The following is a 56,613-nucleotide window of genomic DNA, read 5'->3' on the forward strand; positions in this document are numbered from 1 at the left end:
GACGCGATTTCTTCACCACTGACGCAATGGTGAGAGCAGCACCATAGCTCCGCAGTCGCGTCCTCTTGACGGGTGAGCCGGTATTTTCGACCGGCTCACCCTCCTGTGCGATTAAAAATCCCTGAACCCCTTGAGGCTGCACATTCTCGTCCTGGTCACCGTGCAGAGGGCGCTGTGGCCCTGAGGATTTACGCCTGCACGACCGAAACCCCCACGGGGCATCGAGGCAGAACTTCGGGGCCGCCCTTGCGCATGGGACAACCGGCATTAAACCACGGTGGCACATGCAACGTCGTGAATGCCTTCCCGACTCGCCTATCGCGCCGACGTGACCGAGTGGCCAAAAAGCGGAGCGCGACAGGTAGATCCGTTTTTTTGCGACACCAGGCGAGGCAGTGCGTTCAGGGATGGACAGTCCCTCTCTGCGCAAGTCGATCGCTTATTCTGAAAGGTCGCGGCCGTGCTGGCCGAGGTCGAAGGTCATGCCACGAAACGCCGGCTCTTCTCTCGCCATTTCCGCGAAAACCGCCTCGGCGGTATAGCGACGCTCGGCGCCATCGAGCGCGCGTCCCAGCCGCGCGATTGCTTCGACGGCAGGGAGTGCCTGTCCGGGCGGCGGAAACGCGCTCTGAATGCGTTGCACGCGGCCTTTGAAGTTTGTGAAGCTGCCGTCTATTTCCGGGTAGGCGGCAATCGGCCATATCTGGTTGGCCATCTGACCGGTCAGATTGGCCTCCGTGTCCAGCACCAGCAGATAATCCAGCGGTCCAAATCGCTTCAGGAATTCCTCTTCGCCGAGCACTCTAACCAGGTCGGCGCGCACGGTGATCAGCATTTTCAGCTCGCCGGCCGCGATCGCATGGGTGAGAGAATCGAGTGCCGCGAGCGGGATGCCAAGCGCTTGCAGGCCTCGGGCATTGGGGTTCTTGTTGGCGCGAATCAGCAGGTCATCGTCGCCGCTGCTCCCCGGCGCCGACCAGTCAAGACCGGCTATGCGATCCGATCCGATGGTCGTCGCGAGCAGTTGCTTGAGCGCGAAAGCCTCCTCGTTGGTCGCCTGCGCTCCCACTACCGCGCCGATTGCGTTCGCGCCCGATTGACCGCCGATTTCCATGATCCGCGTCGCCGCGCGGCGCAGCGCCTCGGGCCATCCTTCCACCACCATTCGATCATCGGACTGGCGCAGCGGCGTGGTCAGGCGGGTTTCGGTCTGAAGGGCCGTGAAGCTGTGCCGCCCTTCATCGCACATCCAGTAGCTGTTGACCTCGGGGTTATGGCGCGGCTTGTAGCGATAGATTCGCCCGCGCTGGTGGTGAATGTCGATCGCACATCCGCGTTCGCAGCCCGCGCATACCGAGGGCGTGCGATGCAGGTACCAGACCCGCATCCGGAAGCGAAAGTCCTTCTCGGTCAGCGCACCTACCGGACAGATATCGATAACATTGCCGGCGTACCGGTTGTTGATCGGTTTGCCGGGATAATGATCGATCTCGTTGTGATCGCCACGGCCGAAAATCGCCAACTCGCTGGTGTGGGTAATCTCATCGAAGAACCGCGTACAGCGCGCACACAGGATGCAGCGCTCCTGGTCCAGCATAACGTCCGAGCCGACATCGATCGCCTTGCCCTTCTTGTTCTTCTTACCAAGTTGAAAGCGCGACGGCTGTTGGTCGTAGTCCATGTAGTAGTCTTGCAGCTTGCACTCGCCAGCCTGATCGCACACCGGACAATCGATCGGATGATTGATGAGCAGAAATTCCAGCACCGCTTTCTGCGCGGTCTTGGTGCGATCGCTGGTGGTGTGCACCACCATTCCATCCGCGGCCCGTGTGTTGCACGCGATTTGCAGCTTGGGCGCTTTTTCCACGTCGACCAGGCACATCCGGCAGTTGCCGGGAATCGACAACCCCGGATGATAGCAATAGTGCGGAATCTCAATTCCCGCGTGATCTGCCGCTTGGATCAGGTTCAGTCCGTCTGCGACTTCGATTTCCTTGCCGTCGATGGTGAGCTTCGGCATCAGGCGTGCTCTTCTTCGTACGCGCTATGCGCGGGAGGCGCGAGACGTCCGTCGCGGTCGCGGAACGGGCAGCGCCCCAGCCGCACGTGATCTTCGAACTCGGACCGGAACTTGGTAATGAAGCCGCGCGTCGGCATCGAGAGTGAATCTGCCAGCACGCAGATGGTATTGCCTTCCATGTTGCTCGCGATGTTGAGCATCAAATCGAGGTCCTGCTGCTTGCCGCGCCCCGCTTCCATGTCCACCATCAGCTTCTCGATCCATCCGCATCCCTCGCGACACGGCGTGCACTGCCCGCACGACTCGTGATGGAAGAAATGCGCTACCGTACGGAGCACGTCGACCATGCAGGTGTCGTCGTGCATCACCATCACGCCCGCGGTCCCCATCAGCGACCCGGCCGCGCGCACCGAATCGAAATCCATCATCACCTTCTCAGCTTCGGCGGCGGTAAAAGGTGGAAAGGACGCGCCCCCCGGAATGACCGCCTTGAGCTTGCGTCCGCCGGTGATTCCTCCGCCGACCTCGTGGATCAGGTCCTTCAGCGGAAATCCCATCGGCAGCTCATAGAGTCCCGGTTTGTTGATGTGGCCCGAAAGGCAAAAAAGCTTCGGCCCGGGGCTCTTCTCGGGACCGATCGATCGATACCAGTCCGCGCCCTTTTTGATGATCCACGGCACATTCGAGAGCGTCTCGACGTTGTTGACTACAGTGGGCGACCCGAATGCCCCTTGGATGGCCGGAAACGGAGGACGGTTGCGGGGATAGCCGCGTTTACCCTCGAGCGATTCCAGGAGCCCGGTCTCCTCTCCGCAGATGTAAGCGCCCGCGCCGCGATGGGTGTAAATCTCCACGTCGAAACCGGAGCCCATGACGTTCTTGCCGAGATAGCCCTTGGCCCGAGCTTCGGCAATCGCGGTTTCGACAATTTTCTTCTGAACCGTAAACTCGCCGCGAAAATATATATACGCGACGTGCGAGTTAACCGCGCGGCATGCGATCAGAACCCCCTCGATGACCTGGTGGGGATCGAGTTCGAGCTGGTAGCGATTGGCGAAGGTTCCCGGCTCGCTTTCATCCGCGTTGCAGCACACGTAGACGGGTTTCTTCGAGTCCCTGGGAATAAAGCTCCACTTGGTGCCGGTTGGAAACGCCGCCCCGCCCCGCCCACGGAGATTCGAGTTCTTGACCTCGTTAATAATCTCTTCGGGCTTCATGTCGAACAGCGCCTTGCGCAGCGCCTGGTAGCCGCCGTTCGCTTCGTACACCTCAAGCCGTCGGATATCAGGGATATCCAGCCAGCGCGTAAGAATTCGTTCCATCGCGTACCGATTAAACGGGCTGCGGGGCGAACTAAGCCGCCTGATGCTTATCGCTGAGCGCGAGGAGTTTCTGCTTCTGCCCCTGAATCTTGCGCTGCAACGCCATCAACGCGTCCAGGACCGACTCGGGCCGCGGCGGACATCCCGGCACATACACGTCGACCGGCACGATTCGATCGATCCCGGGAAGGGTCGCGTAATTGTCATAAAACCCGCCGGTCGATGCGCACGCGCCGAAGGCCATTACCCATTTCGGCTCACCCATCTGCTCGTAGACTCTGCGCAGGATTGGCCCCTGACGAACCGACACGGTTCCAATAACCATGAGGAGGTCCGCTTGCCGCGGCGTGAACCGCGGCAGCAGCGCACCAAATCGATCGATGTCGTACGGCGTCATGGACAGCGACATGTACTCCATCGCGCAGCACGCGGTCGCGAAAGGATAGGGAAAGATGGAAAACTTTCGTGCCCAGCCGAGTGCCTTGTCTAGCCGCGTCAGAATCGCGGTGTCGCCGAGCAGAATTTCGTCACCCTTCGACAACGCTTTCACATTGTCACTGGCTGTCATTGGTGCCTCTATGATCTCAAGGTAGCAAGCGATCCTCGCGCGGGTCAATGAACGGGCGGAAACCAGAGGATTGCGGCGGACTCTTGTGCTCGGAACTTGGGCATCCGGCTGGGCCCGACCGACGAAAATCCCGACTCTCGACCAATCGACCAGTCCACTTTCCGCGCCCGAAGCGATCGGAAAGCGGACGCTTCGCAACAATTCCGTGGCTTGTCTTCAACTCTGCTTTGCTGGAAGCGAAGGTTGCTGCTCGCTGCAATCCTCTCCAGAACGTCACGACAGCCGCAGGACCGCCGCGCCCTTTATCTCATCGTGCTTCAGCATCCCAAGCGCGACGTTGGCCTCCGACAGCCCGAATGCGACGGTGTGGGTGCGCACCGGAACTTCCCCGGCAATTTTGAGGAACTCTTGTGCGTCGGCGCGAGTGTTGGCCGTGACGCTTCGAATTTCGCGCTCATAAAACAAGTGCTTCTCGTAATCCAGCTGTGGAATCGGACTCAGATAGATACCTGCAATCGCGAGGATGCCTCCGCGATCCAGTGCTTCCAGCGCCGGCAACACCAGGTTGCCCGCGGGTGCGAACAGGATTGCAGCGTCGAGCGGCGCCGGAGGAGACTCGTCCGCGTCCCCGATCCACTCGGCGCCGAGCTGCGATGCCAAGTCGCGGTGCACTCCCCCGCGGCTCATCACGAACACGCGGCATCCCCAGTGCTTCAGCACTTGGAGTGCGATATGCGCGGAGCCGCCGAATCCGTAGAGACCAACGGTAGCACCGGGCCCGATGTCGGCGCGTTTTATTGCGCGAAACCCGATGATTCCCGCGCACAACAACGGCGCTGCCTCTTCATCACCAATCGTGTCCGGCAACCGGTACACAAACTTCTCGCGCGCCACCGCGTACTCGGCGTAGCCGCCATCATGGTCCCATCCCGTGAAGCGTGCGTTAGGACACAAGTTCTCGCGACCGCGCAGGCAATAGGCGCAGGTTCCGCAAGTCTCGCGCAACCATGCAATTCCAACCCGCGCTCCTTGCGCAAACCCCGTGGCGCCCAAACCGCGCTTCTCGACGGTGCCTACGATCTCGTGTCCAGGAATCACCCGTGGGAGCCGAGGGGGGAGATCCCCTTCGGCGACGTGCAAGTCGGTGCGGCACACACCGCAGGTGAGGATTCGAACCAGAACCTCGCCCGGTCCTGGATCCGGAACGGCCGTCTCGACTTCGCGAAGCGGCGCCGATTCGATGGGCGCCGGCTCATGCACCGCCATCGCTTTCATGATTGCGAGTCTCTGCTCAATCTTAGAACAGAACTAAGGCGAGGTGGAGCCTCCAAGGTCTCAGGTCGTTTAGGTTCATAAACCGCCAGTGTCGCAGCGACCATTGATTCCTTCACCGCGGTATGGGATCGAGAGTGAGCTGGCTCGAGCGGCAGACGGCTTAAATCCGAAAACTGTACTGACTAGACCTTCAGGTCGGAACGGGTTGCTGGTCGGCTCGGACGCGGTCCTGCGTATTGACCGTTCGAAAGCACTTGGCGACCGCGCCCGCCAAATTCATCGATCGACCGAAGGCGACAGATCGACTAAAGCGCTGGAGATGTCCGAAAGCTGCGCAATCCGGGTTCGTTGTTGCTGACGAATCGGTGGCGCGCGGGTGAAGACATCAACGAATCACAAGTTAATTTGGGGACCGTTGGGCTAGTTTATGCCATGATCCCACAAAGTTGCGGAGAGATAAGCGATGCAGCAGGGCGAACTGATCGAGCGGATTATACGGTTGGAACGGCAGCAGGCTGAGCTTAAAAGCGCAAATCGCCGGCTTCGTCTGGCGACGGGTGCTTTGCTGCTGTTTGCGGGTGCAGGGGTTTTGATGGCGCAGATGCCGAGAGCGGCGCAGAACCGAAGCCTCGAAGCCGAACAATTCGTGCTCCGCGACAGCCAAGGCTCTGTGAGGGGTGCGATGGGTATCGGTGAGAACGGGACGGTCGGCATTAACCTGGACGATGCCAAAGGCGCAACCAGGATCAGTATAGATCTTACGGCGGACGGATCGCCCGGCGTGGATCTCTACGATCAGAGCGGCAGAGAACGCGCGACGATGGCGCTGGGGCCGGAAGGAACGCCGGGCCTTGGACTCTATGATGCAAACGGCAGGTTACGAACTTCCCTCGATGTCCCCGCCGCGAAAACTCCGGGACTGGCCTTCTACCACCCGGACGGCAAGCCGGCGTGGGGTGCGCCCTGAGGGCCGCGTGGGGCCGCGCTGCAGCTAAGGTGGAGGACTTCCTCAATGGAACGCGCAATCCTGACCATCGTTGCGCTGAGTGTGTTGGCGGGACTCGGACTCAGCGGGTGTGTTGGACCTGGATACGGCCCGACCTACGGCTATCCAGAGTATGGTTACGCGCCTTACTCTTATGGGTTCCCCGTCTACGCAAGTGGTTACCAGCCGGATTTCGTCGTGCATCATCCGTGGGAAGAGCATCATGCGTATGGACATCCCGCTCACTTCTTCCGCGCCCCAGAAGCGGGCCACCCGGGCGGCGGCTTTGCCGGGCATCCCGGCGGAGGAGGCTTCGGCGGTAGCGGTCACGGTGGCCGACGCTAGACTTCGGTCTCCTCGAAGCTTCCGGAACACCCCTCTTTTCAAGAGTTGCGCAACTTCGCTTCCACGTTAGTTTGGAGACAACTGCCTAAGCGGGTACCTCAGAGTAAGGCAGGAGAATCTCAGTGGGCAAATTAAGGAGGGGAATGATTGTCGATAGCGCACGAATTAGTGCTGGATGAACTGCGCGCAGAAGACTACTTCGCCGAACCTCACTTACCGCGACATCATTCGCGGCAACCTCCGTTCCCCGCCGCAGATCCTCACGACCCGGGAGGGATCAGAGTTCGAAGTCGGCTTCTTCGATAATTTTTCCCGTGCGATACAGAAAACGATTTCCCAGCACACCGTCGATGACCCGATGGTCATACGACAGCGCCAGATACATCATCGCGCGAATCGCGATCGCATCTTCGCCATCGACATCGATCACCATGGGCCGCTTCTTGAGTTCGCCCATGCGCAGAATTCCCATCTGGGGCTGATTGATAATCGCGAAGCCAAAAAGATTTCCCTCACGACCGGGATTCGACAAGGTGAAACTCCCACCGGCCAGATCGTCGGCGGTGATTTTGCGGTCGGCGATCTTGCGTCGCAAGGTTTCAATTTCGCGCGCGATACCAACTACCGACAATCCTTCAGCCCGCTTGAGCACTGGCACCAGCAAGCCTTCCTCGGCGTCCATTGCGATGCCGAGGTTGATCTCCTTCCTGATTACCAGGGAATCGCCCACCACCGCCGCGTTCATCCGCGGGAATTCCTTGAGCGCCCGGACAGTGGCGGCTGCCACCAGGGGCAGCAAGGTGAGCCCGAACCCCTCGCGCTCCTGAAACGCATGCTTGTGCGCCTCGCGCAGGCGCGTCACGCGCGTCATGTCAATCTCCGCTAGGGTCCCGACGTGCGGAGAATGAGTCTTTGAATAGACCATATGCTCCGCAATGAGCTTGCGCCTGCGCGTGAAGGGTTCGGCTACATCACCCTGGTGAGGTTGATAGACGGGCGGCAAGTAGGCTCCGCCCGCGCGTCCCGCGGCTGCGGGGGGCACGGCCGCGAGCGGGGGCGTGACGACTGCACCGGGCGGCGCAGGTTTTGTGGAGGTCGCCGGGGCCGACCCGCTGCGCAGCGAATCCAGATACTGCTGGAGATCGCGCTTGGTTACCCGCCCATCGATTCCCGTGCCGGAGATCAGATCGAGATCGACGTCATGTTCCTGCGCCATCCGCAGTACCACCGGAGAATAGCGCCTCGGCGCTCCCCCGTCGGCTCCCGGAGCGGCCGGTGTGCGACGCGGAGCGGGCCTGACCACAGCAGGCGGCGCGATTGCGGCAGGGTCGGGTTCCGACTGCGATTCGCCTACCGCTCTGAGCCACGGCTCCGGCGGGTGCGCCTCGGGCCGGGAGGGGTTCACTGGGGTTCTGGGAGCACTTTCCTGCGCCCTTCCGCCATCGCGCTCTTCGATGATCGCGAGCCGGCCTCCAACCGGAATCGTCTCACCTTCCTGCGCAACTATCCTTGCGATGCGCCCGGTCCCGGGCGATGGGATTTCGGTGTCGACTTTGTCGGTCGAGATTTCGCACAGTGGCTGATCCTCCTTTACCAGATCACCCTCTTTCACCAGCCACTTGGTGACGGTCCCTTCCACCACGCTCTCGCCCATTTGCGGCATCGCGACTTCGATAGCCATATCAGTACGCTGCCAGGTCCCGAATTGCGTCGACGATCTTGTTGGTGTTGGGAAGGATTACTTCCTCCAACGGGGGGCTGAAAGCGGTATGCGTATCGAGCGCGCCGAGCCGGCGGACCGGTCCGTCGAGATACTCGAAGGCGAACTCGCCGACCAACGCCGCAACTTCGCCACCGATCCCGCCGGTGAGACGATCTTCGTGCACTACCAGCACTTTTCCGGTTTTCCGGGCGGTTGCGAGAATGGCCTCGCGATCGAGCGGCAGCAAGGTCCGCAGGTCGGTCACTTCCACCGACAGGCCATCTTCCTTTTCCACGATTCTCGCCGCATCCAGCGACTGCGCCAAAGTTCCGCCATAGGTGATGAGCGAAAGGTCAGTGCCTTCCTTGCGGAGTTCCGCGACGCCTATCGGTACCGTAAAATCGCCTTCCGGCAGGTCTTCTTTGATACTGCGGTACAAGCGTTTGTGCTCGAAGTAGATGACGGGGTTGTTGTCGCGGATTGCGCTCTTCAGCAACCCCTTCGCGTCATATACCGTTGCCGGCGTCACTACCTTGAGCCCCGGTACGCGGGTAAACCACGCTTCGGGATTCTGCGAATGGAACAGAGCGCCATGAATTCCCGCTCCGGAAGGCGCACGCACGACGATTGGGCAGGCGGCACGACCGCCGTGACGATAGCGGAGAGTCGCGGCCGAGTTGACGATCTGATCGAAGGCACACGAGATGAAGTCGGCAAATTGCATTTCGAGCACGGGGCGCATCCCCAGAACCGCCGCGCCGATTCCAGCCCCGACGATCAGGGCCTCGGAGATGGGGGTATCGATCACCCGTTCCTCGCCGAACGCCTCCAGCAGACCTTCGGTAGCCTTGAATGCTCCACCCAGCTCCGCAACGTCCTCGCCCATGACAAACACGTTCTCGTCGCGCCGCATCTCCTCGAGCAGCGCCGAGTTGATCGCCTTGATGTAGGTCATCTCCATCGCGCGTCTCCTACTTGCCCTTAGGCGCCGGGGCCGGCGAGGGAGCCGTCAAATCTTCAAGTGCTTCTTCAGCTTTGGGCAGGGCGCTACGCTCCGCAAAATCGACCGCTTCCTGCACCACCTTCTGCGCGCGTTCGTCGATCTGTTCGCGGATGTGCTTCACGTCGTGGCCCTTTTTCTCCAGGAACAGCTCGTAGCGGGGGATCGGGTCGCGGCTCTGCCACTCGATGAGCTCTTCTTGGTCCCGGTAGAGCGCGGCGTCGTGCTCGCTGTGTCCGCGATAACGATAGGTCTTGCATTCGATCAGCGCCGGCCCCTCGCCCTTGCGGATTCGTGCCACCGCCCGCTCGGTGACCTCGAGCACCGCCAGCAAATCGTTACCGGAAACCGTGTGGCCTTTGAATCCGTAGGCCTGCGCCCGGTCTGCCACGTCCTCGATAGCCATCTGCTTTTCGAGCGGCGTCGAGTACGCATAGCGATTGTTCTCGCACACGAACAGCACCGGCAGCTTATGCACGCCAGCGAAGTTCATCGCCTCGTGCACGTCGCCGCGCGAGGAAGCGCCTTCACCGAAGAAGGCCACCGCGATGTTGTTTTCGCGTTTCATCCGGAATTTGAGCGCGGCACCCACCGCGATCGGCAGCGAGGAGCCCAGCATCGAGGTCGATCCGAAGATTCCATGCTCGAGGTCGCCGCCGTGCAGAAAGGAGTCCTTGCCGCGCGACAGCCCGGTCTCCTTGCCCATCAACTGGGCCATCAAGCGGCCAGCATCTACGCCCCGCACCAGAAAGACTCCGAGGTCTCGATGGAGCGGGGCTACAAAATCTCCGTCGCGTAGCGAAGCACAGATGCCGGCAACGATCGCCTCCTGTCCGGCGCCGGAATAAACGCCGCCGAAAATCTTGTTTTGCCGATGCAGGCGTGAGACGCGCTCTTCGAAAGCGCGCACCAGCTTCATCCAGTAGTAGAGCTGAAGTTCCTGCTCGATTCGCGCTGCAGGCTCCGCAGCGGTACGCGCGCCTTCGGGTTGAGACATGAGCGCTGGTCTCCTGGAGGCATGAGAACTTTGGGTAAGGATAGCCCAGGCCAGTCAAGCGCAACAAACCGGAGAGGCGCGCCCGGTCTGTACGCAACCAACTCGCCGGAGTTTTCAGCCGCAGACCAGCTGCACATGGTGCGTGCTGGCGGAGGCCGCCACCGAACTTTAAGTGATCCTGCGCTCAGCGCAGCGCCGAACGGATCTTCGCCAGCAGCGTGGGATCGGCGGCGAAGCGCCCGATCGCCGCGACGCGTTCGGCCAATTCCAGCCAGCGCTGGTCCCTGGCAAACACTTCTTTGAAGAGCGGCAATGCGTCCTCAAGGCGCTCTGCATTCACCAACGCGATCGCATGCCAGAAGTGCATCTCCGGATTGTCTCCTATCAGTGCCTGCGCCTTGCGATACTCGCGGGTGCCCCCCTCGATATCGCGACGCGCGAATGCGGTCTCGGCGGCTATGCGACAAAGGTAGGCGCGCCGCACCCCCAGCAGCCGTTTGAGTTCCACCAGCGGCTGGGCAGCGTCTTCCACCCGGATATCGATCATTCGCTCGGCCCAGGGTCGTCCGGTCGCAGTCGCATCGACTACCAACATGGCGGCAGACTGCATTCCTCGGATATCACCACCTTCGCCCTCTGCCGCCTCCAGCGCTGCCATCAAGCGGTCGGGCAGGTCACCGCTGGTTGCGCGATATGCGTCCGCCATCGCGGGCCACACGCTCTTGCGATGCATCATGTTGGCCTGCACCGAAAATCCCTCGCCGACGAGGTGGCCCGCTTCGGCGATGCATTTGGCGCCCGTATGGGCTGCGGCATGTCCGTTAGCGTCGACCATCGCGACCTGACGCACGTCGCGCTCGGAATCCGCGGCCGCCAGACCCGCCAGCGTATCGGGCGCACTTCGGCCCGAACGCATGAGATCAAGCCCGAGCTTTCCGTAACTGGGATCAACGAACGATTGGGTCGCGACCGCGCCAACGCCCGCCTCCGCCCAGGTGACGACCGAGCCGACCGAAAAATAGTGCGATTGCACCGCAACCCCAAGCCGTCCGCTGGCCGGATCGCGCGCGACAATCGAGTAGGTTGCGACCAGGTCGGGGTAAGGTTGCTGTCCATCCATTCGAGACAAGCTAGCCGCTGATGCGCTTACAGGGAAGCAAGGGCCTAGTGACGTAATCGCGAGCGCCCGTGAAAATTGGCAGCTGGACCCGCTCACCTCGTCTTCGCCGCGAGCGTTACACCCAACGAGACACCCGCCGAGAAGGCACGCCGGGCGACGGCGTGCGGGGCGACCACCCGGCCGCCGCAGCGACCAAGCTGGACACGATTCGATCCATCTGGCAATGGTTGGGCAATTTTTCGGGAGAGTCACAAGATGCTCGATCACATCGGCATTCCAGTCTCCGAGCTTGCGCGCAGCAAGCAGTTTTTTGTCGCAGCGCTCGCCCCGCTCGGTTACAAGGTGATATTTGATTTACCCACTGCCGTCGGCATGGGCGATGAAGCGTTTCCGTCGTTCTGGATCGGCGGGAGTGAGTCACGCGATCCGTTGCATATTGCGTTCTCCGCGGCTAATCGCGCAGCTGTCGACGCCTTCTATCGGGCCGCGCTGGCAGCCGGCGGCCGCGACAATGGACAACCGGGAGTGCGCGCGCAATACCATCCAAACTACTACGCCGCATTCGTGTACGATCCGGACGGCAACAACATCGAAGTGGTGTGCCGCAAGGGATAGAGAGGCGCAGTTTAGACTTCGCGGTCGATTTGCTCGTCGATCAGAATTGCGAGACTGTCGCGATAGGGCGATGGACGCAGCTCATTGAGCATCTCGCGCGCATTCCCGACTTCCACCGATGCCAGCGACCGCGCCTGCGCGATCAACTCCGGATCGCGCAGGATTTCCAGGGCGCGATCGAAAGCGGCGCCGCTAAGCCCGCTGCCGTTCTGAAACAACTCCTTGAGTTCCGGGTTGCGCTGCGAGGCCAGCACCACCGGGAGCGAGGGAATACCTTCACGCAGGTCTGACCCGACCGGCTTGCCAATCTTTTCCTCCGGACCGAGGATGTCCAGCACGTCATCGATCATCTGGAACGCCAAGCCGATCGTGAGGCCGAGTTTCGCCATCGCATCGATGGTGTAGCGCGAAGCGCCGGCAAGATCGGCGGCGACTTTTCCCCCGGCATGAAACAGCGATGCGGTCTTGCGGGTGATAACCGCGCGATAGTCGCGAATTCCCGCGACCACGCTATGCCTGAGCCGGCCCTCCATCACCTCGCCCTCGGTCAATTCGATGCATGCCTGGGCGGCGGTGCGAACCAGGTGCTCTTCGAAGCGGCCGCACAGTTCGAACGCGCGGCAGAACAGGAAGTCTCCCGCGATGAGCGTTGGCGCAAAACCGTACCGCGCAAGGGCACTCGGTTTACCGCGCCGGAGCTGGCCACCGTCGATGATGTCGTCGTGCAGCAGGGTCGCGGAGTGAATCAGTTCCAGCGCGATCCCGGCGTCGATCGCGTCGACCACCTTCTCGTCACTCCCGCCGCATGCTCGATACACCAGGAGCACGAAGGTGGGGCGCAGTCGCTTGCCGCCGCCGTCGACCAGGTAGTGACATACTTCAGAAATCAGCGACTCATTCGAGTCGAGCAGCCGCTTAAGTTTGGCCTCCGCGGCGGCAAGATCGCGCTCCACCACCCGCGCGGGATTCGGTGCAGGAGCAGCCTGGGTGTGAACCAGCTCGATGGCCTTTGCTTTCTTCACGGGCTAGCGGAATAAATCTGCTTCGGCCGGTCGAATCAATACTTTGGCACTTCCGTCAAAAGGCTGGTAGGCGTAACCGCGCACCAGGACCGCCGGAACGGCGGCGGCTTTTTCCATCAACAGGCCCGCAGCTGCTGCCAGTTCGTCTGCGATCGCCACGACCGTGTGCTCAAGTTCGCGCCCGCCCAGATCGGTGGTCCCGCGCAGATCGAGGATCGGGTTCATCCCCGCAATCCCAAGACAGATCTCGGTGAGTCCGTCGCGCCATGGCCGCCCGAAGGTATCGGTGACCAGCACCGCGATTTCCAGCCCGCACAGATTTTTCAGTCCGGCGTGAATTCGCGCCGCCGAGGCATCGGGATCTTCCGGCAACAGGATCGCGCTATCGTCGGTCAGACTGTTGGACTCGTCGACGCCCGCGTTCGCGCACACCCACCCTTGCCCGGTTTCAACAATGATCACGCCGCGATCATTTCTTACGATCCGGTTGGTCTGCCTGAGCACCAGTTCCACCGCTCGCGGATCTTTCTCCCATCGTTTCGCCAGGCTATTTGCGAATTCCGATGGCGCAATAGTCTTCAGGTCAACGACCCGCCCCTCGGCCTTGGAGACCACCTTCTGGCAGACGACCACGATGTCGCCGGCCTGTAACTTGAGGCCAGTTTTTTCGATTCCGCTCGCGATCAGCCGGGCAAGATCATCGCCCTTGTTGACCAGTGGAATTCCTTCGATCGCGCTGAGCGTAATTGAGCGCATTGACCGCTAAGCTACACCTCAAGGGCGCGCAGGACTACGTCTGCCAGCCGCGCGGCCCTGGATGGCGTAGTCATGATGGTATCAGTCACAAGGGTTCGCATCCCTAGCTGCTCGATCCTGCCGGCGTACCGGCCGTCAACCTTGTCCATCACGAATACCCCGACGATGTCGCGGTACAGCTTTGCGACGCTCACCGGCGATACTGCCATCCCCAGTCCACGCAGCATCCTATCCGCCGGACCCTTAATGGTCCGTCCGCCCACGATCGGACTGATGGCCGCAACCCGCCGCCGCGAGTGGGCCAGCGTTTCGCGGACCCCGGCGAGGGCCAGAATCGGCCCCAGCGAGACGAACGGGTTGGAAGGAGCGAGAATCGTGGCTGCCGCCGTGCGCAGAGCGTGGAGCGCCGCGGGCAGCGCCCGGGCACGGTGCGCGCCCCGCAGTTCGATGCGCTCGACCGTGCCGCGTGCCCGGCCGCGTACGAAATATTCCTGAAATGGCAGCGCGCGGCTGCCGCGAATCTTCACGAAGGTCCGCAGCGGATCATCGCTCATCGGCAGTACCTGCGACCTTACGCCAAGTGCGCGCGCGATTTCATTGGTCACCTCGGAAAGGCGCGCACCACTGCGCAGCCGTTCGGTCCGGTAAAGGTGGGTCGCAAAATCGCGATCCCCCAGCGCGAACCAGGGCTTTCCATAGAAGCGTGCCAGTTCCCCGAGGGTCGTAAATGATTCGTCGAGCCGTCCCCATCCCTGCTGGCGATTGACCAGATTGGCCAGCGTGTAGGTGATGGTGTCGAGGTCGGGAGAGACGTGAAGCCCATAGAAGGTCTCATCGTCTCCGGTGTTGACGACGACAGTCAGGCGCTGCGGGGCGATCCGACGAACCAGGCCGCGGATCAACTTAGCTGCACCCACTCCCCCCGCAAGCGTGACTATCTGCTTCGACGGGGGGAGCGGAGATCGGCCGCGCACCATTCGGAGCCTTTCTTCCGTAGAGCTTCTTGTAGAGCGTGCTGCGCTCGACCGCGACCCTGCCCATTTCGTGCGCCTTCGCTTCGATCAAATCCACCGGAACGAATTCGCCGGCGTCGCCACCGGCTTGCGCCGTGATGCTTTCCTCCATCAGGGTGCCGGAAAAATCGTTGCACCCGGTCTTGAGGGTTAGCGCGGCGAGGTCGACCCCGCATTTCACCCACGAGGTCTGGATGTTGTTGATCTGCCCGCGCAGGAACAGCCGCGAGAACGCGTACATCTGGAAATCCAGCTCGCCGCGTCCCACCGGCTTTACCAATCCCTTGCGGAACATCACCGTATTCTCGTGGATGAAACGCAGCGGCACGAATTCGGTAAAGCCGTGGGTCTCCTTCTGGATCGTGCGGAGCAGGTCAAGATGATTCACCACGTGACGCGGCGTCTCGATATGACCGTACATCACCGTGGAAGTCGTCGGTACGCCGATCGAATGTGCGGTGGTTATGATGTCCACCCACGCGGCCACATCGACTTTCTTATGGCTCAGGATCTCGCGCACACCGTCGTCGAGAATTTCCGCGGCCGTGCCCGGAATCGATCCGAGCCCGTGGTCGCGCAGCATCCCGATATAGTCCGGATATTCCATCCGCGCGCGCTTGGCGCCGTACATGATTTCCATCGGCGAGAACGCGTGCATATGAATTTCCGGAAAACGCGACTTGATGACATCCAGCAGGTCGCGGTACTTGAAGGCCGGCATGTCGGGATTGATCCCGCCCTGCATGCATACCTCGGTGGCACCGCGCGCGACTGCGTCGGCTACCTTGCCGAGGATCGTCTCATCCGAATGGTCGTACGCATCCGATTCCCAGCGCTGGCGTTTGAACCCGCAGAACTGGCATCCGACGAAACAGATGTTGGTGAAGTTGATATTGCGATTGACGACGTAGGTGACCTCGTTGCCGACATCTGTGGCGCGCGCGAGATCGGCGCATTTCACCGTTGCACGCAGGTCGTCATCCCTGCTGGTGTACAGCGCGAGCCCTTCGTCGGGCGTAATTTCGCGCTGCTCCAGGGATCGTTCCAGGGTTGCGCGCACACCGGGCGATGCTTTTTCCAAGAGCGCATCGAGCGGCGCCGCTTCTATCTCGTCGACCCAGGTTCTCCAGTACTCCAGATTCATGATTGGCCTCCGACGGTTCGAGCCCACATCGCGCGCACATTGGTCGCGACCGCCGGGTCGAGCCACTCATCTTCTATATATTCGGGGTAAATTGCCAAACGCTCGCCGAGCGTAAAGCCCGCGCGGGCGCATCTTTCACCAAGACGCTCGATATGCGGCCACGGCGCCTCGGGATTTACGTAGTCCTTGGAGAGCGGTGAAATTCCACCCCAATCGTTGATCCCGGCCCGCAGGAAGAGCTCGATCTGGTTGGGCGACAGGTTCGGCGGAGCCTGCACGTTGGCCTTGGATCCCAGCACCAGGCGGGCGGTCGCAATCGCGCGCACCATGTCGAATGCATCGGGCTCGGGCGCGTCGGCCATCGCAATCTCCGGCTTGGCCCGGAAGTTTTGCACTATCACTTCCTGCACGTGCCCATGGCGTTGGTGCGACCCGCGAAGCGCAAGCAGGCTCTGCGCGCGTTCCGCGGTGGTCTCGCCTATCCCGAGCAGGATTCCGCTCGTGAAAGGAATCTTCAACTCGCCTGCCTCGTCGATCATCTTCATCCGCAGCGCCGGGTCTTTGTCGGGCGCGGCCTGATGGACTCCGCCTCGCCCGCGCAGGCGCGGCGAGATGTTCTCCAGCATCAAACCCATGCTCGCGTTGAGCGGGCGTAGCATCGCCATTTCTTCGCGCGTCATGAGCCCCGCGTTGGTATGCGGCAGCAGACCTTGTTGCAGCGCGATCTCGCAGGCTCGCGCGACGTACTCGATGGTCGAGCGTACTCCAAGTTCATCGAGCGTGGCACGATATTCCCGAAACGCGACTTCGGGCTTGTCACCCAGGCACATCAGTGCTTCCTTGCATCCGAGCTCATGCCCACGTCGTGACCAGGCCGCAATCTCCTCGGGACGCATGGTCCACGCGCCTGGATCGCCGGGATCCTTGCGAAACGTGCAGTAGGTGCAGCGGTCGCGGCACAGATTGGTGACCGGCAGAAACACCTTGCGAGAGTAGGTAACGTGACGGCCTTTGCCTCGATCACGCAAATCGCCCGCGGCTCCTATCAGGTCGTCGAGGTCGCGGTCGGGACACTCGATCAGCGCGATCGCATCAGCTTCGGAAAGCGGGTCGTCGGCCAGCGCGCGGTCGAGAATCTCCCGAGTCGGGGCGTCGGCGCGCGCCGCTGACTGTGCTGCAAGAGAGGGCGCCATTGTTCGGACTTATAGGCCATCACCCCGGGGCAGGCAACCTAGTTGCATTTCGATACTGTAGCCCAGGCGGCGCGGCAGCGGCTAACAAAGGGATGCAGAGTAATCGTCCTTGCTCCTGTGCAGGACGCGGCCTGCTGCTGCAATTCTCCGCAGGTTACCCCTCAGCAGCTCGCGCGGATCACCGGAATGCCGGTATCACGTCCTCGGCGAAGCGCTGGAAATCCTCCAGGAAGAAGGGCGCCATCGCCATGAAAATGAAGTGGGTCACTCCGGCCTTGCGGTAGCGTTCTATGGTGTCCAGGCACTCGTGCTGGTCGCCAATCATGATTTGCTTGCGTGCTTCCTGCGGCTGCTTGCCGCTCATCGCACCGATGATCGACATCATGACTTCCTCGCGCTCCTTGGGCGCGCGATAGCAAAGCCCAATCATCACAGTCTTCTCAATTTCGTCCGGGTCGCGGCCTTCGGTGTCGCCATGCCGGTTGATGACGTTAATCAGATGCGTCATGCGCTCGGCGTCTCCGTTCGCGTTCCACATGTCGGCGTGACGTGCGACGATTTTGAGCAACGTCTTTTCGCCCTGCCCCCCGATCATGATCGGCGGATGTGGCTTCGAGAGCGGCTTTGGATTGCATACTGCATCGACCACCTTGTAGTGACGCCCCTCCAGCGAGGTCTTATTCTGCGTGAACATGCCCTTGATGATCCGCAACGACTCATCGAGCGCTTGCAGGCGGCCCGGGATGGTTTTGAAATCGACCCCGAAGCTCTGATGCTCGAGCTCGAACCAGCCTGCGCCGATTCCCAGGTTAAACCGCCCGCCCGACACATTGTCGAGGGTCGCCGCCATCTTCGCGGTGAGACACGGATTCCGATAGGTGTTGCCGTTGACCAGAGCTCCCAGCCGCGCCCGTTTGGTGTGCTGGCTAAGGGCCGCAAGCAGCGTCCATCCTTCCATGCAGGGTCCGGTCGGATCAGGCACAAAGATCGGGTAGAAGTGATCGAACACCCATAGCGAGTCGTATCCCCAGCCGTCGGCTTTGCTCCACAGTTCGGTCAGTTCGGCCCAGCTGACATTCTGTTGTCCGGTCTGAACTCCGAAACGAATCGGATGCCTTTCGCCCATGTGCGGATTCCTCCGTGGTACGGGATGAAGGTTAGTCTTTTTCAACCATCACGATCGCGGCCGCGGCCATCCCTTCGGCGCGGCCCAATGCCCCGAGACCTTCGGGGTTCGAGGCCTTGACGTTCACCCTAGACTGATCGGCGCCGAGCGCATCGGCCAGGCGCACACGCATTGGGGGCAAAAAAGCGGCCAGCTTCGGTGCCTGCGCAAAAATTGTGAGATCAGCGTTGGTGAGGCGCCATCCTTTTCCGGCCGCGGTCCTCCAGACCTCGTTCAACAAGCCGATGCTGTCCGCGCCGGCGTAGCGAGGGTCATGGTCGGGGAAATGCTGCCCCAAGTCACCCTCGCCGAGCGCGCCTAGGATCGCGTTCGCCAGGGCGTGTGCAGCTACGTCACCGTCGGAGTGGCCCTGCAGCCCCCTGGGATAGGCAATTTGGACCCCGCCGAGAACGAGCCTTCGGCCCGGTACCAACGGATGAGAATCGAATCCCTGTCCTACGCGGTACCCCATGGACGGTCAGGCTCCGCCGCGCAGACCACTACCTGCGTTGACAAGTTGCGAGTGGCTGAGCAAGCTTCTTGGCGATAACCGGCAATAAGGAGCGCCCGCGATGCCGTCATTTTTGAAGAATCCCAAGGTCATAGTCGGCGCTATCGTCGTCCTGTGGGTCGCCTACGTGATCTCCAACAATCTAGAGAAAAGCGTCGATTTCCGACTCTTGCCGTTCAACATTCTCACCCTTCAGCTCCGCGTTGCGGCGCTGGTCGTCGCTTCGGCTCTGTTCGGCGTGCTGGCGACGATCGTCATTCAGTTCTTGTGGAAACGGCGCTCGAAGAACGCGGTGTCGGCCGCATCGGTCACCAGAAGCAGCACCGCGCAGTGATCGCCCGCACGCAGCTGGTTCACCTCCGCCGGTCCGATCAAGAGGCCGTCGGCGCGGGCGACGGAACTGAAAATGCCGGAGCCCTGGTTGCCGGTCGGGACTGCGAAGTATTCGTGGTCGCGCCGCTCCACCTTCACCCGCACGAACTCGGTGAGCCCCGTGGCCAGCTTGATATCGGTGGCGCAGCGCACCGTGATGCGGGGCAGACCTAACTCGCGCCTGCCGCTCATCTTGAGCAAGGCGGGCCGCGCGTAGAGATAAAAGCAGACCAGGGTTGAAACCGGGTTGCCCGGTAGCCCGAACACCGGGCGATCGCGCAGCGTGCCGAATTTCAGGGGACGTCCTGGTTTTTGCGCAACCCCATGAAAAAGCGTCTTTGTCCCGAGTTCATCGAGTACGGTCTTGACGTGATCGAACTGTCCAACCGACACCCCACCCGTCGTAAGGATCGCATCGAAGGCAACTGCCTCTGCCAGGCGCTCCCGAACTTCGGCCGGTGTGTCGCGCGCGACACGAAGTATCGAAGCATCTCCACCCGCTTCCCGAATCGCACCCGAAAGCGCATACGCGCTCGAATTCACCACCTGTGCTCCGCTTGGTAACTCATCCACGTCCACCAATTCGTCGCCGGTAGCAACAATCGCCACTCGGGGTCGGCGATAAACCCCCACCATCGCCCGGTTCAACGCCGCGAGCATCCCGAGATCCGCGGCCCCGAGCAGCTTGCCGGGGGTCATCGCGACCTCCCCTCGTTTGAGGTCCTCACCGCGCGGGCGGACGAACGCATTAGGTGGTGCGGGTGCGAGTATTTCGACCTGGTCGCCGCTGCCGCGCGTCTGTTCGATGGGAACGATCGCGTCTGCACCGCGCGCGATTGGAGCGCCGGTCATCGTCCTGGCGGCCTGACCGAGTCGCACCTCGTGCGCCGGCATGGTGCCGGCCGGCACGGTCTCGGTTACGTTAAGCCGCACGGGGCTCGCGGCGCTCGCGCCGGCGACATCGGCGGCGCGAACCGCATAGCCGTCCATCGCTGAATTGTCGAACCCGGGGATATCTCGTGGCGACTGAACCTCCTGCGCCAAAACCCGCCCCAGGGAGTTAAGCAGAGCCACCCGCTCAACCCCTAGCGGACGTACCGCGTCCAGCACCATGGTCAGCGCTTCATCGACACCAATCACAAATCAGGAGAATACGCGGCTTCGGGGCCGTTGAGAACCCGAAGTGTCAAGTCCACGAAAAGGAGCGAGTCGTGAGCCGGTTAGTCGGCGAATGCCGTCCGCAGCAGCGGAACGCGGACTTTGTAGCTGTGAGCGTAGGGCGGTATGCGATCACGCAGCAAGGCGGGATTCAGATCGTGGAGTTTGGCCACTGTAGTACGATACGAGCCCGCCAACTGAGAAAGCCTTGTGCCGCCGCGCACCGGAACTTCGTGATACTCAGGAGGTGCGTCGCAGTCGAGGTGGACAATTCGGTAGCGAGTGGAATTGTGCGCCATGAATGCGAAGGCCATGAAGCGGCCCATCAAGGCGCGGGTCTGGCCGGGTAACAGGTCCATGAACCGATTGAAGTTATCGCCGCGCAGCAGCCAGTAGCGGTCGATCGCCAGGTCACCCCCATTCCATCCGACTACCGCAACCCGCCAGTCGTAACCGGCTGCCTCGTGAAGGTCAGAGAGATACTCGGCGGCCGCCTTGGTGGAAAGAACCGGGTCACGGCGCTCATCCACCCACTGGTCGACCCGCAGTCCATACTTTTGGGCGGTTCCTTTGTTAAACTGCCAAGGTCCTTTGCCGCGCTCGCTGAAATCGCTCTCCGCGAAGCTCAAATAAAGCAGGTCGTCGGGAACGCCCTTGGCGCGGAGGGCCTGGGTCATTTGCAGGAAAAATGGCCGACTCCGCTCAACCCCGGCTTCCCACGATGCGGGCCGGCTCACATAGTCATCGACGTATTCCTGAACCAGCCGGTTGAGGAGAATCGGGAATGGAGGTACCGGCCTAGGCTGTCCAATTACAAACGGAGAATGAAGCGTAGAACTGGGCTCGAGTTTGACCGGGTCACGGTTAAAGTTGAGGGGGTCACCAATGGCAGGCCCAGCAGAAATCGTAGGGGCGAGCGGGGTTTCGATTGCAAATCCGGACGCCGCCGCGAAGAGCGGCATCGAAATCAGAGCCAAGGATGCACTGAGTATGGCTTTACGTCTAGGCATTCTCCCCCGAGAACCGCCCAAACCCTAACCGGTGAGGCGGCAACGGTCAACCACGTCGCAAGGGATCGGGCATTAAAAAAACTGATATGAGTCGTATGCGCTGTTAATAACTTTCACGCGTAGAACCACAACTCTCCCCATTTTCCTTCGGTTTCAAGCCAACTCTTAGTTGACCATGGTCTTTATGATAGGTTCGTAAGGCAACTCAAGCTGGAGCGCCCAAGTCCATCTAATCGATAGTGAATCTCTGGCGCGATATTATCGACAGCCTGCCCGACGCGATTGTCGTCGTGTCGAACGATGGTTGTCCCCTCCGGGTAAATCCAGCCGCCGAAACCATGCTCGGGAGCTCGACCATCGGGTCGCATGAACTCGCGGACCTGCTCGGGCAAAATCCTTGGCTGCAGAGGATGATTCAGACCTGCCTAGAAAGTGGGCAAACTTTGGGAGACCCGGACGCACTCCTGAGTGTGGGGCCTCGATCAATGACGGTCCGGGCCGAAGTCTCCCCACTGCTTGCTGCCGATACGCGTCCCGACGGTGCCATCGTCCTGCTTCATGATCTCTCCCATGAGAAGACCGCCGCGCAGACCGCGGAATCGGTAGAGTCAAGCCTGCGACTTTCTCCCGCCGGACTGGCGCACGAAGTCAAAAACCCTTTGACCGGCATCAAGGGGGCGGCTGAGCTTCTGGCCTCGATGTATCCCTCCGATGGGCGGGCCCAGCAGTACTGCGGCGTGATTCTGGATGGGGTAAATCGGATCGCCGCGCTCGTGGAACAGGTTCTCGCCGTCAGTTCCCCTCAGCGTCTCGCGCAAGATCCCGTCAATATCCATCAGGTCTTGCATCAGTCGCTCAGGATGGCCGGGCTGTACCCGAGTGCTCCCGACACCGTTCGCATCGTTCAAGACTTCGATCCAAGCTTGCCGGAAGTCATCGGCGACGCCTCAGCGCTGGAGCGAGCGTTCCTCAACCTGGTCAAGAATGCCGCCGAGGCGATCGGCGGCGAGGGGGTAATCCGTCTCCACACCCGGATGGAAAGCGAATTCCGCATGACCGCCGAGGGCCGTCGCCGACAATTCTTGCGCGTCGAGGTTAGTGACAGCGGGCCCGGGTTGGCCGAGGAGGAGATCCATCAACTTTTCACCCCCTTCTTCACCACCAAGCCAGACGGAACCGGACTCGGGCTCGTGTTAAGCCAGCGTATCGTCGCACTTCACGGCGGCAGGTTATGGGCTTCGGCAGGCGGGGTCGGCCAGCGCTCCGGTCGTACTGAGCAGAGAGCGGGCATGACGTTCAAAATCACGCTCCCGGCGGGCGATCGATGATTGTGAAGCGATGACTCGCTGCTGGGTGACTATTATTGTTACGATGAATCGACACCGGATCTAGCAATGCCATCCGCAGAGCCCAATCTTCCTGACAACCCCGGAATCGAGACCCCTCCCCGGGCGCGAGTCCTCATTGCTGACGATGACCCGGCGATCCGGCTCGTCCTGCGGCATCGGCTGGAAGCCGAACAATATGCGGTCGAGGAGGCCTCGGACAGTGCCAACGCGCTTGAGCTGCTGCGCTCCGGACGTTTCGATGTCGCGCTGGTGGACATCATCATGCCCGGCCCTGGCGGACTGGAAGTTCTGACCGCCGCACGGGGCGAAAATATCCGCACCCTCATTTTCATAATCACCGCCGCGAGCACGATGAACAACGCGGTGGAGGCGATGAAGCGCGGCGCCCATGACTATCTGACCAAACCTTTTGTCAATCTCGACTTGGTGGCCGCCACGGTGGGACGAGCGGTGGAAGTCGCGGAGCAGGCGGCCGACCTCGATCGGCTCAAGAACGAGGTCAATCGCCAGCTGGTGGGCGGCGAAATAATCGGGCGCAGCCCGGCAATGCAGGAAGTGTACAAGCTGATAGGGCGCGTCGTCACGAACGATGCGACTGTGCTGCTGCTCGGCGAGAGCGGCACCGGCAAGGATCTCGTCGCCCGCGCGATTCACTTCAAATCGGGGCGCTGGCGGGCCCCGTTCGTGGCGGTGAACTGCTCGGCGATTCCGCAGGGCCTGTTGGAAAGCGAGTTGTTCGGCCATGAGCGTGGCTCGTTCACAGGCGCAAACGAGCGAAGAGCTGGCAAGTTCGAAATGGCCGACGCGGGGACCATCTTCCTCGACGAAATCGGCGACCTTCCGCTCGAGCTTCAACCCAAACTTCTGCGCGTGCTTCAGGAGCGCGAGTTCTCCCGGGTCGGCAGCGTCGAATCGCTACGGGTCAAGGCGCGAATGATTGCGGCCACCAACCAGGATTTGCAGAAACTGGTCGCCGCGCGACGCTTTCGCGAGGACCTCTACTTTCGCCTCCATGTCATCCCGATTCATCTTCCGCCGCTGCGCGACCGCCGCGAGGACATCTCCGAACTGACCGACTATTTCGTCGGCAAAGCGGTGCGCGAGATGGGTGCGCGGGTCACCGCGATTGGCGTTGAGGCGCGCGCCAAGCTCGCGATGCACGATTGGCCCGGCAACGTCCGCGAACTGGAAAATGCGGTCTTGCGCGCCGCCCTGCTCGCCCCCGGAAATACCATTCGCGCGGAGGATATGGAGCTGTCGTCCAGTGGTCCCCCGCCGCAGCCGAGCGCCGAATCGCTCGCCACCAGCGGCGATAGTGCCGCGCTCGCTGAATTGATCGCCGGCCGAATCGGACAATGGCTCGACGCGCCGGATGGCGAAGAGCCGCGGGATCTATACGAAAAGTTAGTGGCCGAAATCGAGAAACCGCTCATCGAGCTGGCACTCAAACGCACCGGCGGCAACCAGGTTAAAGCTGCCCGTATGCTCGGACTGAATCGCAACACACTGCGCAAGAAGATTACCGATCACAAGATCGTTCTCACCAAGTATCCCGGCTAGCGCGGGTTGCCATGAAACTGCCCTCCCGCTTCTACGCAATCGTCGATCCAGGGGCGGGACATGAGCCCGTCGAACTAGCAAACCTTCTCCTCCAGGCGGGCGCGCGGATCCTGCAACTGCGCCTCAAAGAGACCTCGGGCCACGATTTCCTGGACGCCGCCAACCGCATCGGGCGCCTGTGCCGCGAGCGCGGCACTATTTTTATCGTCAATGACCGCGCTGACATTGCGATGTTGGCTGATGCTGATGGTGTGCACCTCGGGCAGCGGGACATCCCATTAGATGCCGGCCGACGCGTGGTGGGCCCCGACAAGGTCATCGGAATCTCCACCGCCAGCGTCGAGATGGCGCGTGCCGCCGAAGCCGGCGGCGCTGACTACATCGGCTTCGGCCCGATGTATCAGGGCGGATTGAAGAACATCAAGGTGGCTCAGGGACTCGAGAAACTGCGTGCGGTGCGTGCCGCGGTAAACATCCCGATTGTCGCCATCGGCGGAATCACCGAAGCAACCATGCCGGCAGTACTTGCCGCGGGCGCAGACGCGGCCGCAATAATCACCGACGTGATCAAGGCGCCCGATATCGCAGCGAAAGTCCGGACCCTGCTGGCGATAAAATAATCGCGTCGTTTCGACCCCGTGCCGCGCTCGCTCCGGGAGTGTCTTTTCTTCCGACGCTGCCGAGAATGATAGGAGCCGGGAACCTCAGATCGGAATCGCAATGCCCACCCCGCCCAGGATGAATAGCGCCCCGACCACGATGCTGTAGGTGCCGGTCAAAATCATCACCGTGCGGTAAATCGGCTCACGGAAGTTCGAGAGGTGGAACATGCCCGCCGACGCCACCGCCATCAGGGTGTTCATAGCAAGCAACCCCCCGGCGAAAGTCAGCACGCACAGCAACCCGCTCGACCAGCCTCCAACGCCGGCGGACAAGACGAACAAGCCGAGCTGGGTCGGGGTCTCCGCGCCGATGCCGTGGATGATGCCCACGCTGTACGCAGTTCGCGGACCCGGTGGTTGATTCATCGGCGCCGGCTGGGAGGACGGCGTGGTCGCGATCAACGACTTGGTCCACCTTCCTGCACTTCGGATCAATTCAAAGCGCGTCGCTGGACGAGCGTCCGGAGCGCCGCGGAACATCGCGCTCAGGACATAGGCACCGAGCACGATCAGCGTGCATCCCACCGCGCCCATGAGAATTTGGTCCGAGCCCTTGGGCAGCACCCTTCCAAACCAAACCGAAATGGCGCCCAGCACGGTGACGATGGTCGAGTGTCCCAATCCATAGAGCACCGCGAGCCCGACTGCCTGGGCAGGACGCTTGGCCGCGCCCGCCAGATCAGCGATCGCCGCAACGTGATCGTAATCTACGCCGTGCCGAAACCCGAGCAGCGCGGCAGCCGCCAACGCGGGTGCTACTCCATGATGAATCATGCGACCGTCTACGATGCTTGAGAACCCGCCAGAACTTCCTGCGCGGTGCGGATCCGACGAGCCAGTCGCGCCTCTTCGCTGGCCAGGTTCAGACAGGCCAGAGTCGCGATCGCGCCGAGAATATTCATCACGACGAACGTGTCGAAGGCGGCGTAGTACCCGCCGGACAGATCGAAGACTAGCCCGGCCCCGAATGGGCCCACCGCCGCGCCTAGCGTATTGAAGATGCCGGCTATTCCGCCTATCGATCCAAAACGTTTCAGACCCATCGATTCGGCTTGCAAAAGCGGAATCAGCACCAGCGGTGCACCAAGGGTGAGTCCGAAGACCAGGACGAACAGAGCCAGCATGACCCGATTGGCGGCGCCAAAGACCAGGGCGATTCCGAACGCGGCGCCGATAAAATTGACGGTCAATGCGATGCGCGCGCTTACCCGGTCCGAAAACAACCCCATCCCAAGTTTACCGATCGAAGCACAGACGAAGACTAGGCCCATCGCTCTGGCCGCCGCGGTCTGCGAGTAACCAAGGTTAATCAGGTGGTGAATCAGATGTAGCCCAGCACCGGCCGCTGAACAGGCAAACAAAAACTGCGCGGCAGAAACCATCCAGAATGACCGCGTACGAAACGCCTGGCCCAGTTCCAGCCCGGGCAGCGCATCGCTAGACGCCTGGAAGTTTTCTTTGGTTGCCTCGGGTGGACGACTGCGCACTTGTAAGACGACCAGCGGAAGAGCGATCAGCAGCATCGGCGCCGCCAGGGTTAGGTACGCCGCGCGCCATCCGCCCAAATCGAGGATCGCGAAATTACCCACCTGCGTCATGACCGCGCCACCCAGCGACGTTCCGGCAAAGGTGAGACCCATGGCAATGCCGCGGCGCGCGCCAAACCAGTTGGCGACGATGAGTGCTGCGGGCAGGAGTGTTGCCGCGGCAATTCCGATTCCGAGGAGGAGATAGGCGGCCATCATCATCGGGAACGAGTCGGCGCGGCTGGCGATCACAAAGGCGGCGGCAGTCATTACGATGCCGACTATCATCACGATGCGTGCTTCCAGCCGGTCCAGAAGAATGCCGATCAGCGGCCCGCTAAGTCCTGCCGACAGCGCCAGCGCGCTGGTCAGCGAGGCAGTGCGTGTATGACTCCATCCGAAGTGTTTCAGCAGCTGAGGAAAAAACAGGCTCGTGGTGTTGTAGCCGGAGCCAAATATCAGGAACAACGTGACGAACAGACTCGCCACGAGGATCCATCCCTGCCGTTCGCGAGCCGTCATCGCTAGATTCCCCCGGCAACGCCCGATTCAGTCCCGGTGGCGCGCTAGTGTCTTATAGCCGTGAGTCTCGGAGGCGTCGAGCGCGTCCTTTAAGGGTAGGTCAGGCCCAGGGTGGACCGGACCCTGGCGGGATAGAATTTGCCACCTTGAACCGGAAGATCTGCCGACTTGGGGCTTAAAGCTACTCCAGCGCGCTCATCGGTACGTAGCCCTCGAGCCCGCTCTTCATTCTGATCTTCGTATAGTCGAGCGCCACGCCGATCACGTGAACGTTGTGTCCCTTGTGGACCTCGGACACCTTCTTCGACCACTTGTTCGGCTTTTCCAGCACCGCAGAATCGGAGGTCAGCGTAAAAATCTTGTCGGTCGGTTTCACCAACTCGGCCGCCGCCGCGTCGATATAACCGGTCTCCCCCGATTTGAGTTTCACTTGCAGAAAATAGTGCGTCGCACCGGTAACGTCGATGAACTTTCCGCTTTGCGCCTGCTCGATTTGCTTGCTCGCCTTGTCGGGCTTGGCGAGGACGGCGGTGTCGTTGTTCAATTTGACGACCGCATGCGCCGGCTCGACTTCGAACTTGGTCGGCGCTCCCGCCTGGTGGCCCGTTGGAGCCGATGCCTGCTTGGGCGCTGGTTGTGGCGGCGGACTCTCGTCGGTGGGCACCACCGTGGTCTCGGGCACGTCGGATTCGTTTACCTGGGCCCGAACCGTCCAGCAGTTCGCGTGTAACAGCGTCGCCGTCAGTATCGCGGTCGCTAGCGTTCGGATCGTTCCACCCCTGGCTTCCATCGCCTCTCCCCTCCACCGCCACCGTCGTTCAACATGCGCCACACACCGTACATCGGTGCACGTCGCAAGGTTTGGTCTGGTGCTCATAGTGAGCCTTGCGGCGTTCCGACAGTAGAAACCATTTGTGAATGTGATGATCGATGAAGTCCCAGGGTAGGACCTCGTCATACGCGTAGCGGCGCGTCACGTAGAAATCGGGATTCGGCACTGAACCACGACCAGTCTCGGCCTCGCGGCGAATCTGCTTGAGTTCGCTCCAGATCTCGCCCGGCGATTGGCAATTCCTCTCGGTAAGGCGCTGGAGAATCGCGCCCACGCGACGGTCGCCCCGCGAAACCAGGGTCTGAAAGTATGCCTCGCGCGGAGATTCCGCATCTAGGTCGGCGCCGAGGCGCCCCAGCTCCGCCCGCAGCAAGGCGATCTTCCGGCGGGTGCTGCGCGGATCATCCATCGGATCCCACTGGAACGGGGTCCAAGGTTTGGGCACGAAAGGATTCAAAGACACGGTCACATGCCCGACGCGCTGGCGCGCCGCGCGCGCCCGTTCGAGAATCTTCGCAGTGAGCAGCGCTATCGCACGCACGTCGTCGTCACTTTCCTCCGGAAGCCCTACCATGAAATAAAGCTTCAGGTTTTCCACCCCCTCACCCACCATCATCGACGCGGCGCGTAAAATTTCCTCCTCGCTCAGGTTCTTGTTGATAATCCTGCGCATCCGCTCGCTGCCGGCTTCGGGTGCCACCGTCACGCTTCGCGCGCCGTTGCGTCCGAGCGCAGCCGCAAGTTGCGGCGAAATGCAATCCGCTTTCAGGGAAGAAGGCGACAGTCGGCCACCCGCATCGGCGACCCGCTCTGCGATCTCCGCAACTCCGGGCACGCTGGCCATTTCCGCGCCGACCAGCCCGATAACCTTTCGCTCTCCAAGTCCGCGCCGCACCTCGGCTACAAGCTTGTCTGGCGACCGATAACGGATCGGACGATACATGAACCCGGCCGCACAAAATCGGCAACCCCACTGGCATCCGCGGCTGGCTTCGACCAGGAACATATCACCGAAGACCGATTCCTCGGTGAGAATCAGCGAAGAGGTGTTGAAGCGATCGAGGTCGTGGATCAGACGCCTGCTGACGGTCGGTTTGGCCGGGCCTGAATAACCAACTCCCGCAAGCCGCCCCTCGTCGGCATACTCAGGATGGAAGTAATCCGGCAAGTAGGCGCCGGGGACCTCGGCCAGCGCCGCCAGCCGCGCCGGCTCGCGGCCTGTCGCAAGAAACCGCGCCAGAAACTCGGGCACCATCTCCTCGCCTTCACCAATCAAAAACAGATCGACGAACTCGGCGACCGGCTCGGGGTTCAGAAAAATCGCGGAGCCGCCCGCGATAATTAGCGGAAAGTTCCTGCCCGCGCGCTCGGCTCGTGTGAGCGGAACCCCCGCCATCCGCAGCACCCTGAGAACATTGAGATAGTCGGTCTCAAAGGCCACCGAGAAGGCGAGAATGTCAAAATCCGATAGCGCGCGTCCGCGCTCAAAGGACAACAAGCGCCCGTTCCCCGCCTGCAGTGCAGCGCGCTCGTCGGGGTCCGGCAAGAACGCGCGCTCTGCATCGACGGACGGATGTGAATCGAAGATCTGGAAGATGGCCTGGTAGCCCAGGTTGGCCATCCCAAGGCGATAGAGGTTCGGGTAGATTACGCATACCGAGACCTCGCCCCCCGAACGCCGCTCGTAGAGCAGTTTTTCCTGGGCGATCCTATCTAACGCGCGTTTGCGCGACAGATACTGGGTCTCTGGCATTGACTCCTAGATTATCGCCCCGGTTCAGGGCCGCTCAAGTGGGCGCAAATCGTTCTACACTTGGTGCAACGTAAAGGTTTTGCCCTCGCGAGCTAAGCTCCACCGCACGTGGGTCCAATCACGCGCTCAGGATGCGTGTACACGTTGAACGCGCCATCGCGCAGAAATCCCAGCAGAGTGACTCCGACTTGGTCCGCCAATTCCACCGCCAGCGACGAGGGCGCCGACACCGCCGCCAGCAGCGGCGCCCCAGCGGCCGCCACCTTCTGGACTATTTCGAAGCTCAATCTTCCACTCACCATCACCAGCGAATCGTCGAGCGGTAGCGCGTTCCGACCCATCGCCCACCCGATAAGCTTGTCGACCGCATTGTGGCGGCCAATGTCTTCGCGCAGCGCGCGCAGAGCTCCGGACCGATCGAACAGGGCCGCGGCGTGGACTCCCCCGGTCTCGGCAAAAATTGTCTGCTCGCCACGCATCTTGGCGCTTAGGCTCAGCAGTACCGCTGCCTCCAGCGCAAAGTTGCCGGGGGAAAGCGGAGCGATTCTCCTTTCAATGGCCTCGATGGAGGTCTTGCCGCAGAGTCCGCAACTCGCGGTCATCGCGAAGTTGCGTTGCAGCCGTTCGCGCAAGTCTTCGACCGGCACGTGCAGAATGACGTCGATGACGTTGGGCTCGGGCTTTCCGGCCCTTCCGCGCACCCGCCGAATCTCGCCAATCTCATTCGCAGCACTGACAAATCCTTCGGCGAAAAGAAATCCCGTGACCAGCTCCTCGTCATCGCCCGGGGTCCTCATCGTGACTGTGAAGCGGCGCCCGGCCAGACGAATCTCCAGCGGTTCCTCGACTGCCAGCAGATCCCGCCCACTCCTGAAGCTCGACGCGCGCCATCGCCGCGTCGCGCGCTCCAGGGTTTTCTTGCCGCCGAAATCCGCCACTATGGTAGATTATCATTGCCCTCGAGAAGCGTGAACCTCCGGGAGGAAGTGTCGATGAATCGCCAGCCGGTCAGTCCCGATACCACTCACAGGGTCGCGCGGAGTCTCCTGAGGAAGCGGGAGGTGGTCGCCGCGCCGCGTCCGAAGTCACCGACGTTGCGATTGGTGACAGCGAGCGTTGGATGAATCGACAGTGTGCGGAGGACTGATTCTCGCGAGCGGTATCGTCGACCCTGCGCCATCCCCGATGCGTCTTTCAGGTTCTGCGACTCCTGGTTTTCAGCGCTTCGGCGGTCAGTTCCAGGCGCACGTCAGCGTTGCGGATGCCATCGACCGGCGTTTTGAAGCGCTCGTCGCTCAGCCATTCGAGCCGTTAGAGCGCGCGGCACATCCCCTGCCATTCGGAATCGGTGTTGGCGGCGGCGGTGATATAGCCGTCGGTGGTCTCGAAGATCAGCTCGCGCGCGCGAGCCACGCGGATACTGCTGCGGTTGTTGCCGACGAACGTGTAAGCGGCCATCCCCTCGGGCCACAGGGGGGCGATTACCGCATCCAGCATCGCCAGCCGCACGTGCTGTCCCTCGCCGGTGCGTTGGCGCGCGAGCAGCGCCACGGTCATCGCCTGCACGGCGGTGAGCGCGGTGACCTTGTCCGGGATGATCAGGCGAATCATGTGCGGCCGCCCGGTTTCGACGTCGGCCTGGATCGCGGCGAGTCCCGAGAGCGCCTGGATTACAGGATCATAAACCCACTGGTCTGCGTAAGGCCCGCTCTCGCCGCTTATCGAGACGTAAACCAAATCGGGTTTGACCCCGCGCAGCGCCGCCTCGCCGATGCCGAGCCGCTCGGCGACGCCAGGCCGATGGTTTTGCACGAAGAGATCGGCGCGCGCGACCATCCGCTTGAGCAGCTCGAGCTCGCGCGGATCGCGCAGGTTAATCGCGGCCGAACGCTTGTTGCGATTGATCACGGCGAACGCGGGAGCGACGCCGCGCCGCGTGCCGCCCATCGCGCGCGTGAAATCGCCGATTCCCGGCGGCTCGACCTTTTGACTATGTCGGCGCCCTGATCGCCAGGATCATCGTCGCCATCGGGCCGGAGAGGTTCTGCGTGACGTCAATGACGCGGATGCCGCTCAACGGACCGGTGGGCGATGCTGCCATGATCGCGTTCCTCTTTTGATAGCCGCCGAGGGCGCGCCTGCGGGCGTGCAGCGATTAACGAAACGCGGGGAGGACCTCTTTGGCGATTGTTTCCATGTTGTGTTCGATATCCTCGTGGCGGCAGGCCCAGCTGAACATCACGCTGCGCGCGCCGGCGTCCACGTATTCGCGCAGGCGCTTGCGGCAATCTTCGGGACTGCCGTAGAGCACGTAGCGGCCGGCGATCTTCGAGAAATCCTGGGCATAGTTTTTGCCCAGCGAGCGCGCGGCCACTTCTGCGGCTTCTTTGCGATCCGGATAGACCGAAGTGAAGATGAAGAGCCCCGGGCGAAACGCGCTCATGTCGCGTCCCTCTTCGCGGCCGAATGCTTCGATCTTGGAGATGCTCTCGCGCAGCATCTCCGGCGTGTACATGTAGGGCAGCCATCCGTTGGCGTACTTTGCCGCGCGGCGCATCGCCGGCTCCTTGCGTCCGGCAACCCAGATCGGCGGATGAGGCTCTTGTGTCGGCGCGGGATCGAGCGTGACGCCGGAGAAGCGCGAGTAGCGGCCATTGAAGGTGACGTCTCGTTCGGTCCACAGGCGGCGAATCACTTCGAGGGCTTCGTTCGAGCGCGACGCGCGCTGTTTGACCGGCACGCCGATCGCCTCGAATTCTTTGGGAAATTCGCCGCCGATGCCGATGCCTAGGTGGTAACGGCCGCCGGAGGCGACGTCGAGCACCGCAGCCTGCTTCGCCAGCATCACGGGGTTGTACAGCGGCAGCAGCACGATCGAGCTCATCAGCCTGATCTTCTCGGTGGCGCCCGCGGCCATCGCGAGCGCGATGAGCGAATTTGAAACCGGCCCGTGGAACATCACGTGTTCGCCGCAGGTCAGGTAGTCGTAGCCGAGGCGCTCGGCAGACTGTGCGAACTCGACCACACCTTTAACCGAGGTCAGCGCCACGCCAAATTCAATCGATGATGCCACCGTGTTCCTCCGGTTCGGTCCAAGCGGGTGCGCGAATGGCGACCGCGCTCCGTTTCACGCCGCGGACTTGATGCCGCACACCCGATGCTGCAAAAAGCTACTGCGCCCGCTCAGCGCTGCGCGAACTCCGCCAGAGCCGCCGCCAAGTTATGACTGTGCCTGGCGCCGCCCCCGAGGTTGATCAGCGCGTAGCGCTCGTCTGCATCCAGGCGCTCCCACGCCGCCTGGTCCAGGCGCGCCCTCGGCGCGCGCTGCGCCGCGACCTCCGCCGGCAACGTGTGCGGCGGTTCTGCGATCGCGCGCTCGCTTTCGGCCAGCGTCTTGGGCTGCTCGCCGCAAGCGCGCTCGACCGCCTCGGCGATGAACAGGTTGAGGGTTTCGCGTTGGTTTTCATGGTCGATCGGGAGATGACAGATGGCCAGGCGCTCACCGCGGCCGAGCGCTTGCCACTGCTTGAGCCCGATTTTGACGCCGACGCGGTCCAGCTTTTGCCGCACTGCCATCGGAACGCCGGCGAGCGACTGGTGCATCTCCTCCTCGAACATGAATTCGCGCATCATGAGTGACTCTCCGTCAGGCGATCCTAACAATTGTCGGGGCGCGCTCCCAAATACGAAAAACACAGACCGGCCGCGACAGCAATCGCGCGCCGCCGACGCTCTTGACGGGGGCGCTCCCGCTGGCGGAACCTTGAGCGGGGAAGGACTCGATATCCCGATGAACTCTGCGCGAAACGGCTTCGACCCGCAGGCGGTGGAAGCGATCGCGACGCGTCTTCGAGCGCAGCCGGGCGCGCTGATGCTTATTCTGCGCGAAGTTCAGGATCGCCTGGGCTGGGTGCCGGCGGCGAGCGTGCCGGTGATAGCGCAGGTGCTGAATCTATCCCGCGCCGAGGTCCATGGCGTGGTCACCTTCTATCATGATTTTCGCCATGAGCCGCCGGGACACAACGTGCTCAGACTTTGCCACGCCGAGTCGTGCCAGGCCATGGGCGCGGTCGCGCTCGCCGAGCATGCCTGTCGCCGCCTCGGTATCGGCTTCGGCGAGACCACACCCGATCGCGAGTTCACGCTGGAAGCCGTCTATTGCCTTGGGAATTGCGGATGCTCGCCGGCGATGCTGCTCAACGGGGAACCGTACGGGCGGCTGACGCCCGAGCGCCTCGATGACCTGCTGGCCGAATGCCGGGAGAATCGCCGATGAGCGCGACGGTGTTCGTCCCGCGCGATTCGGCGGCGCTATCGCTCGGCGCGGAAGGGGTCGCCCGCCTGATCGCATCCGAGGGCGCGCGCCGCAAAGTCGAGCTCAATGTGGTGCGCAACGGTTCACGCGGGATGTTCTGGCTGGAGCCGCTGGTCGAGGTCGCAACCGCGCGCGGCCGTTTTGCGTACGGGCCGGTGTCGCCATCGGACGTCCCGTCGCTTTTCGATTGCGGTTTCCTGTCCGGCGGTGCGCATCGGCTGAGCCTCGGGCCAATCGAGGAGATCGGCTACCTCAAGCGCCAGGAGCGGCTCACCTTCGCCCGCGTCGGCATCGTCGATCCGGGGTCGCTCGACGACTACCTGGCACACGGCGGTTATCGCGGACTTGCGCGCGCGCTCGATTTGCCGGCGGAAAAGATCGTCGATGAAGTAATGACATCCGGCTTGCGCGGCCGCGGCGGCGCGGGATTTCCAGCGGGAATCAAGTGGCGCACCACGCAGCAAGCCTCCGCGCCCCGAAAATACGTGGTCTGCAACGCCGACGAGGGCGATTCGGGCACATTCTCTGACCGCATGATCATGGAGGGCGATCCCTTCGTGCTGATCGAGGGGATGACGATCGCCGCGGTGTGCGCGGGCGCCCAGCAGGGCTACATCTATTTGCGATCGGAGTACCCGCACGCGGCGATGGCGCTCAACGAAGCGATCGGCGCGGCCTACCAGCGCGGCTATCTCGGTCAGAAAATCGCCGACAGCGCGCATGCCTTCGATCTCGAGGTGCGGATGGGCGCCGGAGCTTACGTCTGCGGCGAGGAGACTGCAATGCTCGAAAGTCTCGAGGGCAAGCGCGGGATGGTGCGCTTCAAGCCGCCCGTGCCCGCGGTGGCCGGGCTCTTCGGCCAACCGACGATAGTTAACAACGTGGTCTCGCTTTCGACCGTGCCGATAATCCTCGAACGTGGCGGGGAGTTCTACAAGGAGTACGGGATGGGCCGGTCGCGGGGCACGATGCCTATCCAGCTCGCCGGCAACGTAAAATATCCCGGGCTGGTCGAGAAGGGGTTCGGCGTCACCCTGCGCGAGTTGATCTATGATTACGGCGGCGGGACGTTCAGCGGGCGGCCGTTGCGCGCGGTGCAAGTTGGCGGTCCGCTCGGCGCATACTTTCCCCCCGGCATGCTCGACGTGCCGATGGACTACGAAGCGATGGCGGCGAAGAAGGGGATTGTCGGCCACGGCGGTATCGTCGTTTTCGACGACACGGTCAACCTGGCGCGGCAGGCGCGCTGGGCGTTCGAGTTCTGCGCGATCGAATCCTGCGGCAAGTGCACGCCCTGCCGTATCGGCTCGACCCGCGGCGCAGAGGTGCTCGATCGTATCGCCAATCGTAAGGACCGCGCCGAGGCGCTCGGTCTGCTGCGCGACCTTTGCGACACGATGACCTACGGATCGCTCTGCGCGCTGGGCGGTCTGACGCCACTGCCGGTGTTGAGCGCGCTGCGCTATTTCCCTGAGGATTTCGGCCTTACGGCGACCGACGTGGCATGGACCGGCTGACTGACGTAAAATTAATCTAGCGCTTGAGGTTGTGCGCGGGCGATCCGCGTGGAGATTGAGCCAGTGCTATCGAAAACCGATCGCGACTATGGAACTCCGGCGCGCACCTCCGCCAAACTGGTAACGCTTGCCATCGACGGCCGCGAAGTGACCGTGCCCGAGGGTAGCTCGGTGATGCGCGCGGCGGCGCTGGCCGAGGCCGCGATCCCGCGCCTGTGCGCGACCGATTCGCTCGAGCCGTTCGGCTCTTGTCGCCTCTGCCTCATCGAGATCGAGGGCCGCAACGGCTATCCCGCGTCATGCACGACTCCGGTCGAAGCCGGGATGAAGGTGCGGACGCGCTCGCCGATGCTCGAGCGGCTGCGGCGCGGCGTGATGGAACTCTACATGTCGGACCATCCGGCGGATCGCACGACGTGCGCCGGAAATGGAAATTGCGAGCTGCACGCGATGGCCGATGCGGTCGGAGTGGGCGCAGTCCGCTACGGATGGGTGGGCCGCAATCACCTGGAGGCGGCGCGCGACATCTCGAACCCGTACTTCGCATTCGATCCCGCGCGATGCATCGTGTGCTCGCGATGCGTGCGAGCGTGCGAAGAGGTCCAGGGCACATTCGCACTGACGATTGACGGGCGCGGGTTCAATTCGGTGATTTCGCCGAGCCAGCATCAGCCGTTCCTCGAGTCTGAATGCGTCTCGTGCGGCGCCTGCGTGCAGGCCTGCCCGACCGACGCGCTGGTCGAAAAGTCGATGCTCGAGCGCGGCCTGCCGCAACGCTCGGTCACCACCACCTGCGGTTATTGCGGCGTGGGCTGCTCGTTCAAGGCCGAGGTCAAAGGCGACGAAGTCGTGCGCATGTTGCCCAACCGCGACGGGATGCCGAACCATGGACATTCGTGTGTGAAGGGGCGCTTCGCGTGGGGCTACGCAACGCATCCGGACCGGGTGCTCACCCCGATGGTACGCGAGAAAATCACCGATGCGTGGCACAGCGTGTCGTGGGACGAAGCGATCGGATATGCGGCCCGACGTCTGCGGGAAGTGCAAACCCGGTACGGCCGCGGCGCGATCGGCGGTATCACCTCGTCGCGCTGCACCAACGAGGAGACGTACCTGGTGCAGAAAATGGTGCGCGCAGCCTTCGGCAACAACAATGTCGATACCTGCGCGCGCGTCTGCCATTCGCCTACCGGATATGGGCTCAAGACCACGCTTGGCACTTCGGCTGGCACGCAGGACTTCGATTCCGTGCTGCAAGCCGACGTTATCCTGGTAATCGGCTGCAACCCCACCGACGGCCATCCGGTGTTCGCCTCGCTGATGAAGCGGCGGCTGCGCCAGGGAGCGAAGCTGATTGTCGCCGATCCGCGCGCAATCGACCTGGTGCGCACACCGCATATCGAGGCCGCGTACCATCTGCAACTCCTGCCCGGTACGAATGTCGCGCTAATCAACGCGTTCGCGCACGTCGTGCTGAGCGAAGGGCTGGACAACGAGGACTTCGTTCGCGAGCGCTGCGAATGGCCGGCATACGAATTGTGGAAGAAGTTCATCCTTGAAGAACGCAACTCCCCCGAAGCCGCCGCCAGGGCGACCGGCGTTGCGGCGGAGGAGATTCGCGCCGCCGCCAGGCTCTACGCGACCGGCGGCAACGCCGTCATCTATTACGGCCTCGGCGTAACCGAACATAGCCAGGGCAGCACCATGGTGCTCGGGATGGCGAACCTGGCGATGGCGACCGGCAATCTCGGCCGGTCGGGCGTCGGCGTGAATCCGCTGCGCGGGCAGAACAACGTGCAGGGATCGTGCGACATGGGATCGTTCCCGCACGAGTTGACCGGCTATCGCCATATTTCGGACACGACCATGCGCTCGAGCTTCGAGGATGCATGGAAAGTCAGGCTTGATGCGGAACCCGGCCTGCGCATCCCGAACATGTTCGACGCGGCGCTCGACGGAAGCTTCCGTGGGCTTTACATCCAGGGCGAGGATATCGCGCAGTCCGACCCGAATACGCATCATGTGACCGCCGCGTTGAGCGCTATGGATTGCGTGATCGTGCACGACATCTTCTTCAATGAGACGGCGAAGTACGCGCACGCTTTTCTCCCCGGCTCCTCGTTCCTTGAAAAGGATGGCACCTTTACCAACTCGGAACGGCGTATCTCGCGCGTGCGCAAGGTGATGCCGCCGCTGGCGGGCAAGGCCGACTGGGAAGTCACCTGTGAACTCTCGACCGCGTTCGGCTATCCGATGCACTACGCGCATCCGTCGGAGATCATGGACGAGATTGCGCGCCTGACCCCGACCTTTGCTGGGGTCAATTACGAGAAGCTCGATCGGCTGGGCTCGGTGCAATGGCCATGCAACGATAAGGCACCCGCGGGCACGCCGGTGATGCACGTCGGCACGTTCGCGCGCGGCAAGGGCCGCTTCGTGATCACCGAGTACATCCCGACTGACGAGCGAACCGGCCCGCGCTTTCCGCTGGTTCTTACCACCGGGCGCATTCTCTCGCAGTACAACGTCGGCACGCAGACCAGGCGCACTCCCAACGTCGTGTGGCATCATGAAGATCTGCTGGAAATTCATCCGCACGATGCAGAGCAGCGCGGGGTGAAGGACGGGGCGTGGGTCAAGGTCAGTAGCCGCGTTGGCGAAACCACGATGCGCGCGCACGTGACCGAGCGTGTGCCGCCCGGCGTGGTCTATACGACGTTCCATCATCAGTCATCCGGCACCAATATCGTGACGACCGAGAACTCGGACTGGGCAACCAACTGTCCCGAGTACAAGGTGACCGCGGTGCAGGTGATGCCGGCCGGCGAAGCGAGCGGGCCGATTGCGGCCGGGCAGGGCGCGCCAGCCCATCCGGCGGCCGGCCGCTAAGCTTCAGTAGCGGCAAATTCGGAGCAGCCTCGCGCGATGGACATTCATCACCTGGTGACGATGGCGAACCAGATCGCCGAATTTTTTCGCAGCTCGAATCCCGATCGCGCGGAAGCGGTTGCTGCCACCGTACAGCATCTGCGGAGCTTCTGGGATCCGCGGATGCGCCGCGAGATCATCGCGCGCGTTAACGATGGAGCGGATGTATCGGAACTCAACGAGATCGCGCGCGACGCTATCCGTCGGCTCGCACAAGACAGTGCCGCGAAGACGGTTGCGTGAATACGTGCGGCAGCTATCACGATGCGCGAACATGAACGTGAAAATCCGCTAGCGCGGGGCATCGCGGACGCCGACAGCATCCGCCGGCATCCGGCGCGCGAGTTCAGCCGCGGCCGGTTTGTGGAAGCTGACGAGCGGCTCGCAGTCGAGGAGCCGCTGGAAATCCGGCTCGGCGGGCGGGCGCTTCACGCTCACGATGCGCACGCCGGGTCATGATGAGGAATTGGTCGCGGGCTTTCGGCTGGCGGAAGGCTTTATCGAATCGCGCGACGACCTCGATGAGATTCGGCGCGTGCGCGGGGGCGTTCTGAAACCGCCGCTGCATCTGGCGTACTAACCAAAGCGCCGCCCTGGCACGGATGGATAACGGCGGACACCTTTCTGCTTTCGCTGGCGTCGGCAACCTTCGCACTGGCCGCACTGTTCGTGCTGCTCCGACCCGGGGAAATGAATGCGATCGTACGGACACGCGTTTTACGCGGTTTTTCCGTTGATGCTCGCCGGTCTGGTGTGCCTGATCGTAGACCTCGGAGACCCCGCGCGGTTTCATCACATGCTTCGAGTTTTCAAACTGAGCTCTCCGATGTCGGTCGGCGTGTCGACGATCGGCGCTTTTGTTTTCATCGCGTTCCTCGCCTTGGTAGCCTCGGTTCTCAATCTGCCCACAGCCGTGATGCAGATCATTGCGATCGCCGGTCTCATTCCGGCGCTCATCGTCGCCGCCTACAAAGGCGTCTTGTTGAGCACCACTGCGCAGCCGGGTTGGCGTACCATGCGCTGGCTCGGGGCCGCTTTCGCGCTATCGGGCATATCGATGGGAGCTGCGATCTTGCTTGCGATCGCCTCAAATGCCAGCGACTTGGGCGCCACTCGTATCTTGCGTTTCATCCTGATGTGGCTCTTGGTGCTCAACGCCCTTGCGGTCCGGCGCATCCTGGGTCGCGTCGATATGGCAGGCCATCTAAGCGACCTCGGAAGTCACAGCACGGCGTCGCGGGTAGGTTTGCACTACACCGGTTTCATTGTGGTCGGCCTTGGACTGCCCATAGTTCTCTGCGCGCTTTCCAAAGGCGCATCAGCCGTCGACGCGGCAATCGTCCTTATCGTCCTGGCCGGCGCCTTGCTCTCCCGACACTACCTGGTGATGCTGCCGCACCGCGCGACCCCGGATCCTACTTGAAGCAACTCTTTAAATAGCCCGGCGCTGGAAGGTGGTCCCTTGAGGCGTCAACTTCAACCTCGTCATCCGGAGCAGCGGGTGCGCTTTTTGGGTCGAGATTTTGGCGCTTGACGGGCGCGCTCTGGGAATTCAAGTCCCGCGCCTTCGGGGAACAACAAAATGCTCCAGCAGTGAACGCCCTCGTCCAAACTTAAAGGATTGCTTAAGGGCCTCGGTCACGTAGCGCTTGGCCGCGCTCACCGCCCCTTCCAGCTCAACCCCGCGCGCCAGGTATGCGGCAATCGCCGCCGAAAATGCGCATCCAGTCCCATGCGCCGCGGTTCCAGCGATTCTCCGCGCGCGTAGCCAACGCAGGTGGTGGCCATCGAACAACAGGTCTGATGACTCGCTACCCGCGCGGTGCCCACCTTTGATAACCACCACCCGCGCGCCCATCCGGACTAAGCGCTCCGCCGCAGCACGCATCTGCTCATCGTTGGTAATGCGGATTCCGGTCAATGCTTGCGCTTCGGCAATATTAGGCGTGACTACTTTCGCGAGCGGGATCAGATACTTCACCAGCGCCGCCTCACCGGCACGATCGAGCAGCCTGACCCCGGCACTCGACACGATGACCGGATCGACAACCGGCGCCTCAAGGCGCAGATTCTCGATCACTCGCACGACACAGCGCACCGCCGCGCCGTCGCCCAGCGCTCCGATCTTGATCTCATTCGGACGACGTTCTTGCGCAAGCAACTCCACCTGGCGCGCTATCATTCGAGGCGAGACCCGCTCGATATCTCGCACCGTCGAACTGTTCTGCGCGATAACCTGGGTGATGGCCGAATATCCATAGACCCCGAGCGCAGCAAAGGTCTTCAAGTCGGCCTGAATTCCCGCGCCCCCACCCGGGTCGCTCCCCGCGATAGTAAGAACGATGCTCTTGGCTTGACGGTTAACCATAACTGCGTCTGCGTGACCCGCCGCTAGCAGAACCTAGTCGACCAGAAAAGCGTTCGAAAGCGCGCATTTTCGCAAGCTCGCATTGCGCGATCCGCGGGTCGCGAGGTATTGATCCGAAACGGCGGCGTGTCGCCGGGACCCGCGTTTTATGCCGAGCCGGGATCAATCAGAATTTCTCAATCTGCCTTTCCAGGCAAAGCTGGAATTCCTGTACGGTCTTCCGGCCCGGCAGAAGCGCGACCTGATCCTCTCAGCTCCCGAAGCCGAGCGACTGGTCCAATCCTTCTCGCCCGAGACTTTGTTCTACACGCTCAAGGAAATCGGCTCCGCCGACGCGAGCGATTTGCTGAGCCTCGCTCTCCCCGAGCAGGTGAAGTCCCTGTTCGATCTGGACTGCTGGAACAAGGACCGTCCCAACTTCCGCCGAATGCGTGAATGGATCGAGTCTCTCGCGGAAGCCGGACGCAAGCGGATGGCCGACGCCCTGATGGAACTAGACATGGAGATCGTCGCGCTGCTCCTGCGCGGCTACATCAAGGTGCATCGCCTCGAAGACCCCTCGCTGTCAGCGGACCCTCCCTCGAATCGTTACGTGCAGTTCGACGAGCACTACCTGATCGAGTTTATTCGCAACGATGACATCACGTCCGCGATCGGCGATTTCCTCGAAGAAGCGTTTGAACGCGAATACAAGTACTTTGCCGGCCTGCTGGAGGAGGTCTATTGGGGAGTGGAAGCGGAACTCGAGGAACAGGCCTACCAGTTCCGCCGCGCGCGGCTCAGCGACCGTGGATTCCCCGACTACTTCGAAGCGCAGGATGTATTCGCCTACCTGAATCCCCGCGACTTCATGGCGATTCGCGATCGCCACGAAAAGCCGAGCCGCGCTGATCTGCTCGGCGACGAAGTGGTCATTCCTCCCGATGCTGCTCCCGCGATCGCCGACGGCGACAATTCGCTGCTCAACGCCGCCCTGACGGCGGGCTTTGCGGCGGAAGGTAAGCGACAGCTCCGCAGCGAGATGGCAATGGTTTCAAACCAGGTGCTGGTGGCACGGGCGGTCGATTTCGGTGACCTGGACGCGGTCCATGAAGCAATCGCAACTACCCATCATTACCTGAATCTCGGCCTGGAAAATCTTGCGGGTGGCGATCTGCCCAATGCGATCGAGCATCTTCGCGACACCCACCTAAAGCATCTGTTCCGCCTCGGTGTGAGTCTCACGATCGATCTGCGCAAGCGCACCGAACACACCCTCGGGCTGCTCGGGCTCAAGCCGCAAAGCGTGCGGCAGATTTTCCATTTGGACTCGCCCTATCGCGAGGCGATTGCAGGCTTTCTGGCACGGTTTCCGCGGTTTTATTCAGCGCTCGATGGGACCGGCGGAGTGGCCATGCGCGATTTCCGCAGCATGCGCGATCTGCACCTGAGCTACGCAATTCTCGACCAGGTTGACGCGATGCCGACCTTGTTCGGCACCTTACTCGACATCGATATAGCTTCCGCTGCTTTCCGCGCAGAGGTCGCCGCCCGTGAAGTTCGCCTCAGCCAGATCCTACTGACGGCCTTGGCCCGCCACGCGCTCGATGGCCGCCTGGTGCCGGAACCGATCGAATCATCGCGGCTCTCCGCGCTGCGCGGCGCAATCATTTTACGCAACGGTAAGCCGGGAAGACTCAGCGAGTCGTTCCGTGCGTCGGTTCAGCAAACCATACGCGACCACCTGGATGATGCTACTCGCCTGGCCAGCGCGGATTTCGTGAACTCTTGTCTGAACGTGCTCGAGGAAGACTTCGCCGAACTCGGCAAGGAAATTGACCCGCGGTTCCTGCGGTCGGTTCTGATTCGCCGCGCGTGACTTTTCGCCGCCCCGTTGACCCCACCACCTGGCATTTTTTCAGTGTTTCTCAGGGAGGCCGCGTAACCGAACTTGTTTTGCAACGCGACCTAAAACACAATTCAGGTCCTACGCGGAAGTGTGAAGCACGAGCATGAAGCGCACCGGCCACCGGGACGCCGCCTCGAGCCACCCGTGCATTGAGGCTGGTTATCGATGACGTCGCCGACTCCCGAGACCGCCCACTCATCACCCACCGAGCGCCTGCGGCGCAGGCATGTCTGGCATAGTTTCAATTTTTGGCTGGTAGCATTCACCGCCGTCTACTCGCTGATCTCACTGGGCGCCTTGCGTGTCGCCATCCTGTCCTCCCGCATGGCCCGGCAAAGCGCCGACGCCAGCATCGCTACGGTTCGCGCATGGCTTGATATCCATACGCTCAAGTTCGTTCATTCGCTTCCCAACGCCCCCCAGCCCGGGGCTCCGGAATTCTCGCTAACCGTGGAAAATCTGGGCAGAACCCCAGCCAAACAGCTGGCGGTTACGGTTGAGTTTGTCTTTGACGATCAATCGGCCGACAAACAGTTCACCCGTTGTCCCGAGACCAATCTCATCCGTAATCCCTTCATGGTAGCAGGTCCCCCCGGCGAGCCGTTCACTTTCCCGCTCGGCGCCAACTTGGCGGCCAAGTTGGCACAGCTGAACGGAGCCGCGGACAGCGGTCTCAGCCTCTACGCGCACGGTTGCGTCCGCTATCACGACGTGATGACCAATCTGCAGCGATTGACCGAATTCTGCGTGCGCTATTACGGCGGCGACAACTACGAGATGTGCGACAATTCCAACCTGATGGACTGATTAGCGAGCAAACGAGACGTTGTGCTCGGCGCCGTCGTGGCTGACCCTGAGCACCACCGTTTTTCCCGGTTCGGTGTTCGCCTCTTTTGCGAACTCCGCCGGGCTGCCGACCGCGCGCAGCCCCACTTGGGTAATGACGTCGCCGCGCTCTATCGCGTTCTTCGCCGCGCTCGCATCTAGATCCGCTATCAGCACGCCCCGGGAAGCGTGAAAATATTGCGCCAGTGCCGGGGTAAGTTCTTCAACCGTGATTCCCATCGCGGTTACCGTGCGCGGCGCCGAGCGGGCACCGATTGCGGGCGCCGGCTCATTCTCGAACAACTTGGAAGCGACGAAAATGGGCGCGCCGAGATTCGCGGCGAGCGCGATCGCATCGCTGGGACGGCTGTCGATCTTGGTTTTTCCACCATTCATATAAATCGTCGCGTAGTAGACCTCATCGCGCAGGTCCGAGATCGAGACGCAATCGACCCGCTCGCCATTCGCCTGGATGATTGCCTTCATCAGATCGTGGGTAAACGGGCGCTCGAGTTGTACACCCTGCAGGGCTCGTGCAATCGCGTCGGCCTCAGGGTCACCGATCAAAATAGGCAGTTGATGCTCATGGTCGAGGCTGCTGAGCACTACGAAATGTACCTGGGTGGAATCGTCGATGTGTACCGACTCCACTTTCACCTCGATTTCGCCAGGTCCCACTTCGGCGGCCGGGTCGGGCGGCGACGCGCTGTGGCGGGCACACGAGCACGCGGTGCAGACTGCGGCCAGCATCAGCAAACAGAGGCGCCGTGCACTCGCGCGCTCCATGTCCCGAATCTACGCGCGCACGGGAGGTAAGCCAAACGGAACCGCCGGCTTGAACAGCTTTGGAGAAAGCGGCGCGACTTTCAGCTGCGCGTCAGGTCTCGTTTGCTTTTGAAACCGCGTGCGACGACGTACAACTCCGATGAGCCCGGCCGGGTCGCGGCCGGGCGGGTCACCTCGACGTGCTCAAAGTCGCGCTCGAAGTCCTCAAGAATCTGTTTGAAATCACCGCCCATGAAAACCTTGGCGACCAACGCGCCGCCGGGTTTCAACGCTCGCCTTGCAAAATTGCGGGCCGCCGCCAACAAGCGTTCCGACTGTGCTTGGTCACGCACGGTGATTCCGCTCAGTTTTGGTGCAAGGTCGCTGGTAACCAGGTCAGCCGGACCACCGAGCACGGCGATCGCGCGCTCGAGCGTCTCGACATCGGTGATGTCGCCCACGATAGTTACCGCCGGCGGTGGCGGGTTTGCGCATCGGGTAAGGTCAACGCCGACTACCCGGCCCGCGGGGCCCACCGCGCCGGCGAGTATCACCAGCCATCCGCCTGGCGCGCATCCGAGGTCGACGATTCGCGCGTCGCGCCGCACCAATCTTGAGCGGGTAATTATTTCTTCGATTTTGAACGCAGCGCGCGAGACCAACCCCTGCGCGCGCGCCTTGCGATAATATTTGTCGTGCGGCTGATAGGTCGCCATTGTGGATTACCTGCCGAGAGCTGTGACCCGCGGCTCTAGGCCAGCAATCTCCCGACCGCTATCGTTAAGCACTCGGCGTTGCGTATGAGTTCCGTAATGTCATCTACCCGACTCGACAATTTGAACCCCGAGCAGCGTGCGGCGGTCCTCGCGCCAGACGGTCCGATACTCATCCTGGCCGGCGCTGGTTCAGGTAAGACTCGCGTTCTGACCTATCGTATCGCTCACCTTCTTGGAGAACGCAACGCGGATCCCCGACGCGTGCTGGCGGTTACCTTCACGAATAAGGCCGCCGCTGAAATGCGCGATCGCATTGGTACCTTGCTCGGCCCCGCGGCGCGGCCGCCGTGGGTCAGCACCTTCCATTCGATGTGCGCTCGAATCTTGCGCCAGGAGTGCGAGGCGTTGGGCTTCGAACGCAACTTCTCGATTTTGGATGAAGGCGATTCGATCACGGTGCTCCGTGGCGTAATCGAAGAGGCGGCGCTCACCGATACTCCGCCGCTCGAACTGGTGCGCGCGCGCATCGAGCAGGCCAAGAACGAAGCAATTTCGCCGGCCGCGCTGGCAACCTCCGCCGGAAATGGACGCGAAACCGCGATCGCGACCTTGTATCGCCTTTACCAGGAGCGGATGAGCGCCATAAACGCCATGGACTTCGCCGATCTCCAGATGCAGGTCTGGATGCTGTTCGAGCAGGATCGCGAGGTTCTCGCCCGCTGGCAATCGCACGCAGACCATCTGCTGGTCGACGAATATCAAGACACCAATCACGTTCAATACCTGCTGGTTCGTGCACTATCCGCCGGCAGCGCCAATCTCTGCGTGGTCGGCGACGAGGATCAGTCGATCTACGGATGGCGCGGCGCTGACATCCGCAACATCCTGGCGTTCGAAAACGATTTTCCCGATGCGACAATATTCAAGCTTGAGCAGAACTACCGTTCCACCAAGGTCATTCTCGCTGCCGCCGGAGGTGTGATTCGCAACAACACCGAACGCAAGGAGAAAACCCTCTGGACCGAGAACGAGACCGGCGAACCAGTCGTGTATTACACCGGGACGACGGAACGTGACGAAGCCGACTTTATCGCGCGCGAAGTCGCTCGGCTGGTTGCCTCGGGCGCCTTCCAGCCCGCCGATTTCGTAGTTTTCTACCGCGTCAATGCGCAGTCGCGCGTGATCGAAGAGGCACTCGTGCGACGCCGCGTTCCCTACTACGTGGTGGGTGGCGTCCGATTCTACGAGCAGCGCGACGTTAAAGACATGCTCGCATACCTGCGGGTGCTCGCAAATCCGGCCGATTCGGTTAGCCTCGAACGGATGGCCGGGACACCACCGCGCGGGATTGGCGCCAAAACCCTGGAAGTGGTCGGAGAGATCGCCGCACGCGAGCGCATCCCGTCGTTCGAGGCGCTAGGCCGGCTGGAAACCGAATCCAGGGTAGCCCTGCGAATCGCCAAAACCGCAGGCGCGCTCTATGGGTGGATGCGCGAACTGTCGGCCAATGCTGCAACCATGCCGATGCAAGAGATCATCAGTACCATCGTCAGCTACTCAGGCTTCGAGGCCTACCTCGAAAGCCTTCCCGATGCGACGGCCCGCAAACAGAACCTTGCCGAAATGCTCGCTGCGGCCGCCGCCTTCGATGCAGAAGGAGAACCAGGACGGCTCGCCGACTTTCTGGACCGAGTCGCACTGGTCAGCGATGCCGACCAGGTAGCCAACGAAGGAGGCCGCGCCGCGCTCATGACCCTGCATACCTCCAAAGGGCTGGAATACCCCGTGGTCTTCATCGCCGGGATGGAGGAGGGGTTGTTCCCGCACAACCGCTCGCAAGACAGCAGCGACGAAATCGAGGAGGAAAGGCGTCTGTGCTATGTCGGCATGACCCGCGCCCGCCGCCTCCTCTATCTTTCGAACACGTTCTCGCGCGAACTGTATGGGGTGCGACAGGAGTCGCGGCCCTCCAGATTTCTCGGCGAAATTGATGGCGGCCTGCTTCGCCGAATCGCGCCCGAGGGGCCGCGCACCAGCTCGCGCGAAGGCGCAGCGCGCGAGCCATACGTCGACTACAGCGATGGACAACTTGAGGGTGGTGAAGAACCCCATGAGGTGGTGGCAGTCGGCGCGCGGGTGGTGCACTCCACCTTTGGCCGCGGGATCGTCCGCCGACGCGAGGGACGCGGCGATGCCGCTAAGGCCTGGGTCGATTTCGATCGCGCTGGCCTGAAGTTACTTGTGCTAAGATTCGCGAATCTGAAGCCGATTGCCGACTAGGCGGGCATGGCCTACAATTTGGCTGCAAAGTCGTTTGGTTCAGTTGGCGGGCGCGAGCGGATCTGCGACAGGAAATGACCTTATTCGGCTTGAAGTACTCACCCTACCGCGTTTTCAGATGGTCAATTGCGGCGCTTGTGCTCGTCGCCGCGCTGTGGGCGCTGCCCCGCATCGCGCTGGGATGGAGTGACGATCAGTTCAACAAGCGGCCTCTGTACGCGTACCCACTTCCCCAGGGCCGCGACAACATCATTGGCAACCTGGTCACCTATCGGCTGGAAAAGGGCGACACACTTCTGGATGTCGGAAGATGGTTCGGCGTGACCGCGCCGGAGATCTCCAACGCCAATGGACACATCGATTGGTGGTCGCCGCCGGCCGGCAGAGACATCACGCTCCCGGACGAGTTTATTTTGCCCGACACTCCCCATGTCGGGATCATCCTCAACATCCCGGAGATGCGGATCTATTACTACTATCCGTCCCCCACTGGACCGGTCCTTGGCAAGGGCAAGGTGACCAAAGCCTCGATGTCGATTAAATCGAGCGTACGTCCGGACGTGGTCTACACTTTCCCCGTTGGTCTCGGTCGTTACGACTGGAAGACACCGGTGGGCGCCTTCACGGTCAAAGGGAAGACCAAGAACCCCACCTGGGTGGTCCCCCTCGACATATACCAGGAGCACCTGGAGCGCGATGGCGAGGCCGACCATATGATTCCTGGCGGCGATCCGGACAATCCGCTTGGCCTCTATCGACTCGAATTGACACTCCCGGAATACGCCCTGCACGGCACTAACGTTCCGTGGGGTGTCGGGATGGAAGTAAGCCACGGATGCGTGCGCCTGTATCCGGAAGACATCGATCGGCTGTTTCACAAGGTGAAAGTCGGGACCCCGGGCGAATTCGTATATCAGCCGATCAAATTTGGATGGCGCGGAGAGGCGCTCTACGTCGAGGTGCATGACGACCTCTACGGGCGCTTCCCGGGTGCCTGGGCTCATGCGCTCGAGGAAGTAAGGCAACGCGGTCTCGAAGACCAGGTGGATATGACCAAGCTCCAGAAAGCGGTCGAGCAGAAAACTGGCATTCCTACTTACATAATGCCGGGGCCGCTTCCGGACGGGACCGCCGGGTAGTTTGAGGCCCAGCTCGACGAGCTTGCGGCAGACCCACCTTGCCCGGGTTTTGACCTATCCTTATACTCGCCAAAGTCGCCCTTTACCGTGCTGGAGCGGTTCTAACGGGCGGCTCGAACACGGCAACTTCGTGTGGATGAGCGCTCGCTGACGCTCGCCCCTAAAAGCACCGCATGCGCCAGATACCATTCCATCGTCCCTCGATGGGCCCCGAAGAGGAACGTGAAGTCATCGAGACCTTGCGTTCCGGCTGGATCACCACTGGACCCAAGGCAAAGCAGTTCGAAAAAGAATTTGCCAAGTACGTCGGCGCCCGCAACGCGCTCGCCGTCGCGCACTGTACCGGAGCACTCCACCTGTCGCTTTGGGCGCTCGGCTTGGGGCCAGGCGATGAGGTCATAACCACCCCGTTCACCTTCACCGCGACCGCGGAGGTCATGGGCTACCTTGGTATCAAGCCGGTGTTTGTCGACGTTGACCCGGGAACCTTCAACCTCAGTCCCGCGCGTGTGGAGGAAGCCCTCGAGGGAGGACGTCATCGGCGCGTGCGCGCCCTCCTCCCGGTTCACTTCGCCGGCCATCCCTGCGATATGGATCGGCTTCTTGCCATCGCGCGGCAGTACGAGCTGAAGATAGTTGAAGATGCAGCTCACGCGGCGGGTGCAGCACGCTACCTCGACGGTCGCGGGATGACCCGAATCGGAACGGTTGGCGACCTCACTTGCTTCAGCTTCTACGCGACCAAGAATTTTACTTCGGCGGAAGGTGGTATGATTACCACCGCCGACGACACCCTGGCCGAAAAAATCGCCGTGGCGAGCCTCCACGGGATGAACAAGGATGCGTGGAAACGCTACGACACCACCGGCTCGTGGTTCTACGAAATTCACGATCTCGGTTTCAAGTACAACCTCTCGGATGTTCACGCCGCGATCGGGCTTGCGCAGCTTAGGCGCGCTGACCAACTGATGCACCGCCGCGGCGAAATCGCCAAACACTACAGTGATGCGTTTCGCGACTGCGACGCCTTTCAGGTTCCCTACGCTGAATCCGGTTTAGAACACCCGTGGCACCTGTATGTGCTCCGCATGAAGCCGGACCTGCTGCGCATCGGGCGGGGCCAGTTCGTAGAGCTGTTGCGCGAGCGCGGGGTGGGAACTTCAGTACACTGCATTCCGCTGCACACCATGCACTACTATCAGCGAGCGTACGGCTATCGTAACGGCGATTTCCCGGTCGCCGAGGATATTTACAACCGGTGTTTCTCTCTGCCGATCTACGCCTCGATGAGTGACGAAGACGTGGCGTACGTGATCGAGATGGTACTTTCGATCGCCGGCGAAAACCGGCGCTGAAGGAGAAGAGCGTGCGAGTATTGGTAACCGGAGGCGCAGGATTCCTCGGCTCCCATTTGTGCGACCGGCTGCTGCGCGACGGGCATGAAGTAGTCAGTCTCGACAACTATTTTAGCGGCAAGCGCGCCAACGTCATGCACCTGCGCGATCACCCCAACTTCGAGTTGGTGCGTCACGACATCGTCGAGCCCATCCTGCTCGAAGTCGATCGCATTTTTCATCTTGCCTGTCCCGCGTCGCCCGTCCACTACCAGTACAACCCGGTCAAGACGATAAAGACCAGCGTCATGGGCACCATCAACATGCTCGGCATGGCAAAACGCGTGCACGCGCGAATCTTGCTCGCTTCCACCAGCGAGGTCTACGGCGATCCGGAACAGCACCCCCAGACCGAGGCGTACTGGGGACATGTAAACCCGATCGGCGTACGCGCCTGCTACGACGAAGGCAAGCGCGTCGCTGAAGCTCTGATGATGGACTATCACCGGCAGAACAAGATCGACATCCGCATCGTTCGAATCTTCAACACCTACGGGCCACGCATGGCGATTGACGATGGCAGGGTGGTCTCCAGCTTCTGCGCGGCCGCGATTCGCGGCCAGGAACTCGAGGTTTACGGCGACGGCAGGCAGACGCGCTCCTTCGCCTATGTCGATGATACGGTCGAGGCATTGGTACGGATGATGGAACAGGAGGAACAGATTGGGCCGGTCAACATCGGCAACCCCGACGAGGTGACCATCCTCGAGCTGGCCTCGCTGGCCATCGAACTGGCGGGCAGTTCTTCCAAGCTCAAGATCCTTCCCGCGCGACCGGATGATCCAGTGCGACGGAAGCCTGACATCTCCCTCGCCAGAAAACTGCTTACATGGGAGCCTCGCGTTCCGCTTAACAGCGGACTCCGCAAGACCCTCGATCATATGCGCACCGAATTGGGCATGATCGCTACCTGATGGCAGCCGCTCTTATCACCGGAGCGTCAAGCGGGCTGGGCGAGGAATTCGCGCTGCAACTTGCTCGCGCGAAGTGCAAGCTGGTGTTGGTCGCACGCCGTGAGGATCGCCTGCGTGATGTCGCCGAACGAGCGAAGAAGGCCGGCGCGCCGAGTGCGACAATCATCTGTTCAAACCTCGGTCGTAGCGACGCTGCTCACGAAATCCACCGGCAGGTTACCGGCGCCGGCATCGCGGTGGACTATCTGGTAAACAATGCCGGTTTCGGCACGCACGGCAACTTTGCTCAGGTCCCCCTCGATCGGGAGATTGAGCAGATAAATCTGAACGTCAGCGCGCTGGTCGCGCTCACGCGACTGTTTCTACCCGGGATGGTTGCTGCTAAACGTGGACATATCATCAACGTAGCCTCGACGGCGGCGTTCCAGCCGGTCCCCTGGATGGCGACCTATGCCGCTACCAAAGCCTTTGTCTTGAGTTTCTCTGAGGCGCTCTCGTCCGAGTTACAGGGCACCGGGGTCACGGTTCTCGCCCTTTGCCCCGGGCCCACGCGTACCGAGTTCCAGCAGGTCGCAGGGGTCGAGGACTCCGGCGTTCCGTCCTTCGCCTACATGGATGCGGCAACCGTGGTCCGGCAGGGAATTGACTCGGCCAAGCGCGGAAAAGCCCTTAGGATCAACGGCTTTGTCAATTCGCTGATGGCCCAATCAACTCGTTTTGCGCCGCGCGCTCTGGTGCGCCGGATTGCCGGTGCGATGTTCCGGGGAGATGCCTGATGGTCCACTTGCGCAGACTGTGCTGGGGCGCGAAGATCGGCTAAAGCTGCAAAGTCCGGTAAATCAAATGCGCAAGACGACCCTGATTCCGCGAATGGTCGTGCTGGGCGGATTTGCGGTTGGGATCTGCGCCTGCTCAACCCAGCCCCCGCCCGAACCACCGCCGGCCCCGCTGCCCGTAGTAGCGGCGCCCCCGCCACTACCCGCCGCCACGAGCCCCGATCAGGACTGGAATATCTTTCCCGATCCGACGACCGGAACGATCGACATTTATCACAAGGGCGAGTACCTCGGCGCCATCGACGGCAGCGAGCCCAAGGAGCAGGATCCGCCTCTCCCACACAAACCGGACCGGCCACCTTCCGACGAGTGACTCAATCTCTCAGCAGGTTTCGCGCAATTACCACGCGCTGAATCTGAGAAGTGCCCTCGTAAATCTGCAGCAGCTTCGCGTCGCGCATCAGCTTTTCGACCGGATACTCCTTCATGTAGCCGTAACCACCGAAAATCTGCACCGCGTCCGTTGCGATCTTCATGCACGCGTCGGCGCTGAAGGCCTTCGCGTAACTGGAAGTAACATTCGGACTCTGGCCCTGGTCCACCAGCCACGCGGCCTTGTAGGTCAACAGGCGCATCGCTTCGATCTCGATTGCCATATCCGCCATCATGAATTGGATCGCCTGGAAATTGGCGATCGGCTGGCCAAACGCGTTGCGCTGCTTGGAGTATTTGAGACACTCGTCGAGGGCGCGCTGGCTGATTCCAATCGCGATCGCGCCGATTTCTGGGCGACTGCGATCAAACGTTGCCATCGCATACTTGAAGCCCTCTCCTTCGCGGCCAACCAGCGCGGCTGCGGGTATCCGCGTATCTTCGTAGAAGATTTCCGCGGTGTCTGCCGCCCTTTGGCCGAGTTTCCCGTGCATCCGCCGACGCGTAACTCCGGGGGTGGCGGCCGGAAATACGAAGCAGGAAATTCCCTTATGCTTGAGACGCCGGTCGGCGGTAGCAAAGGTGACAATCCAATCGGACATCGAACCGTTCGAGATGAAGTGCTTGGTGCCATTCAACACAAACGCGTCCCCCTCGCGCCGATAAGTGGTGCTCATGGAGGCGACATCCGATCCGGCGCCGGGCTCGGTAATTGCAAATGCACAGAACGAGAGCTTTTCGATGAGCCCACCCAGGTAGGTCCGCTGCTGCGCGGAACTCCCTGCCACTAGCAGTGGCAAAGTCGCAAGGTCGTTGGCGGCAATGGCGTTGGTGATTCCGGCGCACCCATAATTCAGCTCCTCGACAATCAAGCTGGTGTCCAGAATGCCAAGGCCGAGTCCGCCGAGTTCCTTGGGAACACCAAAATTCATCAGACCGGTAGCAAAAGCTTTCTCGCAAACGTCGCGCGGAAAGATCTCTTTTTCATCGTATTCGCGGGCGTGCGGAATTATCTCCTGCTCCGCGAACTTGTGAGCCAAGCTCTTCAGCTCCCGCTGTTCTTCGGTCAGTTCAAACCCGAACATCGCATTTTCCTCTTGGCAGCGTCGCAACATGGCCGCCGCTTGCAATTGGTGTTAACCAACTGGAGCGTTCAAGGAAAGGGCTTCAGAACACAGGCGGGTACCCGGCAGGCGCAGCCTGCTTTCCCGAAGTTGCACAGATCCCGGTTCTTGGATCCGCATCCGCGGAATTCTCCAAAGGGCTGGCCGTGCAACCGCTCGTTACCCATTGAAAATCTTCGCCGCGCTGGCTAAGACCGCAGAGGAGCAGCAGGACGCCGTTGGCGCAGGCGAGCTCATTCATCGAAGAAGGAGAAAGAAATGGCAATCGCAGTTGCGGCAAAAATCAAAGCCAAGGCCGGTAGCGAAGCGCAGGTCGAGGCCGCGTTCCGCGAGATGATCGCTAAGGTCAGGGCCAATGAGCCGGGAACTCTCTCGTACATTCTGCACAAGTCGGTGCAGGATCCGACTGTCTTCTATTTTTACGAGACTTATGCCGATCAGGCTTCTTTTGATGCGCACGGCAAGACCGCGCACATGAAGGAAATGGGAGGCAGAATCGGACCGCATCTCGATGGCCGTCCGGAGGTCCTGGTTCTGAACGAACTCGATCGTAAATAAGGTAGCGAACCATTTCGCATGAACGAGCGGCGCGATCGCGCCGCTCGTTTTTTTGGTTCCGCGTCGTAGGTCCCGCTCTTTGCCCTGGGCTGGCTTCGTGACAATGATTGAGCTTTTGCGACGAGTTCGTTCCACCCGTGCAGGCTTGCACCAGAAAAACCGCGCGTTTCGGCGAATTCTTTTGATGCTCGGACGACCTGGACCATTTCCAAGGTCGGGTAGTCTGGAGGCGATAATGGCTTCCCAATGCGAGGCCAGTCGACTTCACTATGAACGCAAGCCACGGAGACCTTACTGTTGATGCTCGATGGCATGAAAGACGCGTGCGACCATGAATGCCGCGCAATGTGTGGCCGCCAACGACCCACGGATGAAAACGAGGTAGCAATATGAGACGTCAGCTCACGACGGGCAACTTCGCTGCAGTTGCGCTGTTAGCGTTCGGCCTGAGCACAGCAGTCGCGCAAGCTCCTCCGGGGGCGTCGGCGGGTGTGGTTCACGAACTTATGCGTCAACCGCTCGCAGATCAGCCTGGAACCGACGTGGTCGTGATCACCGTGGACTACCCGCCCGAGGGCACGACCCCGCCCCATGAACACCCCGGATACACCTATGCCTACGTTCTCGAGGGCAGCGTGGTATCACAGTTGGACGATCGACCCTTGCAAACTTTTTCGGCGGGACAGATGTGGTCGGAGCTCCCCCATGAGCGTCATATGGTGTCAAGGAACGCCAGCACGAGCGCGCCCGCAAAATTGCTGGTGTTCTTTATTGCTCCGCACGGACAGAAGTTGACGGAATTTCTGCCCGCAAAGTGACCAGAGCAGCAAGGGGCTACTTGAAAAAGAGCCCGAACGCGGAGGTTCTTCCGATCTCGAGCCGATGAGGTTGCATATATGAAATTTCACTCCGGAGAAATCGCCGTTCAGACACGTGCCGGGGTAACCGAGGATGCCGCCGAGGTGGGCGAGGGCATTGTCGACCGCGTTCCCGACGCAGCGCGCGCTTTTCTGTCGACACGTAGGATGGTGGTGATTGCCACGATCGATGCCCGTGGTCGCGTCTGGGCTTCAGTGGTCACTGGCGAACCGGGACTTATATCTCTGCTCGATGATCGCAACCTGCGTATCGGTGCACTCCCACCTGAGGGCGACCCGCTGTTGGAAAATCTCCGGGTAGAAGGTGATGTCGCCCTCTTCATCCCAGATTTGCTTGCGCCGCGGCGAATCAGACTCAACGGCACCGGACAGATCAAGGGCAGCGAGATTCATGTTCACGCCGAACAAGTTTATGGAAATTGCCGCCGATACATACAGGAGCGACTTCTGGTCGGCACCCGCGCCTCTTCCGCCGCGCTGCCAGTGCACGTAACGCGTTCAACCGAACTCTCTTCGCAAGATCGCGATCAGATTCTCCGCGCCGACACGTTCTTCATCACGACCGAACACCCCGATGCGGGAGCGGATGCATCCCACAAGGGAGGAAACCCGGGGTTCGTCAAGGTACTCGACGATAGACGCATCGCGTTTCCTGATTACAACGGCAACCACATGTTCAACACCCTTGGCAATCTGGCGATTAACCCAAGCGCCGGATTGCTGTTCATCGACTTCGACAGCGGACGGACCCTTCAGCTCACTGGACGCGCATCCATCGACTGGAATCCGGAGCGAGCGCGTGACTTTGCGGGTGCCGAGCGGATAGTCGACTTTGAAGTTGCCGAAATCGTCGCGAACCAAAACGGCTTCGGGCTGATTGCCAACTTCCGCCAGTACTCGCGCTTCAATCCAGCGTAGGGCGGCGGGATTCTCATTGAATCGCGGCGCCCGCGTCTGCTTCCTCGCGCAGCAGCCGTTGTCGCTCTTCCTCGGTCAGCGTTTGCGGTTCCAAAACCACGACGAACTTTTTGAGCGTCCCGGAGAAGCGGTATGGCATCTTGTCCACGTAGTCCTCAACGACCGGGGTGCCGGTGTCTTCTCCGACGTCGAACGTCTCATCGAGAGAGAAGCGGATCGGGACCGTCCGGGCGATCTGACCCTGCGCAACCTGATTCTCGTCGACGAACAGAGTCCCGGTAGCGCCCTTGCCTATTCCGCCGCCGTCGTACTTGAACGTCAAACGCACCACATGATTGCCGGGGGAAAGCGCCTGGTCCGAGGCGATCCGGTACTTGTCCTGCGGCTGATTGGACATCGCGTAAACAAACCCAGGCTTACTGTCGTTCAGCAGCAGACCCCATCCGCCGTAGCGGCCGCCCATGGTAGCGAGGACGCCACTCGCGCCGTTGGGCGGAATTGCCACCTCCGCCGCGACTGCCCACGACTTGTTCTTGAAGTCCGGTGCGGGATCCTTCGGGGATGCGAATCATTCCCGGATAATAGGTGAACTCTTGGCGTCCCCTGGTTAGGCTGGGACGAATTGCCGGGTCGGCACCTTCCGCGAAGCTCGAGTCGAGTGGATAGACGTTGTACTTCTTCGCTTCGACGTCGAAAGCCGCCTGAAGCTCCTTAAGCTTCGCGGGGTTCTTTTCAGCAAGATTGTTCGCCTGGCTGAAGTCTTCACCGACATTCTACAACTCCCACTTGAAATCGTCCGGGTTGGGTTCAGATCCGGACGTGACCCAGGGCAGTCGCAATGGCGTAGTGCTGGCCATCAGCCGTCCTTGTAGATCGCGCGATTTCCGAACATCTCAAAATACTGGACCGAGTGCCGAGTCGGAGCGTTCCGATTCGCAAATGTGTACACCAGGCTGACCCCATCCAGCGGTTTCTGCTTGGTTCCATCCATCATCACCGGAGGCTTGATTCCTGCGGCTTCGTAGATGGTCGGCACGATATCGATGACGTGACAGAACTGGGGCCGAAGACCTCCCTTATCCTTGATGTGCCCGGGCCACGAAATCACCAGTCCATTACGGGTGCCGCCAAAATGCGAAGCAATCTGTTTAGTCCATTGCATCGGCGCGTCCATCGCGTGCCCCCAGCCCACCGGATAGTGATTGTACGTCGTCGGACCACCCAACTGATCTATCATCGAAAGTAGAAACGGCAGATCCTCCTTGACGCCGTTGGCGGCGGTGGCGACTTCGTTGGTTGTGCCTTGAAGAGTACCCTCCGCGCTGGCTCCGTTATCGCCCATCCCGTAGATAATGAGAGTCTTGTCGATTTGCCCGCTGTC

The 56,613-nt window shown here is 61.5% G+C and carries 56 protein-coding genes and 1 pseudogene (1 of these 57 only partly in view); 25 read left to right on the forward strand and 32 right to left on the reverse strand.

Annotated features, from left to right (window positions below):
* Nucleotides 1–439 precede the first annotated feature (439 nt).
* The 4 genes from VGI36_20380 to VGI36_20395 form a co-directional block, all read right to left on the reverse strand.
* A complete protein-coding gene (locus tag VGI36_20380; protein HEY2487508.1) occupies nucleotides 440–2,020 on the reverse strand; it encodes a 2Fe-2S iron-sulfur cluster-binding protein in 1,581 nt (526 codons plus the stop codon).
* On the reverse strand, nucleotides 2,020–3,342 hold the full coding sequence (nuoF, locus tag VGI36_20385; GenBank protein HEY2487509.1) for an NADH-quinone oxidoreductase subunit NuoF: 1,323 nt from the start codon (nucleotides 3,340–3,342) through the stop codon (nucleotides 2,020–2,022). The genes VGI36_20380 and nuoF overlap by 1 nt, the downstream gene beginning before the upstream one ends.
* Nucleotides 3,343–3,373: 31 nt before the next feature.
* Nucleotides 3,374–3,910, reverse strand: a complete 537-nt coding sequence (nuoB, locus tag VGI36_20390) for an NADH-quinone oxidoreductase subunit NuoB (GenBank protein ID HEY2487510.1) — start codon at nucleotides 3,908–3,910, stop codon at nucleotides 3,374–3,376.
* Between the two features lie 273 nt (nucleotides 3,911–4,183).
* Nucleotides 4,184–5,185, reverse strand: coding sequence for a zinc-dependent alcohol dehydrogenase family protein (locus tag VGI36_20395; GenBank protein ID HEY2487511.1), 1,002 nt, complete (start codon nucleotides 5,183–5,185; stop codon nucleotides 4,184–4,186).
* A 463-nt stretch (nucleotides 5,186–5,648) separates the two neighbouring features.
* On the opposite strand from VGI36_20395, the gene VGI36_20400 reads away from it, so the two are divergent.
* Together VGI36_20400 and VGI36_20405 are read left to right on the forward strand one after the other, a co-directional pair.
* The gene (locus VGI36_20400; GenBank protein ID HEY2487512.1) at nucleotides 5,649–6,152 is read left to right on the forward strand and encodes a hypothetical protein; all 504 of its coding nucleotides are present in this window, start codon (nucleotides 5,649–5,651) and stop codon (nucleotides 6,150–6,152) included.
* Between the two features lie 45 nt (nucleotides 6,153–6,197).
* Nucleotides 6,198–6,515, forward strand: a complete 318-nt coding sequence (locus VGI36_20405; protein HEY2487513.1) for a hypothetical protein — start codon at nucleotides 6,198–6,200, stop codon at nucleotides 6,513–6,515.
* A 277-nt stretch (nucleotides 6,516–6,792) separates the two neighbouring features.
* Here VGI36_20405 and VGI36_20410 read toward each other — a convergent pair whose 3' ends face one another.
* The 4 genes from VGI36_20410 to VGI36_20425 all read right to left on the reverse strand — a co-directional run bounded on the left by VGI36_20410 (nucleotide 6,793) and on the right by VGI36_20425 (nucleotide 11,334).
* Nucleotides 6,793–8,196: a dihydrolipoamide acetyltransferase family protein gene (locus VGI36_20410; protein HEY2487514.1), complete on the reverse strand. Its 1,404-nt coding sequence runs from the start codon at nucleotides 8,194–8,196 to the stop codon at nucleotides 6,793–6,795.
* A gap of 1 nt (nucleotide 8,197) precedes the next feature.
* Complete coding sequence (locus tag VGI36_20415; GenBank protein ID HEY2487515.1) at nucleotides 8,198–9,178, reverse strand: alpha-ketoacid dehydrogenase subunit beta; 981 nt, start codon at nucleotides 9,176–9,178, stop codon at nucleotides 8,198–8,200.
* A 10-nt stretch (nucleotides 9,179–9,188) separates the two neighbouring features.
* A complete protein-coding gene (locus VGI36_20420) occupies nucleotides 9,189–10,214 on the reverse strand; it encodes a thiamine pyrophosphate-dependent dehydrogenase E1 component subunit alpha (GenBank protein ID HEY2487516.1) in 1,026 nt (341 codons plus the stop codon).
* Nucleotides 10,215–10,398: 184 nt separating this feature from the next.
* A complete protein-coding gene (locus VGI36_20425) occupies nucleotides 10,399–11,334 on the reverse strand; it encodes a DUF1028 domain-containing protein (GenBank protein HEY2487517.1) in 936 nt (311 codons plus the stop codon).
* A 255-nt stretch (nucleotides 11,335–11,589) separates the two neighbouring features.
* On the opposite strand from VGI36_20425, the gene VGI36_20430 reads away from it, so the two are divergent.
* Nucleotides 11,590–11,949: a VOC family protein gene (locus VGI36_20430; GenBank protein HEY2487518.1), complete on the forward strand. Its 360-nt coding sequence runs from the start codon at nucleotides 11,590–11,592 to the stop codon at nucleotides 11,947–11,949.
* An 11-nt stretch (nucleotides 11,950–11,960) separates the two neighbouring features.
* Here the strand turns inward: VGI36_20430 and VGI36_20435 are convergent, their stop codons facing one another.
* The 7 genes from VGI36_20435 to ispF all read right to left on the reverse strand — a co-directional run bounded on the left by VGI36_20435 (nucleotide 11,961) and on the right by ispF (nucleotide 18,714).
* Nucleotides 11,961–12,971, reverse strand: coding sequence for a polyprenyl synthetase family protein (locus VGI36_20435; GenBank protein ID HEY2487519.1), 1,011 nt, complete (start codon nucleotides 12,969–12,971; stop codon nucleotides 11,961–11,963).
* A 3-nt stretch (nucleotides 12,972–12,974) separates the two neighbouring features.
* A complete protein-coding gene (cofE, locus tag VGI36_20440) occupies nucleotides 12,975–13,727 on the reverse strand; it encodes a coenzyme F420-0:L-glutamate ligase (protein HEY2487520.1) in 753 nt (250 codons plus the stop codon).
* Nucleotides 13,728–13,738: 11 nt separating this feature from the next.
* A complete protein-coding gene (gene cofD, locus VGI36_20445) occupies nucleotides 13,739–14,704 on the reverse strand; it encodes a 2-phospho-L-lactate transferase (protein ID HEY2487521.1) in 966 nt (321 codons plus the stop codon).
* Entirely contained in the window at nucleotides 14,631–15,884 is a 1,254-nt protein-coding gene (gene cofH / locus VGI36_20450; protein ID HEY2487522.1) for a 5-amino-6-(D-ribitylamino)uracil--L-tyrosine 4-hydroxyphenyl transferase CofH, read from the reverse strand. Before cofH ends, cofD begins: the two co-directional genes overlap by 74 nt.
* On the reverse strand, nucleotides 15,881–17,077 hold the full coding sequence (gene cofG / locus VGI36_20455; protein HEY2487523.1) for a 7,8-didemethyl-8-hydroxy-5-deazariboflavin synthase CofG: 1,197 nt from the start codon (nucleotides 17,075–17,077) through the stop codon (nucleotides 15,881–15,883). Before cofG ends, cofH begins: the two co-directional genes overlap by 4 nt.
* A gap of 178 nt (nucleotides 17,078–17,255) precedes the next feature.
* Nucleotides 17,256–18,203, reverse strand: coding sequence for an LLM class F420-dependent oxidoreductase (locus VGI36_20460; GenBank protein HEY2487524.1), 948 nt, complete (start codon nucleotides 18,201–18,203; stop codon nucleotides 17,256–17,258).
* Between the two features lie 31 nt (nucleotides 18,204–18,234).
* Nucleotides 18,235–18,714: a 2-C-methyl-D-erythritol 2,4-cyclodiphosphate synthase gene (ispF, locus tag VGI36_20465; GenBank protein ID HEY2487525.1), complete on the reverse strand. Its 480-nt coding sequence runs from the start codon at nucleotides 18,712–18,714 to the stop codon at nucleotides 18,235–18,237.
* Nucleotides 18,715–18,814: 100 nt separating this feature from the next.
* Here ispF and VGI36_20470 point away from each other — a divergent pair, with 100 nt between their 5' ends.
* Complete coding sequence (locus VGI36_20470; protein ID HEY2487526.1) at nucleotides 18,815–19,087, forward strand: hypothetical protein; 273 nt, start codon at nucleotides 18,815–18,817, stop codon at nucleotides 19,085–19,087.
* Here VGI36_20470 and glp read toward each other — a convergent pair.
* Entirely contained in the window at nucleotides 19,012–20,265 is a 1,254-nt protein-coding gene (glp, locus tag VGI36_20475; protein ID HEY2487527.1) for a gephyrin-like molybdotransferase Glp, read from the reverse strand. The two genes, VGI36_20470 and glp, sit on opposite strands and share 76 nt — an antisense overlap.
* An 80-nt stretch (nucleotides 20,266–20,345) precedes the next feature.
* Nucleotides 20,346–21,293 carry a transglycosylase SLT domain-containing protein gene (locus VGI36_20480; GenBank protein ID HEY2487528.1) on the reverse strand — a complete coding sequence of 316 codons (948 nt, stop codon included), beginning with the start codon at nucleotides 21,291–21,293 and terminating at the stop codon, nucleotides 20,346–20,348.
* A 239-nt stretch (nucleotides 21,294–21,532) separates the two neighbouring features.
* On the opposite strand from VGI36_20480, the gene VGI36_20485 reads away from it, so the two are divergent.
* From VGI36_20485 to thiE, 3 genes are all read left to right on the forward strand, one after another.
* Nucleotides 21,533–22,621: an ATP-binding protein gene (locus VGI36_20485; protein ID HEY2487529.1), complete on the forward strand. Its 1,089-nt coding sequence runs from the start codon at nucleotides 21,533–21,535 to the stop codon at nucleotides 22,619–22,621.
* Between the two features lie 66 nt (nucleotides 22,622–22,687).
* A complete protein-coding gene (locus VGI36_20490; GenBank protein HEY2487530.1) occupies nucleotides 22,688–24,202 on the forward strand; it encodes a sigma-54 dependent transcriptional regulator in 1,515 nt (504 codons plus the stop codon).
* A gap of 11 nt (nucleotides 24,203–24,213) precedes the next feature.
* Nucleotides 24,214–24,822, forward strand: coding sequence for a thiamine phosphate synthase (gene thiE / locus VGI36_20495; protein ID HEY2487531.1), 609 nt, complete (start codon nucleotides 24,214–24,216; stop codon nucleotides 24,820–24,822).
* 84 nt (nucleotides 24,823–24,906) lie between these two features.
* Here the strand turns inward: thiE and VGI36_20500 are convergent, their stop codons facing one another.
* The 9 genes and pseudogenes from VGI36_20500 to VGI36_20540 all read right to left on the reverse strand — a co-directional run bounded on the left by VGI36_20500 (nucleotide 24,907) and on the right by VGI36_20540 (nucleotide 33,130).
* Nucleotides 24,907–25,638 (reverse strand): hypothetical protein, encoded by a 732-nt coding sequence (locus VGI36_20500; GenBank protein ID HEY2487532.1) that lies wholly within the window; start codon nucleotides 25,636–25,638, stop codon nucleotides 24,907–24,909.
* 8 nt (nucleotides 25,639–25,646) lie between these two features.
* Nucleotides 25,647–26,912, reverse strand: coding sequence for an MFS transporter (locus tag VGI36_20505; protein ID HEY2487533.1), 1,266 nt, complete (start codon nucleotides 26,910–26,912; stop codon nucleotides 25,647–25,649).
* A 181-nt stretch (nucleotides 26,913–27,093) separates the two neighbouring features.
* On the reverse strand, nucleotides 27,094–27,702 hold the full coding sequence (locus VGI36_20510) for a hypothetical protein (protein HEY2487534.1): 609 nt from the start codon (nucleotides 27,700–27,702) through the stop codon (nucleotides 27,094–27,096).
* A 28-nt stretch (nucleotides 27,703–27,730) separates the two neighbouring features.
* Nucleotides 27,731–29,497, reverse strand: a complete 1,767-nt coding sequence (locus tag VGI36_20515) for a radical SAM protein (GenBank protein HEY2487535.1) — start codon at nucleotides 29,495–29,497, stop codon at nucleotides 27,731–27,733.
* A gap of 92 nt (nucleotides 29,498–29,589) precedes the next feature.
* A complete protein-coding gene (gene fdhD / locus VGI36_20520; protein HEY2487536.1) occupies nucleotides 29,590–30,435 on the reverse strand; it encodes a formate dehydrogenase accessory sulfurtransferase FdhD in 846 nt (281 codons plus the stop codon).
* Between the two features lie 373 nt (nucleotides 30,436–30,808).
* Nucleotides 30,809–31,471, reverse strand: a pseudogene (locus VGI36_20525) (CoA transferase).
* Between the two features lie 16 nt (nucleotides 31,472–31,487).
* Nucleotides 31,488–31,598 (reverse strand): CoA transferase, encoded by a 111-nt coding sequence (locus VGI36_20530; protein HEY2487537.1) that lies wholly within the window; start codon nucleotides 31,596–31,598, stop codon nucleotides 31,488–31,490.
* 54 nt (nucleotides 31,599–31,652) lie between these two features.
* On the reverse strand, nucleotides 31,653–32,570 hold the full coding sequence (locus VGI36_20535) for an LLM class flavin-dependent oxidoreductase (protein HEY2487538.1): 918 nt from the start codon (nucleotides 32,568–32,570) through the stop codon (nucleotides 31,653–31,655).
* Between the two features lie 110 nt (nucleotides 32,571–32,680).
* A complete protein-coding gene (locus tag VGI36_20540) occupies nucleotides 32,681–33,130 on the reverse strand; it encodes a nitrate reductase associated protein (protein ID HEY2487539.1) in 450 nt (149 codons plus the stop codon).
* A 157-nt stretch (nucleotides 33,131–33,287) separates the two neighbouring features.
* Between VGI36_20540 and VGI36_20545 the strand changes: the two genes are divergently transcribed.
* From VGI36_20545 to nrfD, 7 genes are all read left to right on the forward strand, one after another.
* Entirely contained in the window at nucleotides 33,288–33,773 is a 486-nt protein-coding gene (locus VGI36_20545; GenBank protein ID HEY2487540.1) for a formate dehydrogenase subunit gamma, read from the forward strand.
* Nucleotides 33,770–35,329 (forward strand): NADH-ubiquinone oxidoreductase-F iron-sulfur binding region domain-containing protein, encoded by a 1,560-nt coding sequence (locus tag VGI36_20550; GenBank protein ID HEY2487541.1) that lies wholly within the window; start codon nucleotides 33,770–33,772, stop codon nucleotides 35,327–35,329. The genes VGI36_20545 and VGI36_20550 overlap by 4 nt, the downstream gene beginning before the upstream one ends.
* Before the next feature lie 63 nt (nucleotides 35,330–35,392).
* Complete coding sequence (gene fdhF / locus VGI36_20555) at nucleotides 35,393–38,218, forward strand: formate dehydrogenase subunit alpha (GenBank protein ID HEY2487542.1); 2,826 nt, start codon at nucleotides 35,393–35,395, stop codon at nucleotides 38,216–38,218.
* A 36-nt stretch (nucleotides 38,219–38,254) separates the two neighbouring features.
* A complete protein-coding gene (locus VGI36_20560) occupies nucleotides 38,255–38,500 on the forward strand; it encodes a formate dehydrogenase subunit delta (protein HEY2487543.1) in 246 nt (81 codons plus the stop codon).
* Between the two features lie 21 nt (nucleotides 38,501–38,521).
* Nucleotides 38,522–38,716: a hypothetical protein gene (locus VGI36_20565; protein HEY2487544.1), complete on the forward strand. Its 195-nt coding sequence runs from the start codon at nucleotides 38,522–38,524 to the stop codon at nucleotides 38,714–38,716.
* A complete protein-coding gene (locus tag VGI36_20570) occupies nucleotides 38,697–38,837 on the forward strand; it encodes a hypothetical protein (GenBank protein HEY2487545.1) in 141 nt (46 codons plus the stop codon). Before VGI36_20565 ends, VGI36_20570 begins: the two co-directional genes overlap by 20 nt.
* 114 nt (nucleotides 38,838–38,951) lie before the next feature.
* Complete coding sequence (gene nrfD / locus VGI36_20575; protein ID HEY2487546.1) at nucleotides 38,952–39,680, forward strand: NrfD/PsrC family molybdoenzyme membrane anchor subunit; 729 nt, start codon at nucleotides 38,952–38,954, stop codon at nucleotides 39,678–39,680.
* 129 nt (nucleotides 39,681–39,809) lie between these two features.
* Here nrfD and thiD read toward each other — a convergent pair whose 3' ends face one another.
* Nucleotides 39,810–40,625: a bifunctional hydroxymethylpyrimidine kinase/phosphomethylpyrimidine kinase gene (gene thiD, locus VGI36_20580; protein HEY2487547.1), complete on the reverse strand. Its 816-nt coding sequence runs from the start codon at nucleotides 40,623–40,625 to the stop codon at nucleotides 39,810–39,812.
* Nucleotides 40,626–40,773: 148 nt separating this feature from the next.
* On the opposite strand from thiD, the gene VGI36_20585 reads away from it, so the two are divergent.
* Complete coding sequence (locus VGI36_20585) at nucleotides 40,774–42,483, forward strand: DUF6178 family protein (GenBank protein ID HEY2487548.1); 1,710 nt, start codon at nucleotides 40,774–40,776, stop codon at nucleotides 42,481–42,483.
* A gap of 195 nt (nucleotides 42,484–42,678) precedes the next feature.
* Complete coding sequence (locus tag VGI36_20590; protein ID HEY2487549.1) at nucleotides 42,679–43,320, forward strand: hypothetical protein; 642 nt, start codon at nucleotides 42,679–42,681, stop codon at nucleotides 43,318–43,320.
* On the opposite strand, the gene VGI36_20595 is transcribed toward VGI36_20590, so the two are convergent.
* Nucleotides 43,321–44,124 carry a bifunctional nuclease domain-containing protein gene (locus VGI36_20595; protein ID HEY2487550.1) on the reverse strand — a complete coding sequence of 268 codons (804 nt, stop codon included), beginning with the start codon at nucleotides 44,122–44,124 and terminating at the stop codon, nucleotides 43,321–43,323.
* Nucleotides 44,125–44,204: 80 nt separating this feature from the next.
* The gene (locus tag VGI36_20600) at nucleotides 44,205–44,819 is read right to left on the reverse strand and encodes an RlmE family RNA methyltransferase (protein HEY2487551.1); all 615 of its coding nucleotides are present in this window, start codon (nucleotides 44,817–44,819) and stop codon (nucleotides 44,205–44,207) included.
* Between the two features lie 96 nt (nucleotides 44,820–44,915).
* On the opposite strand from VGI36_20600, the gene VGI36_20605 reads away from it, so the two are divergent.
* From VGI36_20605 to VGI36_20630, 6 genes are all read left to right on the forward strand, one after another.
* Nucleotides 44,916–47,099, forward strand: coding sequence for a UvrD-helicase domain-containing protein (locus VGI36_20605; GenBank protein ID HEY2487552.1), 2,184 nt, complete (start codon nucleotides 44,916–44,918; stop codon nucleotides 47,097–47,099).
* Between the two features lie 74 nt (nucleotides 47,100–47,173).
* On the forward strand, nucleotides 47,174–48,238 hold the full coding sequence (locus tag VGI36_20610) for a L,D-transpeptidase family protein (protein ID HEY2487553.1): 1,065 nt from the start codon (nucleotides 47,174–47,176) through the stop codon (nucleotides 48,236–48,238).
* Nucleotides 48,239–48,411: 173 nt separating this feature from the next.
* Nucleotides 48,412–49,593 carry a DegT/DnrJ/EryC1/StrS aminotransferase family protein gene (locus VGI36_20615; protein ID HEY2487554.1) on the forward strand — a complete coding sequence of 394 codons (1,182 nt, stop codon included), beginning with the start codon at nucleotides 48,412–48,414 and terminating at the stop codon, nucleotides 49,591–49,593.
* Between the two features lie 11 nt (nucleotides 49,594–49,604).
* Nucleotides 49,605–50,546, forward strand: coding sequence for a UDP-glucuronic acid decarboxylase family protein (locus VGI36_20620; GenBank protein HEY2487555.1), 942 nt, complete (start codon nucleotides 49,605–49,607; stop codon nucleotides 50,544–50,546).
* Complete coding sequence (locus VGI36_20625; protein ID HEY2487556.1) at nucleotides 50,546–51,322, forward strand: SDR family oxidoreductase; 777 nt, start codon at nucleotides 50,546–50,548, stop codon at nucleotides 51,320–51,322. Before VGI36_20620 ends, VGI36_20625 begins: the two co-directional genes overlap by 1 nt.
* Entirely contained in the window at nucleotides 51,315–51,695 is a 381-nt protein-coding gene (locus VGI36_20630; protein HEY2487557.1) for a hypothetical protein, read from the forward strand. The genes VGI36_20625 and VGI36_20630 overlap by 8 nt, the downstream gene beginning before the upstream one ends.
* A 1-nt stretch (nucleotide 51,696) precedes the next feature.
* Here VGI36_20630 and VGI36_20635 read toward each other — a convergent pair whose 3' ends face one another.
* Nucleotides 51,697–52,839, reverse strand: coding sequence for an acyl-CoA dehydrogenase family protein (locus VGI36_20635; GenBank protein HEY2487558.1), 1,143 nt, complete (start codon nucleotides 52,837–52,839; stop codon nucleotides 51,697–51,699).
* Between the two features lie 297 nt (nucleotides 52,840–53,136).
* Here VGI36_20635 and VGI36_20640 point away from each other — a divergent pair, with 297 nt between their 5' ends.
* From VGI36_20640 to VGI36_20650, 3 genes are all read left to right on the forward strand, one after another.
* Nucleotides 53,137–53,436: a putative quinol monooxygenase gene (locus VGI36_20640; protein HEY2487559.1), complete on the forward strand. Its 300-nt coding sequence runs from the start codon at nucleotides 53,137–53,139 to the stop codon at nucleotides 53,434–53,436.
* A gap of 389 nt (nucleotides 53,437–53,825) precedes the next feature.
* Nucleotides 53,826–54,254 (forward strand): cupin domain-containing protein, encoded by a 429-nt coding sequence (locus VGI36_20645; GenBank protein HEY2487560.1) that lies wholly within the window; start codon nucleotides 53,826–53,828, stop codon nucleotides 54,252–54,254.
* Nucleotides 54,255–54,332: 78 nt separating this feature from the next.
* Nucleotides 54,333–55,232: a pyridoxamine 5'-phosphate oxidase family protein gene (locus VGI36_20650; protein HEY2487561.1), complete on the forward strand. Its 900-nt coding sequence runs from the start codon at nucleotides 54,333–54,335 to the stop codon at nucleotides 55,230–55,232.
* A 13-nt stretch (nucleotides 55,233–55,245) separates the two neighbouring features.
* Here VGI36_20650 and VGI36_20655 read toward each other — a convergent pair whose 3' ends face one another.
* Nucleotides 55,246–55,737 (reverse strand): hypothetical protein, encoded by a 492-nt coding sequence (locus VGI36_20655; protein ID HEY2487562.1) that lies wholly within the window; start codon nucleotides 55,735–55,737, stop codon nucleotides 55,246–55,248.
* Nucleotides 55,738–56,088: 351 nt separating this feature from the next.
* A protein-coding gene (locus VGI36_20660; GenBank protein ID HEY2487563.1) for a sulfatase-like hydrolase/transferase crosses the window boundary here: on the reverse strand, nucleotides 56,089–56,613 show its 3' portion. It continues 204 nt past the right edge of the window; 525 of the gene's 729 nt are visible here — the last part of the coding sequence; its start codon lies off the right edge, out of view; it ends in the stop codon at nucleotides 56,089–56,091.

It is taken from the genome of Candidatus Binataceae bacterium, from assembly GCA_036495685.1.
In the GTDB taxonomy this organism is placed as follows: Bacteria; Desulfobacterota; Binatia; order Binatales; family Binataceae; genus JAFAHS01.

Coding starts and splice junctions, on each gene's coding strand:
- VGI36_20405 (HEY2487513.1), top strand. CDS start 6,198: ATGGAACGCGCAATCCTGACCATCGTTGCGCTGAGTGTGTTGGCGGGA.
- VGI36_20565 (HEY2487544.1), top strand. CDS start 38,522: ATGCGCGAACATGAACGTGAAAATCCGCTAGCGCGGGGCATCGCGGAC.
- VGI36_20490 (HEY2487530.1), top strand. CDS start 22,688: ATGCCATCCGCAGAGCCCAATCTTCCTGACAACCCCGGAATCGAGACC.
- thiD (HEY2487547.1), bottom strand. CDS start 40,625: ATGGTTAACCGTCAAGCCAAGAGCATCGTTCTTACTATCGCGGGGAGC.
- VGI36_20605 (HEY2487552.1), top strand. CDS start 44,916: ATGTCATCTACCCGACTCGACAATTTGAACCCCGAGCAGCGTGCGGCG.
- VGI36_20570 (HEY2487545.1), top strand. CDS start 38,697: ATGCGCACGCCGGGTCATGATGAGGAATTGGTCGCGGGCTTTCGGCTG.
- VGI36_20425 (HEY2487517.1), bottom strand. CDS start 11,334: ATGGATGGACAGCAACCTTACCCCGACCTGGTCGCAACCTACTCGATT.
- VGI36_20510 (HEY2487534.1), bottom strand. CDS start 27,702: ATGGAAGCCAGGGGTGGAACGATCCGAACGCTAGCGACCGCGATACTG.
- VGI36_20415 (HEY2487515.1), bottom strand. CDS start 9,178: ATGGAGATGACCTACATCAAGGCGATCAACTCGGCGCTGCTCGAGGAG.
- VGI36_20540 (HEY2487539.1), bottom strand. CDS start 33,130: ATGATGCGCGAATTCATGTTCGAGGAGGAGATGCACCAGTCGCTCGCC.
- VGI36_20595 (HEY2487550.1), bottom strand. CDS start 44,124: ATGGAGCGCGCGAGTGCACGGCGCCTCTGTTTGCTGATGCTGGCCGCA.
- VGI36_20545 (HEY2487540.1), top strand. CDS start 33,288: ATGAACTCTGCGCGAAACGGCTTCGACCCGCAGGCGGTGGAAGCGATC.
- cofH (HEY2487522.1), bottom strand. CDS start 15,884: ATGAATCTGGAGTACTGGAGAACCTGGGTCGACGAGATAGAAGCGGCG.
- VGI36_20420 (HEY2487516.1), bottom strand. CDS start 10,214: ATGTCTCAACCCGAAGGCGCGCGTACCGCTGCGGAGCCTGCAGCGCGA.
- VGI36_20645 (HEY2487560.1), top strand. CDS start 53,826: ATGAGACGTCAGCTCACGACGGGCAACTTCGCTGCAGTTGCGCTGTTA.
- ispF (HEY2487525.1), bottom strand. CDS start 18,714: ATGGGGTACCGCGTAGGACAGGGATTCGATTCTCATCCGTTGGTACCG.
- VGI36_20530 (HEY2487537.1), bottom strand. CDS start 31,598: ATGGCAGCATCGCCCACCGGTCCGTTGAGCGGCATCCGCGTCATTGAC.
- VGI36_20615 (HEY2487554.1), top strand. CDS start 48,412: ATGCGCCAGATACCATTCCATCGTCCCTCGATGGGCCCCGAAGAGGAA.
- VGI36_20630 (HEY2487557.1), top strand. CDS start 51,315: ATGCCTGATGGTCCACTTGCGCAGACTGTGCTGGGGCGCGAAGATCGG.
- VGI36_20610 (HEY2487553.1), top strand. CDS start 47,174: ATGACCTTATTCGGCTTGAAGTACTCACCCTACCGCGTTTTCAGATGG.
- VGI36_20410 (HEY2487514.1), bottom strand. CDS start 8,196: ATGGCTATCGAAGTCGCGATGCCGCAAATGGGCGAGAGCGTGGTGGAA.
- VGI36_20635 (HEY2487558.1), bottom strand. CDS start 52,839: ATGTTCGGGTTTGAACTGACCGAAGAACAGCGGGAGCTGAAGAGCTTG.
- VGI36_20430 (HEY2487518.1), top strand. CDS start 11,590: ATGCTCGATCACATCGGCATTCCAGTCTCCGAGCTTGCGCGCAGCAAG.
- nrfD (HEY2487546.1), top strand. CDS start 38,952: ATGCGATCGTACGGACACGCGTTTTACGCGGTTTTTCCGTTGATGCTC.
- VGI36_20400 (HEY2487512.1), top strand. CDS start 5,649: ATGCAGCAGGGCGAACTGATCGAGCGGATTATACGGTTGGAACGGCAG.
- VGI36_20625 (HEY2487556.1), top strand. CDS start 50,546: ATGGCAGCCGCTCTTATCACCGGAGCGTCAAGCGGGCTGGGCGAGGAA.
- VGI36_20470 (HEY2487526.1), top strand. CDS start 18,815: ATGCCGTCATTTTTGAAGAATCCCAAGGTCATAGTCGGCGCTATCGTC.
- VGI36_20515 (HEY2487535.1), bottom strand. CDS start 29,497: ATGCCAGAGACCCAGTATCTGTCGCGCAAACGCGCGTTAGATAGGATC.
- VGI36_20560 (HEY2487543.1), top strand. CDS start 38,255: ATGGACATTCATCACCTGGTGACGATGGCGAACCAGATCGCCGAATTT.
- VGI36_20640 (HEY2487559.1), top strand. CDS start 53,137: ATGGCAATCGCAGTTGCGGCAAAAATCAAAGCCAAGGCCGGTAGCGAA.
- VGI36_20460 (HEY2487524.1), bottom strand. CDS start 18,203: ATGGGCGAAAGGCATCCGATTCGTTTCGGAGTTCAGACCGGACAACAG.
- cofG (HEY2487523.1), bottom strand. CDS start 17,077: ATGGCGCCCTCTCTTGCAGCACAGTCAGCGGCGCGCGCCGACGCCCCG.
- cofD (HEY2487521.1), bottom strand. CDS start 14,704: ATGGTGCGCGGCCGATCTCCGCTCCCCCCGTCGAAGCAGATAGTCACG.
- VGI36_20500 (HEY2487532.1), bottom strand. CDS start 25,638: ATGATTCATCATGGAGTAGCACCCGCGTTGGCGGCTGCCGCGCTGCTC.
- nuoB (HEY2487510.1), bottom strand. CDS start 3,910: ATGACAGCCAGTGACAATGTGAAAGCGTTGTCGAAGGGTGACGAAATT.
- VGI36_20480 (HEY2487528.1), bottom strand. CDS start 21,293: ATGCCTAGACGTAAAGCCATACTCAGTGCATCCTTGGCTCTGATTTCG.
- VGI36_20650 (HEY2487561.1), top strand. CDS start 54,333: ATGAAATTTCACTCCGGAGAAATCGCCGTTCAGACACGTGCCGGGGTA.
- VGI36_20380 (HEY2487508.1), bottom strand. CDS start 2,020: ATGCCGAAGCTCACCATCGACGGCAAGGAAATCGAAGTCGCAGACGGA.
- VGI36_20550 (HEY2487541.1), top strand. CDS start 33,770: ATGAGCGCGACGGTGTTCGTCCCGCGCGATTCGGCGGCGCTATCGCTC.
- nuoF (HEY2487509.1), bottom strand. CDS start 3,342: ATGGAACGAATTCTTACGCGCTGGCTGGATATCCCTGATATCCGACGG.
- cofE (HEY2487520.1), bottom strand. CDS start 13,727: ATGCGCTCAATTACGCTCAGCGCGATCGAAGGAATTCCACTGGTCAAC.
- VGI36_20585 (HEY2487548.1), top strand. CDS start 40,774: ATGCCGAGCCGGGATCAATCAGAATTTCTCAATCTGCCTTTCCAGGCA.
- thiE (HEY2487531.1), top strand. CDS start 24,214: ATGAAACTGCCCTCCCGCTTCTACGCAATCGTCGATCCAGGGGCGGGA.
- VGI36_20505 (HEY2487533.1), bottom strand. CDS start 26,912: ATGACGGCTCGCGAACGGCAGGGATGGATCCTCGTGGCGAGTCTGTTC.
- VGI36_20395 (HEY2487511.1), bottom strand. CDS start 5,185: ATGAAAGCGATGGCGGTGCATGAGCCGGCGCCCATCGAATCGGCGCCG.
- VGI36_20600 (HEY2487551.1), bottom strand. CDS start 44,819: ATGGCGACCTATCAGCCGCACGACAAATATTATCGCAAGGCGCGCGCG.
- VGI36_20590 (HEY2487549.1), top strand. CDS start 42,679: ATGACGTCGCCGACTCCCGAGACCGCCCACTCATCACCCACCGAGCGC.